Source organism: Massilia sp. ZL223, from assembly GCF_018119395.1.
In the GTDB taxonomy this organism is placed as follows: Bacteria; Pseudomonadota; Gammaproteobacteria; order Burkholderiales; family Burkholderiaceae_D; genus Telluria.
On record NZ_JAGPWD010000007.1, the window covers coordinates 1 to 56,064 of the forward strand.

At 66.0% G+C, this 56,064-nt stretch carries 51 protein-coding genes (1 of these 51 only partly in view); 16 read left to right on the plus strand and 35 right to left on the minus strand.

Annotated elements, in window-relative coordinates:
• Positions 1-115: 115 nt before the first annotated feature.
• From KBW95_RS06850 to KBW95_RS06915, 14 genes are all read right to left on the minus strand, one after another.
• Positions 116-580, minus strand: a complete 465-nt coding sequence (locus KBW95_RS06850) for a carboxymuconolactone decarboxylase family protein (RefSeq protein WP_211524502.1) — start codon at positions 578-580, stop codon at positions 116-118.
• A gap of 120 nt (positions 581-700) precedes the next feature.
• Positions 701-2,356, minus strand: coding sequence for a PAS domain S-box protein (locus tag KBW95_RS06855; protein WP_211524501.1), 1,656 nt, complete (start codon positions 2,354-2,356; stop codon positions 701-703).
• 132 nt (positions 2,357-2,488) lie between these two features.
• A complete protein-coding gene (locus KBW95_RS06860) occupies positions 2,489-3,238 on the minus strand; it encodes a flagellar brake protein (protein ID WP_211524500.1) in 750 nt (249 codons plus the stop codon).
• Positions 3,231-3,581: an EscU/YscU/HrcU family type III secretion system export apparatus switch protein gene (locus KBW95_RS06865; RefSeq protein ID WP_211524499.1), complete on the minus strand. Its 351-nt coding sequence runs from the start codon at positions 3,579-3,581 to the stop codon at positions 3,231-3,233. Before KBW95_RS06865 ends, KBW95_RS06860 begins: the two co-directional genes overlap by 8 nt.
• The gene (locus KBW95_RS06870; RefSeq protein ID WP_211524498.1) at positions 3,574-4,683 is read right to left on the minus strand and encodes a flagellar hook-length control protein FliK; all 1,110 of its coding nucleotides are present in this window, start codon (positions 4,681-4,683) and stop codon (positions 3,574-3,576) included. Before KBW95_RS06870 ends, KBW95_RS06865 begins: the two co-directional genes overlap by 8 nt.
• Positions 4,684-4,706: 23 nt before the next feature.
• Positions 4,707-5,036 carry a flagellar protein FliT gene (locus KBW95_RS06875; protein ID WP_229429593.1) on the minus strand — a complete coding sequence of 110 codons (330 nt, stop codon included), beginning with the start codon at positions 5,034-5,036 and terminating at the stop codon, positions 4,707-4,709.
• Between the two features lie 5 nt (positions 5,037-5,041).
• A complete protein-coding gene (fliS, locus tag KBW95_RS06880) occupies positions 5,042-5,506 on the minus strand; it encodes a flagellar export chaperone FliS (RefSeq protein ID WP_211527810.1) in 465 nt (154 codons plus the stop codon).
• A 25-nt stretch (positions 5,507-5,531) separates the two neighbouring features.
• Entirely contained in the window at positions 5,532-8,180 is a 2,649-nt protein-coding gene (fliD, locus tag KBW95_RS06885; RefSeq protein WP_211527811.1) for a flagellar filament capping protein FliD, read from the minus strand.
• A 189-nt stretch (positions 8,181-8,369) separates the two neighbouring features.
• A complete protein-coding gene (locus KBW95_RS06890; RefSeq protein ID WP_211524495.1) occupies positions 8,370-8,726 on the minus strand; it encodes a flagellar protein FlaG in 357 nt (118 codons plus the stop codon).
• An 86-nt stretch (positions 8,727-8,812) separates the two neighbouring features.
• Positions 8,813-10,276, minus strand: coding sequence for a flagellin (locus KBW95_RS06895; protein ID WP_211524494.1), 1,464 nt, complete (start codon positions 10,274-10,276; stop codon positions 8,813-8,815).
• A 360-nt stretch (positions 10,277-10,636) separates the two neighbouring features.
• On the minus strand, positions 10,637-12,217 hold the full coding sequence (locus tag KBW95_RS06900) for a GGDEF domain-containing protein (protein WP_211524493.1): 1,581 nt from the start codon (positions 12,215-12,217) through the stop codon (positions 10,637-10,639).
• Between the two features lie 88 nt (positions 12,218-12,305).
• Entirely contained in the window at positions 12,306-12,953 is a 648-nt protein-coding gene (locus KBW95_RS06905) for a response regulator transcription factor (RefSeq protein ID WP_211524492.1), read from the minus strand.
• Entirely contained in the window at positions 12,950-14,431 is a 1,482-nt protein-coding gene (locus tag KBW95_RS06910) for an ATP-binding protein (RefSeq protein ID WP_211527812.1), read from the minus strand. The genes KBW95_RS06905 and KBW95_RS06910 overlap by 4 nt, the downstream gene beginning before the upstream one ends.
• Positions 14,428-15,069, minus strand: coding sequence for a hypothetical protein (locus KBW95_RS06915; protein WP_229429594.1), 642 nt, complete (start codon positions 15,067-15,069; stop codon positions 14,428-14,430). The genes KBW95_RS06910 and KBW95_RS06915 overlap by 4 nt, the downstream gene beginning before the upstream one ends.
• 51 nt (positions 15,070-15,120) lie before the next feature.
• Between KBW95_RS06915 and greB the strand changes: the two genes are divergently transcribed.
• From greB to KBW95_RS06930, 3 genes are all read left to right on the plus strand, one after another.
• Entirely contained in the window at positions 15,121-15,687 is a 567-nt protein-coding gene (greB, locus tag KBW95_RS06920) for a transcription elongation factor GreB (protein ID WP_211524490.1), read from the plus strand.
• Between the two features lie 8 nt (positions 15,688-15,695).
• Positions 15,696-16,295, plus strand: a complete 600-nt coding sequence (locus tag KBW95_RS06925; RefSeq protein ID WP_211524489.1) for a biliverdin-producing heme oxygenase — start codon at positions 15,696-15,698, stop codon at positions 16,293-16,295.
• Between the two features lie 197 nt (positions 16,296-16,492).
• On the plus strand, positions 16,493-16,918 hold the full coding sequence (locus KBW95_RS06930; RefSeq protein WP_211524488.1) for a YciI family protein: 426 nt from the start codon (positions 16,493-16,495) through the stop codon (positions 16,916-16,918).
• Positions 16,919-16,934: 16 nt separating this feature from the next.
• On the opposite strand, the gene KBW95_RS06935 is transcribed toward KBW95_RS06930, so the two are convergent.
• The 5 genes from KBW95_RS06935 to KBW95_RS06955 form a co-directional block, all read right to left on the minus strand.
• Positions 16,935-19,151 (minus strand): tetratricopeptide repeat protein, encoded by a 2,217-nt coding sequence (locus KBW95_RS06935; RefSeq protein WP_211524487.1) that lies wholly within the window; start codon positions 19,149-19,151, stop codon positions 16,935-16,937.
• A 21-nt stretch (positions 19,152-19,172) separates the two neighbouring features.
• On the minus strand, positions 19,173-21,416 hold the full coding sequence (locus KBW95_RS06940; protein WP_229429595.1) for a bifunctional (p)ppGpp synthetase/guanosine-3',5'-bis(diphosphate) 3'-pyrophosphohydrolase: 2,244 nt from the start codon (positions 21,414-21,416) through the stop codon (positions 19,173-19,175).
• Between the two features lie 77 nt (positions 21,417-21,493).
• Entirely contained in the window at positions 21,494-21,697 is a 204-nt protein-coding gene (gene rpoZ / locus KBW95_RS06945) for a DNA-directed RNA polymerase subunit omega (RefSeq protein ID WP_005665923.1), read from the minus strand.
• Between the two features lie 49 nt (positions 21,698-21,746).
• Positions 21,747-22,394, minus strand: coding sequence for a guanylate kinase (gmk, locus tag KBW95_RS06950; protein ID WP_211524486.1), 648 nt, complete (start codon positions 22,392-22,394; stop codon positions 21,747-21,749).
• A gap of 131 nt (positions 22,395-22,525) precedes the next feature.
• Positions 22,526-23,413 (minus strand): YicC/YloC family endoribonuclease, encoded by an 888-nt coding sequence (locus KBW95_RS06955; RefSeq protein WP_211524485.1) that lies wholly within the window; start codon positions 23,411-23,413, stop codon positions 22,526-22,528.
• 200 nt (positions 23,414-23,613) lie between these two features.
• Between KBW95_RS06955 and KBW95_RS06960 the strand changes: the two genes are divergently transcribed.
• From KBW95_RS06960 to hemW, 5 genes are all read left to right on the plus strand, one after another.
• Entirely contained in the window at positions 23,614-24,597 is a 984-nt protein-coding gene (locus tag KBW95_RS06960; RefSeq protein WP_211524484.1) for a serine/threonine-protein kinase, read from the plus strand.
• Positions 24,598-24,606: 9 nt separating this feature from the next.
• A complete protein-coding gene (locus tag KBW95_RS06965) occupies positions 24,607-25,533 on the plus strand; it encodes a PP2C family serine/threonine-protein phosphatase (RefSeq protein ID WP_211524483.1) in 927 nt (308 codons plus the stop codon).
• Between the two features lie 22 nt (positions 25,534-25,555).
• A complete protein-coding gene (gene rph, locus KBW95_RS06970) occupies positions 25,556-26,290 on the plus strand; it encodes a ribonuclease PH (protein WP_211524482.1) in 735 nt (244 codons plus the stop codon).
• A gap of 198 nt (positions 26,291-26,488) precedes the next feature.
• Positions 26,489-27,073: an RdgB/HAM1 family non-canonical purine NTP pyrophosphatase gene (gene rdgB / locus KBW95_RS06975; RefSeq protein ID WP_211524481.1), complete on the plus strand. Its 585-nt coding sequence runs from the start codon at positions 26,489-26,491 to the stop codon at positions 27,071-27,073.
• Positions 27,070-28,305 carry a radical SAM family heme chaperone HemW gene (hemW, locus tag KBW95_RS06980; RefSeq protein WP_211527813.1) on the plus strand — a complete coding sequence of 412 codons (1,236 nt, stop codon included), beginning with the start codon at positions 27,070-27,072 and terminating at the stop codon, positions 28,303-28,305. The genes rdgB and hemW overlap by 4 nt, the downstream gene beginning before the upstream one ends.
• A 4-nt stretch (positions 28,306-28,309) precedes the next feature.
• Here the strand turns inward: hemW and KBW95_RS06985 are convergent, their stop codons facing one another.
• A complete protein-coding gene (locus KBW95_RS06985; protein ID WP_211527814.1) occupies positions 28,310-29,047 on the minus strand; it encodes a hypothetical protein in 738 nt (245 codons plus the stop codon).
• A gap of 119 nt (positions 29,048-29,166) precedes the next feature.
• Positions 29,167-29,607 (minus strand): thioesterase family protein, encoded by a 441-nt coding sequence (locus tag KBW95_RS06990; RefSeq protein WP_211524478.1) that lies wholly within the window; start codon positions 29,605-29,607, stop codon positions 29,167-29,169.
• 93 nt (positions 29,608-29,700) lie between these two features.
• On the opposite strand from KBW95_RS06990, the gene KBW95_RS06995 reads away from it, so the two are divergent.
• Positions 29,701-30,699: a GlxA family transcriptional regulator gene (locus KBW95_RS06995; protein ID WP_211527815.1), complete on the plus strand. Its 999-nt coding sequence runs from the start codon at positions 29,701-29,703 to the stop codon at positions 30,697-30,699.
• Between the two features lie 6 nt (positions 30,700-30,705).
• Here the strand turns inward: KBW95_RS06995 and KBW95_RS07000 are convergent, their stop codons facing one another.
• From KBW95_RS07000 to KBW95_RS07010, 3 genes are read right to left on the minus strand one after another with little or no spacing between them, the layout of a single operon-like run.
• Positions 30,706-32,139 (minus strand): efflux transporter outer membrane subunit, encoded by a 1,434-nt coding sequence (locus KBW95_RS07000; RefSeq protein WP_211524476.1) that lies wholly within the window; start codon positions 32,137-32,139, stop codon positions 30,706-30,708.
• Complete coding sequence (locus tag KBW95_RS07005) at positions 32,136-35,291, minus strand: efflux RND transporter permease subunit (protein ID WP_211524475.1); 3,156 nt, start codon at positions 35,289-35,291, stop codon at positions 32,136-32,138. Before KBW95_RS07005 ends, KBW95_RS07000 begins: the two co-directional genes overlap by 4 nt.
• Positions 35,292-35,309: 18 nt before the next feature.
• Complete coding sequence (locus tag KBW95_RS07010) at positions 35,310-36,524, minus strand: efflux RND transporter periplasmic adaptor subunit (protein ID WP_211524474.1); 1,215 nt, start codon at positions 36,522-36,524, stop codon at positions 35,310-35,312.
• A gap of 163 nt (positions 36,525-36,687) precedes the next feature.
• On the opposite strand from KBW95_RS07010, the gene KBW95_RS07015 reads away from it, so the two are divergent.
• On the plus strand, positions 36,688-37,305 hold the full coding sequence (locus KBW95_RS07015; RefSeq protein WP_211524473.1) for a TetR family transcriptional regulator: 618 nt from the start codon (positions 36,688-36,690) through the stop codon (positions 37,303-37,305).
• 65 nt (positions 37,306-37,370) lie between these two features.
• Here KBW95_RS07015 and tal read toward each other — a convergent pair whose 3' ends face one another.
• The 6 genes from tal to pgi all read right to left on the minus strand — a co-directional run bounded on the left by tal (position 37,371) and on the right by pgi (position 44,323).
• The gene (tal, locus tag KBW95_RS07020) at positions 37,371-38,300 is read right to left on the minus strand and encodes a transaldolase (RefSeq protein ID WP_211524472.1); all 930 of its coding nucleotides are present in this window, start codon (positions 38,298-38,300) and stop codon (positions 37,371-37,373) included.
• Between the two features lie 213 nt (positions 38,301-38,513).
• On the minus strand, positions 38,514-39,011 hold the full coding sequence (locus KBW95_RS07025) for a GAF domain-containing protein (protein ID WP_211524471.1): 498 nt from the start codon (positions 39,009-39,011) through the stop codon (positions 38,514-38,516).
• A gap of 69 nt (positions 39,012-39,080) precedes the next feature.
• Positions 39,081-39,935, minus strand: a complete 855-nt coding sequence (locus KBW95_RS07030; protein WP_211524470.1) for an SIS domain-containing protein — start codon at positions 39,933-39,935, stop codon at positions 39,081-39,083.
• A gap of 7 nt (positions 39,936-39,942) precedes the next feature.
• Positions 39,943-41,412: a glucose-6-phosphate dehydrogenase gene (gene zwf / locus KBW95_RS07035; protein WP_211527816.1), complete on the minus strand. Its 1,470-nt coding sequence runs from the start codon at positions 41,410-41,412 to the stop codon at positions 39,943-39,945.
• Positions 41,413-41,759: 347 nt separating this feature from the next.
• Positions 41,760-42,656, minus strand: a complete 897-nt coding sequence (locus KBW95_RS07040; RefSeq protein WP_229429597.1) for an SMP-30/gluconolactonase/LRE family protein — start codon at positions 42,654-42,656, stop codon at positions 41,760-41,762.
• Between the two features lie 23 nt (positions 42,657-42,679).
• Positions 42,680-44,323: a glucose-6-phosphate isomerase gene (gene pgi / locus KBW95_RS07045; protein WP_211527817.1), complete on the minus strand. Its 1,644-nt coding sequence runs from the start codon at positions 44,321-44,323 to the stop codon at positions 42,680-42,682.
• Positions 44,324-44,547: 224 nt separating this feature from the next.
• On the opposite strand from pgi, the gene edd reads away from it, so the two are divergent.
• Genes edd through KBW95_RS07060 form a run of 3 tightly spaced genes read left to right on the plus strand, consistent with a single transcriptional unit; the run spans position 44,548 to position 47,640 of the window.
• Positions 44,548-46,467: a phosphogluconate dehydratase gene (gene edd / locus KBW95_RS07050; protein ID WP_211527818.1), complete on the plus strand. Its 1,920-nt coding sequence runs from the start codon at positions 44,548-44,550 to the stop codon at positions 46,465-46,467.
• Entirely contained in the window at positions 46,464-47,087 is a 624-nt protein-coding gene (gene eda, locus KBW95_RS07055) for a bifunctional 4-hydroxy-2-oxoglutarate aldolase/2-dehydro-3-deoxy-phosphogluconate aldolase (protein ID WP_211527819.1), read from the plus strand. The genes edd and eda overlap by 4 nt, the downstream gene beginning before the upstream one ends.
• Before the next feature lie 10 nt (positions 47,088-47,097).
• The gene (locus KBW95_RS07060) at positions 47,098-47,640 is read left to right on the plus strand and encodes a Rhs element Vgr protein (protein ID WP_211524465.1); all 543 of its coding nucleotides are present in this window, start codon (positions 47,098-47,100) and stop codon (positions 47,638-47,640) included.
• A gap of 9 nt (positions 47,641-47,649) precedes the next feature.
• On the opposite strand, the gene KBW95_RS07065 is transcribed toward KBW95_RS07060, so the two are convergent.
• From KBW95_RS07065 to KBW95_RS07075, 3 genes are all read right to left on the minus strand, one after another.
• Positions 47,650-48,405, minus strand: a complete 756-nt coding sequence (locus KBW95_RS07065; protein WP_211524464.1) for a hypothetical protein — start codon at positions 48,403-48,405, stop codon at positions 47,650-47,652.
• Between the two features lie 12 nt (positions 48,406-48,417).
• Positions 48,418-48,795 carry a hypothetical protein gene (locus KBW95_RS07070; RefSeq protein WP_211524463.1) on the minus strand — a complete coding sequence of 126 codons (378 nt, stop codon included), beginning with the start codon at positions 48,793-48,795 and terminating at the stop codon, positions 48,418-48,420.
• Between the two features lie 76 nt (positions 48,796-48,871).
• Positions 48,872-49,255, minus strand: a complete 384-nt coding sequence (locus tag KBW95_RS07075; protein ID WP_211524462.1) for a VOC family protein — start codon at positions 49,253-49,255, stop codon at positions 48,872-48,874.
• Between the two features lie 136 nt (positions 49,256-49,391).
• Between KBW95_RS07075 and rpiA the strand changes: the two genes are divergently transcribed.
• The gene (gene rpiA / locus KBW95_RS07080; protein WP_211524461.1) at positions 49,392-50,069 is read left to right on the plus strand and encodes a ribose-5-phosphate isomerase RpiA; all 678 of its coding nucleotides are present in this window, start codon (positions 49,392-49,394) and stop codon (positions 50,067-50,069) included.
• Positions 50,070-50,087: 18 nt separating this feature from the next.
• Complete coding sequence (locus KBW95_RS07085) at positions 50,088-50,417, plus strand: hypothetical protein (protein WP_211527820.1); 330 nt, start codon at positions 50,088-50,090, stop codon at positions 50,415-50,417.
• A gap of 178 nt (positions 50,418-50,595) precedes the next feature.
• Here KBW95_RS07085 and KBW95_RS07090 read toward each other — a convergent pair whose 3' ends face one another.
• Positions 50,596-50,868, minus strand: a complete 273-nt coding sequence (locus tag KBW95_RS07090; RefSeq protein WP_211518579.1) for an oxidative damage protection protein — start codon at positions 50,866-50,868, stop codon at positions 50,596-50,598.
• A 38-nt stretch (positions 50,869-50,906) separates the two neighbouring features.
• The gene (gene argA, locus KBW95_RS07095; protein WP_211527821.1) at positions 50,907-52,220 is read right to left on the minus strand and encodes an amino-acid N-acetyltransferase; all 1,314 of its coding nucleotides are present in this window, start codon (positions 52,218-52,220) and stop codon (positions 50,907-50,909) included.
• 55 nt (positions 52,221-52,275) lie between these two features.
• Between argA and hrpA the strand changes: the two genes are divergently transcribed.
• Positions 52,276-56,064: the 5' portion of an ATP-dependent RNA helicase HrpA gene (gene hrpA / locus KBW95_RS07100; protein WP_211527822.1), read on the plus strand. Its footprint extends 240 nt past the window's final position; only the first 3,789 of its 4,029 coding nucleotides appear in the window; the start codon lies at positions 52,276-52,278; its stop codon lies beyond the right edge, outside the window.

The window sequence follows — 56,064 nt, forward strand, 5'->3', positions numbered from 1 at the left end:
GAGTGGCCGGGCGGCTGGCCCATGGCCAGGTCGCCGGCGCTTCCCAGGATCTGCAGGGCCTGGACCAGGGTGACGGTGTCGTGGCCGTGCAGGGGCATCCTCGGTAGGTGGTCGCTTACATGCCCGGCGCAGGCTGTTCGGGGATCTGGTTGCGCAGGCTCAGGTTGATCGAATTCCAGCCCCGGATGGCGGCGATAGTATAGCCAAGTTCGGCGATCTCGGCGTCCGTGAAATGCTCACGCAGGGCCGGCCAGGCGGCGTCGGTGTCGTCGCGCTGGGGCAGGGCGTTGACGGCGTCGGCCCAGGCCAGCGCGGCGCGTTCGCGTTCGCTGAACCAGGGCGCTTCGCGCCAGGCGCCGATGGCGTTCAGGTGGCGCGGATCGAGGCCCTGGCGGACCAGGTCGCGCCAGTGCATGTCGATGCACACGCCGCAGCCGTTGACCAGCGACACGCGCAGCTGCACCAGCTCGACCAGGCGCTCGCCGAGGGCGCCTTTCTTGTTGGTCATCGACAGGTTGATCATGGCCTTCAGGTTGGCGGGGGCCAGGGTGAAGAGGTTGATGCGGGCGACGTGCGACATGCTGGTGTCCTTTCAGGTGGGGTGGGCGCGGTGTGCGTCCCTCATGCCTGATAAGACGAGCCATCGGTCGGCGGTGTGACATGGGTGTTAAAAATTTTGGGGTGGATCCGCTGCGCAGTGTCAGCCCACCCGGCAGTACACCACCCGCCCATCCGCCATCAACACCGCCGCCCGATGCTTGCCCGCCTTCTTGGCCGCATACATGGCCGTATCCGCGCGCGACAGCAGCGCGTCGGCGCTGTCGCCGGGCACGTGGAAGGCCACGCCGATGCTGGCGCCGATGGGCTCGCACCCGGCGGCCGCATCATAGGGCAGGGCGGCGGCCACGAGGATCTTGCGCGCCACTTGTTCGATGTCGGCGCGCGCGTCGCCCGCCTGGTCGAGCATCACGACGAATTCGTCGCCCGCCAGGCGCGCCACCGTGTCGGTGCGGCGTACCGCCCCGGTGAGGCGGCGGCCGAAGTCGATCAGCACCGCGTCGCCCGCCTCGTGTCCGCACAGGTCGTTCACCGACTTGAACCCGTCCAGGTCGATGAACAGCAGCGCCAGCGAATGCGGCGTGCGCTGGGTGGTGTCGATGGCGTGCTGCAGGCGCTCCATGAAGGCGTAGCGGTTCGGCAGGCCGGTCAGGAAGTCGTGCGTGGCCTGGTAGTGCATCTGCTCGGCCAGGCGGCGCTGCTCCGAGACGTCGCGCAGGAAGGCGTAGAAGTAGCGCCGGCCGCGGTGGGGCAGCATGCCGACCGAGAATTCGACCAGGATCTCGGTGCCGTCGCGCCGCAGGGCGGGTACCTCGACCCGCTTGGTGTAGGTGCGGCCGTCGCTGGCGGAGAGGAAGGCCGCCATGCCGTCCAGGTGGCGCTGGCGCAGGCGCTCGGGGGCGATCAGCTCGACCATCGGGCGGCCGATGGCTTCCTCGGCCTTCCAGCCGAAGGTCAGCTCGGCCTGCTTGTTCCACTCGGTGATCACGCTGTGCTCGTCCATGCCGATGAAGGCGTCGTTGGCCTGGTCGAGCAGCAGGCGGATCTTTTCCTCCTGGGCGCGCAGCGCCTCGGCGTTCTCGACGAACTCGGTGACGTCGCGCACGGTGCAGTACAGCCGGCCGCTGCCCACCGAACGCGTGCTCCATTCGAGCCAGCGGTAGCCGCCCGCGGCGTGGCGATAGCGGTTGCAGAACCCGGTGGTCAGGCCGCCCGCGTAGATCGACTCGGCCTCGGCCAGGGTACGGTCGACATCGTCCGGATGCACGAAGTCGATGAAGGGGCGCGAGGTCAGGTCTTCCGAGGTCCACCCCAGGGCCTCGGTCCAGGCGGGATTCACCTGGCGCAGGCGCCCGTCGGTGCCGGCGATCGCCAGCAGGTCGGGCGAGAGCATGAAAAAGGCGTCGCGGTCCTCGAGCGCCGCCTTCTGGGCCGAGATGTCGATCACCTGGGCCACGAAGCATTCCGGCTGGCCGCCGGCGTCGCGGGTGACGGAGACGGTCAGCTGGGCCCAGACGATGCGCCCGTCGAGGTGGCGGTAGCGCTTTTCCAGCGTGTAGGTGTCGCGCTCGCCGCCCAGGACTTCGTGCATCAGGTTCAGGTCGTCATCCAGGTCTTCCGGATGGGTCAGCGCCTGGAAGGTCGTGGACAGCAGCTCGCCGCGCGAATAGCCGAGGATGCGGCATAGGGCGGGATTGACCTCCAGCCAATGGCCGTGCAGGCCCACCAGGGCCATGCCGACTTGCGAATGGGTGAACGCGGCGGAGAAGAGGCGTGTATCCGGAACAGGAGGCGTCATCGGGGAGGCATCGGCAGGTGCAGATACTCCTTAGTGTAGCCTAAGTATCACCAGGAAAGAGCGCCAGTTAGCAATAAAGTAACTAAAAAATAGTACGGATCACGCGGCACGGGACGGGCCGCCGGCCTGGCCTCAGGCAAGGCCGGCCAGGCGCGCGTTGCGCTCGCGTTCGAGCTTGGTGATGTAGCGCTGCACGCCGGCCAGGGCGCCGCGCGAGATATCGACGAACTGGCAGCCGAGGCGGCGGTTGGTTTTGTTGTTCAGCAAGGTCAGGTCCAGCGAATTGCGGATCTGGAGCGAGGTCGTGACCGGTCCGACGTCGGGCAGCTCGATGCGGCAGTTCTCGATCACCCGGCCGATCGTGTTGTCCAGCTGGAGCTTGTTGTCGAGGATGGCGATGCCGCCGACGCTGATGTCGTGCAGCGGGAAGACGCCGGCGCCGCCGCCCAGTTCCAGCGGCAGCGGGATCAGCGCGCGCACCGGGTTGCTCACCGGGGTGGGCATGCGGTAGAACTCGCGCCGCTGCAGGCGGATCAGGGTCGGGGGGATGTCGGCGCGCAGCGCCAGGCCGCCGCGGTGGCTGGTCTCGTCCAGGGCTTCGGCGGTGAACAGGATGCGGATCTTGTCGAGCGTGGTTTCGCAGCGCACGCTGCCGGCGGCCACGATGCGGTCGTTCTGCAGCGGGTCGATGGAGCGGTCCAGCACGATCGTGTCGGTGTCGTCGTCGACTTCCAGGATCGAGGTGACGGCCACGTCCGACTCGCCCTTGACCAGCATGCGGATCAGCTGGTTCTTCTCGCCGATCTGGCGCAGCAGGGACACGATCTCGCGGCGCGACCTGACTTCATAGTCGTGCCAGTTTTCCAGTTCTGCGTTATTCATTGCTGCCAGGTGTCCTTGCCACGGGGTCTAGGTGGGCGATCGGATCGGGTGCGGAAGGGAGAACATCTCCATTCCTTTGCGCCGACTCAATATGATATAACCAGGCCAACAGTTCCGCAATCGCCCGATACAGGCCAGGCGGGATCTCCCGGTCCAGGTCCACCTGCATCAGCAGGGACACCAGTTCCTTCGACTCGTGCACGAACACGCCGGCTTCGCGCGCGCGTTCCATGATCTTCTCCGCCACCAGCCCCTGGCCCTTGGCCACGACCTTGGGCGCCGGGTCGCCGGCGCCGTAGGCGAGGGCAACGGCGCTCTGGCGGCGCTTGCCTTCCTCACGCATCGGGCGCTCCTGGACGGGCGTCGAAGCCGCCCAGCGGCGTGCCCACCGCATCGAGCGCGGCGGCCAGTTCGGGCGCGTGGCGGCGCAGCAGGGCGGCGGTTTCTTCGCTGCCGGTGGCGAAACGCAGCTGCAGGACGCCGCCTGCCAGGGTCAGGCTGGCGTCGAGTTCGCCCAGTTCCGGGAACCGCAGGCGCAGGCGGCTGTGCCAGACGCCAGCTTCGGCCTCGGCGCCCTGGTGCTCGTCCTCGCGCCGCACGTCCCATTCCATCTCCTGGCCCGGCCACAACTGGCCTTGCCAATGGAGCCGGGCCTGTTCCTGGGTGGCCAGCTGCAGGTTGATGAACTGCGCGGTGGCGGGATCGCCCGCCTGCGGGCGGTTCCCTGCCTGGGCGGCCTGCTGCTGCGGCTCGCCCGCCAGTTCGGCCAGCGCGCGGGCGCCTTGCGCCCATTCGGCGACATGCGATTCGTAGAACAGCCCGCTCTTGCCGACCGCCTGCTGCAAACCCTGGGCGATCGCGCCGGGATCGGCAGACGGGCTGCCGACCACGGGGGGGCGCCCGACCAGGCCGCTCAATGGCGCCTCCGCCTTGCCGGCGGCGGCCAGCACCGTGGCGATGGCCTTGCCCGCCGGGCTCAGCGTGGTGTTGTTCGCTTCGGTCCCGGCAGGGAAGGCCAGGGTGGCGCCGGCGCCGGCCTGGGCCAGCAAGGCCGCCGCGCGCCCGACCGGCGCGCCTTCGCGGTAGGCCAGCGGGGCCTTGGACGGATCGGCGCCTTCCGGCAGGGGCGGGCCGGCCTCGGTGAAGGCGCTGGTGGCCTGGGCGCCGACCTGGAAGGTGGCGCGCGGCTGGAGGGAAACGAGGGTGAGGGGAACGTCGGCGCCGACCTGGGCGCCGGGCGGCAGCTGCATGCGGGCCGGGATGTCGGCCACCTTGACCACGAAGCTGCCGTCGGTCAGCCTGGCGAGCACTTCGCCGTGGATGGCCTTGCCCATCAAGGGCGCGACGGCGCGCTGGAAGGCTTGCTGGCGCGGGTCGAGGGCCTGCTCGGCCGGCCGGGACGGATCGACCCGGGGGACGGCGGAAACCAGCTCGCGCGGCAGCATCCCTCAGTCAGGCCGGGACGGCCTCAGACGCCGTAGGCGCGCGCGACGCGCCGTTCGGTCGTGGTGTTGCTGATCAGGGCCGACAGGCGCGCCATCCACGGGGTGGTGAGGTCGCGGATCTGGCGGTCGGCGTCGAGCATCTTGCGGATCGCGTTGACCTTGCGCACGCGCTCCTGGCCGGCCAGCGGCTGCGCGCCTTCGTGCTCGCGCAGGCGGCGCACGCAGGCGGCGCACTCCTGTTCCAGCTCGGTCAGCCGGTCCCAGTCGCTCGCGGTGGCGGCGTCCAGCATGCGGTCGGTGATGCCGACCATGGTCTCGTAGACGGAAACGACTTCTTGTCCGGTCATGATCATGATCCTTATACGCTCACCAGGGTGGTTTTTTGCATCGCCGGGACAGCAGGGGCGTCAGGCTGCTCGTTCTTCTCGCCGATCGCCACCCAGGCTTCGCGCAGGTCCGACATCAGGCCGTGGACTTCCTCGACCGCGGCGACGTCGTTCTTGATGTTGGCCTGCAGCAGGCGGCGGCTCATGTAGTCGTACAGCGCGTCCAGGTTCTGGGCGATCTCGCCGCCGGCCGCCTTGTCGAGCGAGGCGCGCAGGCCGTTGTCGATGATCGTGATCGCCTTCGAGATCGAGGCGCCCTTGGCCGCCACGTTGGCCGCGCCGTTGGTCCCCTTCATGTTGTTGATCGCGCTGAGCAGCGCCACCATGGCGCCGTCGTACAGCATGATGATCAGCTTGTGTGGGGAAGCTGCCGCCACGCCGGTCTCGAGACCGACTTTCGCATAGGCGCCGACGCCGCGTTGCATGGTTCCAAACATGGTGTTCTCCAGGTGTTGCGTAGTGTTAGCCTGCGTTCGCGTTGAGCGCCGCAAGCTGCTGGGTCAGGTAGGCCGAGGTCGACTGCATCGACACCAGCGCGGCGTCGAGCGCCGTGAACTGGGCCCGGTAACGTTTTTCGATGCCTTCCAGGCGCGAATTGAACTGGTCCTTCTGGGTATTGATCGCCTTGAGCGTGACGTTCAATCCGTCGGTCTTGCTGGTGAGCAGGCTGCCCTTGCCGGTAAAGCTGGCGGCCAGGTTGGTCAGCTCGAAGGCGAAGCCTTTCGAGAAGCTGACGGTGCCGCGCTCGCCGATGGCGCCGCCGGTGATCGAGATCTGGATGCCTTCGGCCGGCGAGCCCGCCGCGGCGGTCAGCGCCTGGCCGTTGCCGGTGGCGGCGACGCCGCCGATCGTGCCTTCGACGTCCTTGCCCACGACCGGTGCGGCGCCGCCGAACAGGATGGCCGGATCGGTGCCGCTTACCGTGGCGATGGCGATGTTCGAGGTCGAGCCGTACTTGCTCGACGAAACCGACAGCAGGCCGTTGCTGTCGACCTTGGTTTCGACCGTGTCGCCGGCGCCCGCGAAGACGCTGTTGCCGTTGACCGCCGCGCGCAGCATCGAGGCCAGCTGCTCGTTGGTATAGGTGCCGGCGGTCAGCGCGATATCCTGGGTCTTGCTGGCGGTGACGGGGTCGGTCTGGTTGAGCGTGATGCGCCAGGTGGTGCCGGCGGCGATCGTGGTCGAACCGGACAGGGCGCTCGCGCTGGTCAGGGTGCCCTGGCTCGCCAGGGTGGTGATGTTGACGCCATAGGTACCCGGCTTGGTGGCCGGCCCCGATTTGTCGAACTTGATCATGCCGTCGGTGGCCGCGCCCACGGCCGCGAACAGGCCGCCGATCTCGGCGAAGTTTTCGTTGACCGCCTTGTTCAGCTTGCTCGAATCCACGGCCAGGTTGCCGTCCTTCTGGAAGGTGATGCCGACCTGGCTGAGCGTGGTCAGCTTGCCGCCCAGGCCTTCCACGGCGGTGCCGAGCTGGCGCCGCAGCTGGCTCTGGATCGAGCGCACCGAGGCGTCGCCCTGCAGCACGCCGGCCGTCTTGGTCTCGGCGTTGTAGCCGGTCAGGCCCGTGATCGTCTTGTTGAGGTCGTTGTAGGCCTTGACGAAGTTGTTGACCGCGCTTGAGACCGAGGCGGTGTCGCGGCTGACGTTCAGGGTCGCGCTGCCGACCGCCGTGACGTCCAGGGACACGCCCTGCACGGCTTCGGTGACGGTGGTGCTGCTGCTGCGGATGTCGATCCCGTTCATGTTCAGCAGGGTGTCCCGGGCCGCGCTGGTCTGCTTGAGGCCCTGGACGCCCCCTGGATCGTGGCCGAGCAGGGCGGCGATGTCCGGGTTCGGCGGCTGGCCGCTGTCGCCGTCCACGCTGATCTTCATCGAGGACTTGGCGCCGGTCTTGTTCGAGGTCAGCACCAGGTGATAGGGGTTGTCGCCGCCGTCCGAGACGATGGTCGCGGTCACGCCGATGTTGGCCTTGTTGATGGCGTCGCGGATGCCTTGCAGCGACTGGTCGCCGGCGTCCAGGGTCACGGTGCCGCTGGCCTGGGCGCCGTCCTGCGTGAAGGCGGCGCCGCCCAGGTAGCTGCCGGCGCTGCCGGCGCTGAAGCCGGCAGCGGCCGGATTGGTTCCGCCGATCTGGATCTGGTCGCCGTCGGCCGAGCTCAGGGTGACGCCGGCGGTGGTGGTCACGCTCGAGCCCGTATTCGGGCCGGCGCCGGCGATGCCGCCGTCGACCGTGCCGGTCACGGCTTCGGTCACGGTCAGGTTGGAACCGTCCGCGGCGGTGAATTGCAAATCGCGCGTGGCGGCGCTGCCAGTGAAGGTGATGTTGGCGGCGGCCAGCGCCGAGCTGACACTGCCACTGGCCAGCGCCGCGTCGATATCGCCAGCACTCAGCGAAGCCAGGTCGTTGGTATGGGTGACGATCTGCACGCCGCCGACGGATAGACCGTAGCTCTCGCCGGCGTCGACGCTGACGCTGGCGAAGCCGCCGAACAGGTTGGCGGCGCTGGTCGCCGGATTGGCCTTGGCGGTGACGCCGGTGGTGTCGCTCTTGGCGTTGATCGCCTCGGCCAGCTGGGCCGCGCTGCGGGTGCTGGTGCTGGTGGTAATGGCGGTGCCGTTGATCGACAGCGAGCCGTTGCTGATGCCGCTGCTGGCGATGGACGGGCCCAGCGCGCTGCCGGCCACGCCGAAGCTGCCGCCGCCGATGCTGCCGAACTGGAAGGTCAGGGTGGTCTTGGCGCCGGAACCGATGGTCGCGCTCATGCTGGCGCGGCCGGCGGTGGTCAGGCTCTGGGCCGAGGCCAGCTGGGTCACGTTGATCTTGTACTTGCCCGCGACGGCGCCCGCGCCGGCGGTGCCGGACAGGATGTCCTTGTTGCTCGACGTGCTGCTCAGGGCGCTGAAGGTCGAGGGAGAATTGAGGGTGGTCAGGGCGCCCTGGAAAGCGCCCACGGCGGCGCTGACCCTGCCGAGCGCAGCCATGCGCGCCTGCAGGGTGGACGTCTTCTTGTCGAAGTTGGCGAGCGGCGCCGACTCGGCCTGCATCAGCTTCGCGATGATGCCGTCGACGTCGAGGCCGGAACCGATACCGGATGAACTGATGCCCACTTTGTTTCTCCCGTGAAAGCGATAATGTAAGTCATTATCGACAGAAGCAAACCGGACTTAAGAGCGGGAAATGTGTCCCTATTCAAATAGTTGAAGAGGGCGATGACAGGACGACAAGGAAGGATGACAGGCGTGCAACAGCGGTGCGCGCTCCCGGAGGGAGGCGCACGCTGAGGTCGTCAAAAACGATCAGGCCGTCTGGCTGATCAGGAGGCCGCGCATCTTGTCGATCGACTTGGCGATCTCGAGCGCTTCGACGGAGGGGATCTGGCGCACCACTTCGCGGGTGTGCTGGTCGATGATCTTGACCACGATTTCCTTGCTCTCGTCGTCGATGGCGAACTCCAGGCTCTGCGCCGAGGATTTCATGCCCTCGTTGATCTTGCGCACCGCGTCGGTGAGCTCTTCGCGCGAAGGCTGGGCGGCCTCTGGCGCGCCGGCGGACTGGGCGGCCTTGGCAGGCTGCGCGGTGTGCTGCTCGAGCGCCGGAAGCGAGCGCTCTTCCAGCCGCGACGCCACGGGTGAACCTAGCGATTGGATGTTCATGTGACTTCCCTAGCGAAAAATCCTCGGCTGAATTTCTTCAGCCGAGGATCCGTTTTACATCACGGGCGGACTAGCTGGTCCGGGGATTAACCACGCAGGAGCGACAGGACGCCGTTCGGCAGCGAGTTCGCCTGGGCCAGCATCGAGGTACCAGCTTGCTGCAGGATCTGGCCGCGGGTCATTTTCGCGGTTTCAGCAGCGAAGTCGGTGTCGACGATGCGGCTGCGCGATGCCGACAGGTTCTCGGTCGACGACTGCAGGTTCGAGATCGCCGATTCGAAGCGCGACTGCAGTGCGCCGTACTGTGCGCGCTGGCTGTTCACCAGGCCCAGGGCCGCGTCGGCAGTCTTCAGGGCCGCCTGGGCGCCTTCGAAGGTGCTGATGTCGATCTTGGCGACCGATTCCAGGCTCGATGCGCCGGCGTCCTTGGTGTCCAGGGCGAAGTCGGAATCGTCGACCACCGAGAAGCTCTGCTCCGAGTCCATGGTGATGCGGCCGGCGACAGTCACTTCGCTGGCGCCGCTTGCAGCGACACTCTGCGAGGCGCTGACGGTCTTGCCGTCGGCGTTGTAGGCCGCCGCGGTCAGGCCGGTGCCAGCCGAGGTGTTCTTCAGGTTGATGTTTTCGCCGCTGGCATTGGTCAGCTTCAGGCCGCCGCGTTCTGCGTCGTAGGATGCGGTCACGCCGGTTTTGGCGGACTGGGCATTGAACGCGCTGACGGCAGATGCCCAGCCGTTGGCGTCGTCGGTCTCGACCTTGAACGACACGGTCACGGCGTCGGCATTGTCCGACTTCACTTCCAGTGCGTACGATTGGCCGGCAGCAGCCACGTCCAGGAAGGACTCGGTCTTGGCTTCGGCGGTCACGCCGGTTTCACCGCTCTTGCCGTTGATCTGCGCTGCAACGACCTTGGCCGAGGCGTTGGAGGCGATATCGATGTCTTCCGAACCGGTCGAGCCGTTGATGGTCAGGGTGCCGGCGGCGATGCCGTTGGTCGAACCCGATGCAGCGGCGACGGCGTCGTTGGCCAGGCGGTTGTTGCCGTAGGTCGAGGTGGTGAAGTTCGAACCGGTCATCGAGATCAGCTGGCCTGCATTGGCGCCGACCTGGAAGTTCGCGGTGCCCATCGTGCCGTCCAGCAGCTTCTGGCCGTTGAACTCGGTGGTGCCGGCGATACGGTTCAGTTCCGAGGTCAGTTGGGTGACTTCAGTTTGCAGGGCCTTGCGGTCGCCAGCCGAGTTCGACGAGTTCGACGACTGCACTGCCAGTTCGCGGATACGCTGCAGGATGTCGCCCGAGCTCGACAGGGCGCCTTCAGCGGTTTGGGCCATCGACACACCGTCGTTCGCATTGCGGGTGGCCTGGGTCATGCCGCGGATCTGCGAGTTCATGCGGTCCGAGATGGCGAGGCCGGCAGCGTCGTCCTTGGCGCTGTTGATGCGCAGGCCCGACGACAGGCGCTGGATCGAGGTGTTCAGGGAAGCCTGCGAGGTCGACAGGTTACGCTGCGAGTTCAGGGATGCGACGTTGGTGTTGATTACGGATGCCATGGTATTTCTCCAGACTAATGTCTTTCAGGGTGGGCCACTGTGCCCTGTTCACTTTGGTCCGCCACGCTGTTCTTGTGACGATCAAACCGCTGTTGATGCAGGTAACGTTATTCTGGGGAAAAACTTGAGGGGCAAAAATGCAGTTTTTTTCGGAATTCGCTGCTGACGCTCTATGAGGGCGCCTCTTGTCGGCGGCAAAAATCGAGACTTTAGGGCAAAAAAAATTATTTTTTTCTGGAAATTTTTTTGGGGCTAGGGGAGAGCGGGATGACGTTCACGCAATTTTTGCTATCGAAAGAACAACGCCGCTGAGCGCTTGCGCGGCAGCGGCGTAGCAGGATGACAAGCGCTGGCGCCGGTTCAGGGATTGTCCGCCACCACCACGCGGTTCTTGCCGCTGTTCTTGGCCTGGTACATGGCCTTGTCGGCGCGCGCCATGACCGACAGCTGGTCCTCGTTCGGCAGGCGCAGCGCCACGCCGCAGGAGAAAGTGATCAGCATCTTCTCGTTCTCGTGCAGGAAGAAATGCCGGGTCAGCTCGCGCTGCACCCTGACCATGGCCGCCGCGGCCGCCTCGACGCTGGTCTCGGGCAGCAGGATCAGGAACTCTTCGCCGCCGAAGCGGGCGATCACGTCCATCGAGCGCAGGGTGTCGCGTACCACTTTGACAAGGTGCTTCAAGGCGGCGTCGCCGGCCAGGTGGCCATAGGTGTCGTTCAGGCGCTTGAAGTTGTCCAGGTCGAGCAGGGCCACGCACAAGGGCATGTTGCGGCGGTCGGCGCGCGCGCTCTCGCGCTCGAACACGTCGTCCAGGCCACGGCGGTTGAGGCTGCCGGTCAGCTGGTCTTCGCGCACCAGTTCGCTCATGTGCTGGAGTTCCGCTTCCAGCTCGCGGATGCGCTGCTCGGCATCCTGCACCTCGCGGTGGGCGGCCAGCATGCGGTCGCGCGCGGCCAGGGCCTCATCCTGGGCCTGGCGCGTCTCGCGAAGGACTTCTTCCAGCACGGCGTTGAGTTCCGTGATGTCGGCGGCGCGCCCGATGCGTTCCGAGAAGCCGCCCAGCTTGGCATGATAGTCGCCGCTCGCCGCCGCCGCCGTGCCGAGGCGGTCGATGAAGGTCATCATCATGTTCTTCATGGTCGACTTGACGTCGGCGATGCTGTGCTTCAGGTGGCCCTGGCGGATGATCACGTCCTTCAGGCTGCGGGTGGCGTCCTCCAGCGCACGCGCGTCCAGCGGGCCGGCGATCAGGTCCTGGACAGCGGCGATCTGGCCGCGCATCCAGTTGTCGTCGTCCAGCAGCTCGCTGACATTGTCGAGCAGCAGTTTAAACAGGCGGAGCAGCAGTTCCTGCTCTTCGGCCTTATCGCCGCCGCGCAGTTCGATCTGGAAGCACAGCTGCTTCAGGCGCGAGGCGATGTCCTGCAGCTCGGTTTCGCCGGTCGCGGTCTTGACCGCGCTGCCCAGGCTTTCGGCTTCCTTCACCAGGTCCGGGCTGCCGCTCAGCAGCGAGGCGACCGCGAAGGACAGGGTGCGCGCCAGCATCTCGCGCAGCAGGCGGGTGTCGGGCTCCTCGGCGCCGATGGAGGTGATCGGCGTGTTGCGGCGCAGATGGCGCTCGGAGACCTGGCCCAGCGCCTGCGTGGTGGCGATCCAGTCGCCGGCCTTGACCGCGCGCAGCATGCGGCGGCCGTATTCGGAGACCTCGCCCGGGGTTTCCGCCAGGCGCCGGGCGAAGCCGGCCAGCACCTCGACCGCGCCGCTGTCCGGCGCCGGCGCGGGCGGGGCCGGCGGAATCCCGGCGATCTCGTCATAGATTGCGCGGTAGGCGTCGGGGGTCGGCGCGATGCGGCGCGTGGCCAGGCGCCGGAAGGCTTCGCGGGCAATCTCGGCGGGGTTCAGGGCGGCGGGTGCGGCAGGAGGGGACGGCAGGTTCGACATGATGTAAAGACGACGGCACTAATCCCGACATGATAAGCATCTTTTTTGCTTACCATCAATGAGTAAACGGTAACAAAGTCCCGTATTTCTAATCTACCAAGCCGTTGCGAATTGCATAAGTGGTCAGTTCGGCACTGGTCTTGAGCTTCATCTTCACCAGGAGGCGCGCGCGGTATTCGCTGATCGTCTTGACCGACAGCGACAATTCCTTGGCGATTTCGCTGACCGTCATGCCGGAAGCGATCATGGTCAGGGTCTGGTATTCGCGGTCGGACAGGGTTTCGTGCACCGCCGCCTCGTGGTCCTCGCCGATCTGGCTGGCCAGGGTCTGGGCCAGGGCGGCGCTGACGTATTTCTGGCCGGAGGCCACCTGGCGGATCGCCGTCACCAGTTCCTTCGGCGCGCTCTGCTTGGTCAGGTAGCCGGACGCGCCTGCCTTGAGCGCGCGGATCGCGTACTGGTCTTCGCGGTGCATGGACAGCATCAGCACCGCCAGCTCGGGACGGTCTTTCTTGACCTGCTTGAGGACGTCGATGCCGTTGCGGTCGGGCAGGGAAATGTCGAGGAGCATCACATGGCAGCGCGCTTTGCCGATCAGCTTGGTGGCGTCGAGGCCATTCTCGGCTTCGCCGGCGACAATGATGTCGCGCTGCTCGGCCAGGATCTGCTTGAGTCCTTCGCGGACAATGGCATGGTCATCGGCAATGAAAACTCGGATAGTTGCTTTGTCAGTCATTCTTCTAGTGCTGCCTTGCTGGTCTTGGCGGTCCCGGTGGCGGGAGCCGGGGCCAGCCTGATCTTGATGGTCACCATCGTGCCACCTCCGGGCGCCGCCGACAAGGCCAGCGTGCCGCCGAGCGCCCTGGCGCGTTCGCTCATGCCGCGCAGACCGAAGGACTGGGGCTTGAGGCGGTCGGCCGGCTGGATGCCGCGGCCGTTGTCGCAGATGCTCAGGCTCAAGTGATGGCGCTGGCGGCGCAGCGACACCGTCACCCGGGTGGCGCCCGCGTGCTTGGCGATATTCGTGAGCGCTTCCTGGAAGATGCGGAACAGGGCGGCGGCGTGGTCGGGGTCGAGCTCGATGTCCTTGTCGGGGCAGCGCATGACGACGGCGATGCCCATCTGCTTCTCGAATTCGCGCGCCTGCCATTCCAGGGCCGCGACCAGGCCCAGGTCGAGGGTGGTGGGACGCAGGTCGAGCGAGATGCGGTGCACGGCCTCGATCGTGCGGTCGACCAGGTCGTCGACATAGGCGGCCTTGGCGCCCAGGGCCGGCTGGTCGACGGGCAGGCGCGCCGAGAGCATCGCCAGCGCCATCTTGATGGCGGTCAGGTTGCCGCCCAGGTCGTCGTGGATCTCGCGCGCGATGCGGGTGCGTTCCTGTTCCTTCACCTGTTCGATGTGGGCGGTCAGCTCGGCCAGGCGGGCGCGCGAGCGGCGCACCTCTTCCTGCTCCTCGCGGCTGGCGGTGATGTTGGTCATGATGCCGTCCCACTGCAGCGCGCCGTCCGGCAGCGCGTGCGGCGTGGCGCGCAGGTTGATCCACTTGACGTCCTTCCAGGCGTCGATCCAGATCCGGCCTTCCCAGTTCCAGGCCGACAGCGCCGTGCGCGAGGCCTGCATGGCTTCCTGGTAGCCCTTGCGGTCTTCAGGCAGGATCAGGCGCTCGAACAGGCTCGCGTCGTGCTGCAGTTCCAGCACGGTCAGGCCGAGCAGCGCCTGGCAGCCGTCGCTCAGGTAGGGGAAGTCGGTGCGCCCGTCCGGGTGCAGCATGAACTGGTAGACCAGGCCCGGGGTGTGGTTGACGATGGCGTTGAAGCGCGCCTGGTACTGTTCCAGGGCCAGGGTCGCGGCCTGTTCCAGGGACAAGTCTTCGCCGATCGCCAGCAGCAGGCGCTGGCCGTCGCGCACGATGCGCAGGAAGCACAGCTTGACCGGATAGCTGCTGCCGTCCGCGCGCCGCAGCCGCGTGCGCAGCCCCACCTGGGCGCCGACGTCCTCGCTCAGGTCCTGCAACAGCTCGGTCACGGCGCCGCAGTCGAGCGAGGGCGCGAGCTGGAAGGCGGTCATCTTGCACAAGGTGGCGTTGTCGTAGCCCAGGTGCAGGCGGGCGGCCTGGTTGGCGTCGACCACTTCCAGGGTGGCGGCGTCGAACAGGTAGATCTCGGACGTGGCCGACTGCATCTCGGCGGCGAGGGAGGGATTGGGACTCATGGCGATCCGGTTTCGGGTTTCTTTTCGCGCCGGCTGCGCGACTGGCTGCGGTAGCGGGCGCTGAAGCGGCGCAGCACGCGCACCAGGTGGCTGGCATTGCTAGGGATCGCGCGCCCTTTGCGGCGCAGGCGGCGCAGCAGGCGGCGGGCGCCGTAGCGCCAGGCGTTCATCAGGCGGCGCAAGTGCCGGTAAACATGGCTCGCGCGCAGGGCGGCCAGCAGGCGGTCCTTGAGGCGCAGGAAGCCGCCGTGGCAGCGCGCGAACCAGCCCACCGTGAGCAAGGTGGGCAGGGTCAGGATGTAGATCCGGGCGACGATGGCCGCGCCGCCCAGCTTGGCGACGATAAAGCCGGTCACGCCGGCGATGGCGTGACCGTGGGCAATGGCGAGCAGGGCCAGCAGCTTGACCGGCAGCAGCAGCAGGCCGGGCAGCACGAAGGCGGTGAGCGCGGCCCAGGGCGGGAGGGTGCGGATGCGCGCTTCCAGCCAGCGCAGCGGCGGCCAGGTGGCGAGGGCGGCGGCGAGGCGGCCGCCGACCTGCCAGGTCCAGGCTTCGGCGAGCAGGATCAGCGCCGCCAGCTGGACCAGGGGCGCGAGCAAGCGGCTGCGGGTGGGGGGCGCTCGTCTCATGAGTCGCATGATACGTCATCCGGAGGGCGTTCCGCGGCCGGTCCCGCTACAATAGGGCCCATGAACAAGGCATTTGTGAAAGAGTCCGACAACGAGGACGACGATGAGGCGTTGGCCCTGGCGCAGGCGATCCCTGCCGGCGCCAAGAATTACATCACGCCCGCCGGCTACCAGCGCATCAAGGACGAGCTGCTGCAGCTGATCGATGTCGACCGTCCCGAGGTGGTCAGGATCGTGCACTGGGCAGCCTCGAACGGCGACCGTTCGGAGAACGGCGACTATATCTACGGCAAGCGCCGCCTGCGCGAGATCGACCGCCGCATCCGCTTCCTCACCAAGCGCATGGACTCGGCCTTCCCGGTCGATCCGAGCGTTCATTACGGCAACGACCAGGTCTTCTTCGGGGCCACGGTTACCTATCTCAACAAGGCGGGCGAAGAACATACCGTCACCATCGTCGGCATCGACGAGCTCGATCCGCTGAAGGGCAAGATCAGCTGGGTGTCGCCGGTGGCGCGCGCCCTGACCAAGGCCCGGGAGGGCGACGTGGTGCAGCTGCACACGCCGCAGGGCGTGGACGAGCTCGAGATCCTGTCGGTCGAGTATCCCGAACCCCACGCGGACTGAAAGGCTGCATGAATCAATTTACGAAGAGCGCCAGCGCGCCGGACGTTCTGGCCGCGCTGCGCTCCGCCACGGCCTCGCGCCACGAGCGCCTGGACAGCGGCTTGCCCCTGTCCGGCGCGCAGGCGGGCCTGGAAGAGTATGCGCTGCACCTGAGCATGGTGCGCGACTGGCTGCGGCCGCTGGAGGGCTGGTTCGCTGGCTTCGCGGACGGGCCGCAGGCGGCGCTGGCGCGGGTGGAGCGCCTGGCCCTGATCGAGCGCGACCTGGCCGAGCCGGGCATGCCGGCGATGGCTTCGCCTGCCGCGGATCGGGCCTGGCCGCAAGAGGCGAGCGCGGCCTACCGCTGGGGCGTGTGCTATGTCATCGAAGGTTCGCAGCTGGGCGGAACGGTGCTGTACGGCCGCCTGGCCGAACGGCTGGCGCCGCACCCGCTGCGCTACCTGCGCGGCGCGGCGGAAGGGCCGGGGGCGAGGTGGCGGGAATTCATGCTGGCGCTCAGGACGGGAGTGAGGACGCAGGAGGAGATTGCCGAGGCGTGTGCGGGGGCGTGTGAGGCGTTTGACCGGATTATCGAACTGGGGCTGAAGCCCGAGCAGACCGGCTGCTGACCCCTCCCGCCAACCTCAAGACCGTCATTCCCGCCACTGGCGCAAATGACTCCCGGCGAAGGCCGGGATGTCGGGTTTTTAGGCGAGGTGGACAAAAAATTTTTCGCGGCCACGTCGATTCCCCTGTCCTCCATTCGTCGTACGATACACGGCAGCAAACAGCCGCCCTTATCGACCACAACACATCGGAGGACACCATGCGTTTCATGATTCTGCTGAAAGCCGACCAGCACAGCGAAGCCGGCCACATGCCCAGCGAGCAGCTGCTGGCCGAGATGGGCCGGTTCAATGACGAACTGATCAAGGCAGGGGTGATGGTCTCCGGCGAAGGCCTGCACCCGTCCTCGCGCGGCGCCCGGGTGCGCTTCTCGAAAGACGGCGGCGTGCAGGTGGAGAACGGTCCTTTCCCGGAAACGAAACAGCTGGTCGCCGGCTTCTGGATCTGGCGCGTGGCCTCGCGCGAGGAAGCCATCGAGTGGGTCAAGAAAGTCCCGATGCCGATGGAAGGCGGCGAGGCCGAGATCGAGATTCGCCAGCTCTTCGAGATGGAGGATTTCGGCGACAACATGACGCCGGAACTGCGCGAGCAGGAAGAACGCCAGCGCGCCGCCCTGGCGCAATGAAGACCCGCCGCCGGTCCTAGCCCTGGTCCGGCCGGCCTCGGCCGTTCCGTGCCGCGAGCTCCAGCGGCACCTCGAAGGCCGCGGCCGGCAGTCCTGCGCACCAGCGCTTCCACATCGTCCGCAGCGCATACTCCACGCAGTCGGCGATCCGATCCACGGCGCCCGGAGACCATTGCGGGGACGTGCCGCGCAGCCTGGCGCGCAATGTCGCGAGCGAGGCCGGATCCCGGCATGCCGCGACGCCTTTGCCGACGAAATCCTCGGCGTCGTGGGCGATGAATTGCGAGGCTCCGTTCGCCGCCAGGTGGGATGCCGTCTGGCGGCCGGGCATGGTCGCGCCGGCCAGGGTCAGGGTCGGCACGCCCATGTACAGGCCGTAGGCGGTGGTGGTGCCGCCGGAATAAGGGAAGGTGTCGAGGCAGATGTCGATCTGGCTGTACATCTCCAGGTAAGTGCGCATGCCGACGAGCGGATGGAAGCTGACCCGTTCCAGGTCGATGCCTTCCTCCCGCAGCCAGGCCTCCAGGTGTTCATGGCCGCCGCCCCGGGGCATGCCGCCCATCAGCATTCGCGCATCCGGTACCGCGCGCAATACCCTGGCCCACAAGCCAATCACTTCGCGCGTGATCTTGCTGACCCGGTTGAAGCTGGCGAAGGTCGGGTAGCCTTTCTCCAGCATCGGCAGCGGCGTGATGTCCGGGGCTTCCGTAGTGGGGGAAAACGCCATTTTCATGGGAAGCAGGGCCAGCTTCTCGGTGAACTGGGCGTCGAGCTCGCCGGGCGGCAGCAGGTAGCGGTCGCTGATGTAATAGTCCATCGCGGCCAGGCCGGTGCTGCCCGGGTAGCCGACCCAGCTCGCCTGCACGGGCGCCGGCTTGCGCGCGAACATGGGCAGGCGGTTGTGGGAAGTGTGGCCGGACAGGTCGATCAGGATGTCGATGCCATCGGCGCGGACCAGCGCGTCCAGTGCGTCATCGTCGAGTGCGGCCACGTCGCGCCATTGCGCCATGTAGCCGCGCAGGCGGGCGGTCGTGTCGTCGTGGACGGGGAAGTTGTAGTACGCATGCAGCGCCAGGCCAGGCCGCCCGGCAAGGCGGGCAAACAGCGGCTCGACGAAACTGGCCACCGCGTGGCGGCGGAAGTCGCCCGACACGATGCCGATGCGCAGGCGCCGTTCCGGCTCGGGTGCATTATCCCAGCCGCGCGCAGGCCGCACGCGTGCTTCGAGCCGCTGTCCGTAGCGGCGGTGTTCCTCGAACAGCTCGGCGGGCGTCACGCTCTCCATATGGCTCATGCAGAACAGCATGTTGGTGTTCACATCGGCATTGCCCGGATCGCGTTCCAGCAAGCGGCGGTAGGCCGCCAGTGCTTCGTCCGAGCGGCCGCGGCGGTCGAGGACCAGCGCCAGCGAGTGCCAGGCGTCCAGATAGTCCGGGGCCAGGCGCACGGCGGCTTCCGCATTCGTCTGCGCGTCGGCCAGGCGGCCCAGTTCCATCACCACGCCCGACAGGTGGTTGTAGGCGGGGGCGCTGTCCGGCCGCAGCGCGATCGCGCGCCGGAGCACGCTTTCGGCTTCGCCCAGCAGGCTGAGGCGCTTGAGCACGATGCCCAGGTTGGTGAGCGATTCCGCATCCTCAGGGCCGTAAGCCACGGCCTTGCGCATCGCCTCCAGCGCGGGCACGGCGGCACGGTTCTTGTAGAGGACGGCGCCCAGCAGCTTCCAGCCGAAAGGATGCTGGGGGAAGCGTTCGGCGAGGTCGCGCGCGGCATGGGCGGCGTCGTCGAAACGCCCGCACGCATACAGCTCGGCGGCGGCGTCGATCTCCTGCTGCTGCGGCTTGCTGGAGCTGGCCAGCTGCTGTTCGAAGGCGTCGAGCGCCGCGTCCTGCAGGCCGTGGCGCCGGCCCAGGTCGATCAGTTCGCGCGCGGTGGCGAACTGGCGCGCTTCCATCAGCACGTCGATGTAGCCGATCCAGTAGCGCTCTTCATCGGGGGCGTGCTGCACCGCATTGGCGAAGTGCGGGATCGCATCGTGCAGCCGTCCCTCCTGCAGTTCCAGCCATCCGAGTCCGAAGTGCGCGCCCGCGTGGGAGGGCTGGAGTTCGAGGACGGCGCGGTACAGCGCGCCTGCCTGTTCCAGCTGCCCCGCTTCCGATTCGCGCAGCGCGGCCTGCAGCGCTTCTTCCGTCAATGCCTGGATGGCCTCGCTGGGCGGTGGGGGCGGTTGATTCATCAAGCGAAGGACGGGAAGGGGTCAGGAGCGCTCGCGTTCGACGCGGTTCACGCCGGCCACCCTGCGCAGGTTGCGGATCAGCTGCGCCAGGTGGACCCGGTCCTTGACCTGGATCGTGAAGCGCAGCTGGGTCATGCTGTGTTCGTCATCCTCGTCCATGCCCACATAGGTGATGTTGGCGTCGGATTCGCCGATCTCGGCGGCCACGCGGGCCAGGATGCCTTTTTCGTTGTTGATCAGGAGGCGGATGCGGCAGTCGAAGCGGCGGTTCAGCTCCTCGCCCCACTGCACGGCGATCCAGCGGTCCGGCTCCTTGGCGCGCACCCGCTTGGCCGGCAGGCATTCGCAGGTGTGCACGATCAGGCCCTGGTCGCGGCGCAGCTGGCCGATGATCTGGTCGCCCGGGATCGGCAGGCAGCACGGCGCCAGCTGCACCGCCACGCCTTCGCTGCCATAGATCGTGACCGGGTCGATGTCGCTGGCCGGCGCCGGCTGGCTGGTCGGCATCAGGTCCGGATCGCCTTCCATCAGGCCGAAGATATGGCGCGCCACCAGCGCCGCCATGCGCTTGCCGATGCCGATGTCGGCGTACAGCTCGTCCATCGACTTGGCCGAGGATTCGGCCAGCAGTTTTTCCACGGTGGCCGGGGCCAGCTCGGGGCGGATGTTGCGCAGCGCCAGGGCGCCGGCCAGCAATTCCTGGCCCAGCTCCACCGATTCGTTGACGTTGACCGTGCGCAGGTAATGGCGGATCGCCGAACGCGCCTTGCCGGTGCGGACGAAACTGAGCCAGGTAGGGCTCGGGCGCGATTCCGGATCGGTGACGATCTCGACGATGTCGCCGTTGTGCAGCTCGGTGCGCAGGTGCTGTTCTTCGTTGTTGATCTTGACCGAGACGGTGTGGTCGCCGATGCCGGTATGGATCGAGTAGGCGAAGTCGAGCGCCGTGGCGCCGCGCGGCAGGGCGATGATCTTCGACTTGGGCGTGAACACGTAGACCGAATCGGGGAACAGGTCGACCTTGACGTGTTCCAGGAACTCGGCCGAGTCGCCGGTCTGCTGCTGGATGTCGAGCAGCGACTGCAGCCACGCATGGGTACGCTGCTGCAGGTCGGACATGTTCGAGTCGCCGGTCTTGTACAGCCAGTGCGCCGCCACGCCGCTTTCCGCGGTGCGGTGCATTTCCTGGGTGCGGATCTGGAATTCGACCGGGGTGCCGTAGGGGCCGATCAGGGTGGTATGAAGTGACTGATACCCGTTGATCTTGCGGATCGCGATGTAGTCCTTGAACTTGCCCGGCATCGGCTTGTACAGCGCGTGCAGGGTGCCGAGGGCCACGTAACAGTTGGGCACGGTGTCGACCACCACGCGGAAGCCGTACACGTCCAGCACCTGCGAGAAGGACAGGTGCTTGTTGCGCATCTTTTTATAGATGCCGTACAGGGTCTTTTCGCGGCCGTAGACTTCGGCCTGGATGCCGGCCGTGGCCAGCTGGTTCTTGACCGCCTCGAGGATCTTCTTGACCACTTCGCGGCGGTTGCCGCGCGCGGCCTTGATCGCCTTCGACAGGGTCTGGTAGCGCAGCGGGTACAGGTGCGAGAAGGACAGGTCCTGCAGCTCGCGGTAGATGTTGTTCAGGCCGAGGCGGTGCGCGATCGGCACGTAGACTTCCATGGTCTCGCTGGCGATGCGGCGCTTCTTGGCCGGGATCATCACGCCGAGGGTGCGCATATTGTGCAGGCGGTCGGCGAGCTTGATCAGGATCACGCGCACGTCGGAAGCCATGGCCAGCAGCATCTTGCGGAAGTTTTCCGCCTGCGCCTCGACCTGGCTCTGGAACTCGATCTTTTCCAGTTTCGACAGGCCGTCGACGAGGTTCGCGACCTGGGCGCCGAAGCGCTCCACGAGGTCGTCCTTCTTGACGTCCTGGTCTTCGATCACGTCGTGGAGGAGGGCGGCCATGATGGCCTGGGCGTCGAGCTTCCACTCGGCGCAGATCTCGGCGACGGCGATCGGATGGGAAATATAGGGCTCGCCCGACTTGCGCACCTGCCCGAGATGCATCTCGTCCGAGAAGCGGTAGGCTTCCTTGACCTTCTTGAGTTCAGCGGGGGTGAGGTAGTCGGACAGCTTGTTGATCAGCTGCGTGACGGAGGCCACGCCGGGAGCGGGGGCCTCGATCGGGTCCTGCGGGCGGCTATCCTGGCGCTTGGCCCGGCCGCCGGTGTTGCCTGGATGAGTCGAATCCGGATAAGGCAAATTCATACGCTATGTCGTCAAACCGCAGTTGAAATTACAGAATAACAGATTAACGGGATGACGCATCCAGGCAATGCCTGCTCTTACATCGGCACCTTTTTCAGCATTTCCAGGCCGACTTTGCCTGCAGCGATTTCACGCAGAGCAACGACGGTCGGCTTGTCCTTGGCTTCGACCTTCGGGGTGTGGCCCTGCAGCAACTGACGAGCGCGGTAGGTAGCAGCCAGGGTCAGCTGGAAGCGGTTCGGGACGTTCTTGAGGCAGTCTTCGATGGTGATACGGGCCATGTTGTGCTCCTAATAGCAATCTAAATAGCAAACCGCGCGGGCGGGCCGCTTACGGTTGTGGTTGTTGCGCGTGGATTCCCAGCTGGGCAAACAGCGTAGCGTTGCGGGCCGCCTGCTGGGCGAAACGGCAACGTGTCGCTTTGACAATCGCCTGCAGTTCTGCGAGGGCGACGTTGAACTCTTCGTTGATGATAGCATATTCGAACTCCGGAGCGTGAGCCATCTCACCCCCGGCAGCCAGCAGGCGGCGGGTGATGATGTGGGGCTCGTCGGTCCCGCGCTTGTGCAGGCGCTCCTCCAGGGCTTCGATCGACGGCGGCAGGATGAAGATGCCGGCCGCGGCCGGGAACTGCTTCTTGACCTGGCGGGCGCCCTGCCAGTCGATTTCCAGCAGGATGTCGGTGCCGGTCTTCATTTCCTGTTCCACGGTCAGGCGGCTGGTGCCGTAGTAATTGCCGTGCACTTCGGCCCATTCCAGGAATTCGCCGCGCTCGGCGCGGTTGACGAAGTCGTCGGCGGTGGTGAAGTAGTATTCGCGGCCGTCCTGCTCGCCCGGGCGGGGCGGGCGGGTGGTGGTCGAGATCGACAGCTTGATGCCCGGTTCCTGCGCCAGCAGCGCATTGACCAGGGTCGACTTGCCGGCGCCCGACGGGGCCGCGACGATGAACAGGCTGCCGGAGAAGGCGGTTGGGATCATGGTTGTTTCCTTCTGTTTTTTGCGATTACTGATGTTAACGTTGAACGCGTGGACGGGAAACCCGTCCACCCTACGTGATCGTACCCGTAGGGTGGACGGGTCCCCCGTCCACGCGTCCAGCGAAGCGTTGATTACTCGAGGTTCTGCACCTGCTCGCGCATCTGCTCGATCAGCAGCTTGAGCTCCATCGAGGCATCGGCCAGTTCCTTGACCGAGGCCTTGGCGCCGAGCGTGTTCGCTTCGCGGTTCAGTTCCTGCATCATGAAGTCGAGGCGCTTGCCGACCTGGCCGCCTTTCTTCAGGATGTGACGGGTTTCGTTCAGGTGGGCCGACAGGCGCGACAGCTCTTCCGACACGTCGATGCGGATGCCGTACAGGGTCACTTCCTGGCGGATGCGCTCCAGCACTTCCTGGCGCGTCAGGGTCGTCCCGTTGCCATGGCCGGCCAGGCCCAGCGCGTCCTGCATGCGCTCGATGGCCTTTTGCTGGAATTGCGCAATCACCTGGGGGATGAGCGGGGTGATGCGCTTGACGATGGCTTCCATCGAATCGATGCGCGACTGCAGCATGGCTTCCAGCGCCGCGCCTTCGCGCTTGCGGCTTTCCACGAAAGCTTCGATGGTGGTCTTGGTGAGGGCCGCGACGTCGGCCTGGAGCGATTCCTGGCCGATGGTCGATTCCTCGATCACGCCCGGCCAGCGCAGCAGTTCCGCGACGCTCATCTGGGACGCGGACGCGAAGTGGCGCGTGACTTCGGCCTGCAGGCGGGCGAGGTCGTTCAGCAGCTCCTGGTTGAGGGCTTGCGAACCGCCGCTGGCCTTGCGGCCGAAGGAGAGGCGCACTTCCACCTTGCCGCGGGTGATGGCGGCCATGATGGCCGAACGCAGGTCGGGTTCCAGCGCGCGCAGCTCGTCGTTGATGCGGAACTGAAGATCGAGGAAGCGCGAGTTGACGCTCTTGATCTCGATCGTGAGGGTGCCGGCAGCGCCTTCGCTGGTGGCGACCGCATAGCCAGTCATGCTTGAAATGCTCAAAGGGATCCCCGGTTTTTATAGAGCGCCCGATAAAACCCTCATGGCGGCGTTGCATCGTCTCGCCGTACTGATGTACTGTCTTCGACGATGCGCCTTGCCCTGAGGGCTTTCTCGGACGCTCTTATTCTTTACAAAGCCGATATTTATCCACACAATCGTCCTGTTTAGCAAGGAAACCCACTTGGATGGCCACTCAGAATAACGCACCCCTGCCCGATGGCCTGGAAATTGCCGGATACCGCATTGTAAAGAAAATTGCGTCCGGTGGGTTCAGTATTGTTTATCTGGCATATGACGCCGAGGGCAACGCGGTCGCCATCAAGGAATACCTCCCCAGCGCGCTGGCTTTGCGCCAACCGGGCGAGCTCATACCGGTGGTTTCAAAGCCGAATTTACCGATCTTCCGCATCGGCCTGAAATGCTTCTTCGAAGAAGGCAGGGCGCTGGCCAAGATCGTCCACCCCAACGTGGTGCGGGTAGTGAATTTCTTCCGCGCGAACGAAACGGTCTACATGGTGATGGCCTACGAATCCGGCCACACCCTGCAAGACCATATCGCGCGCGCGGCCCAGCGCGGAAGCCGCCTGGGAGAGCAGTTCGTGCGCCAGGTATTCAACGGCGTCTGCGGCGGCCTGCGCGAAGTCCACGCCAACAAGCTGCTGCACCTGGACCTCAAGCCGGCCAACATCTACCTGCGCACCGACGGTTCGCCCCTGCTGCTGGACTTCGGCGCCGCGCGCCAGACCATCAACATCGACGCGCCCATGCTGGCGCCGATGTACACGCCGGGCTTCGCCGCGCCGGAGCTGAGCGCCAAGGGCACGGCCCTGGGCCCGTGGACCGACATCTACAGCATCGGCGCGGCCATGTTCGCGTGCATGGCCTGCACCACGCCGCAGGCGGTGGACGCGCGCAGGCTGGAGGACAAGCTGCCGGGACAACTGGATGCATTGGAATTGCGCTATTCGCGCGAGCTGGTGGCCATGGTGCGGTCCTGCCTGGCGCTCGATCCGCTGGCGCGCCCGCAAAGCGTGTTCGCGATCCAGAAGATGCTGCAGGCCGCGCCTGCGGTGCCGGTTCCCGAGCCGGAATCCGCCGAAGAAGAGCGCCCATCCGGCTGGCGCGGGCTGGCCGGCCGGCTCGGTTTCGGCCGCAAAGCAGGGAGCTAAGGAGCCGTCATGCAGTTTTCCGTCTACCAGCAAAGCCACATCGGCGGGCGCAAGGTCAACCAGGACCGCATGGGCTACAGCTTCACGCGCGACGCGCTGCTGCTGGTGCTGGCCGACGGCATGGGCGGCCACCTGCGCGGGGAGATCGCCGCCACCATCGCCTTGCAGACCATCTCGATGATGTTCCGCATGCAGGCCAAGCCGTATGTGAAGAAGCCCGAGCGCTTCCTGGAAGAGGCCTTGCAGCAGGCGCACCGCGACATCCTCGATTACGCGGCCAGGCACCAGCTGCCCGACACCCCGCGCACCACGGTGGTCGCTTGCCTGGTGCAGCACAATTGCGCGATGTGGGCGCACTGCGGCGATTCGCGTCTGTACTGGCTGCGCCGCAACCAGATCCTGGCGCGCACGCGCGACCACTCGCACCTGGAATACCTGATCGAGAAGGGCAAGGCCCTGGAATCGGAACGCAACACGCACCCGGACCGCAACAAGCTGTACAACTGCCTGGGCGCGTCCGGCACGCCCAAGGTGGAACTGTCGCGCCAGGCCAGCCTGGAACCGGGCGACGTGCTGCTGCTGTGTTCCGACGGCCTGTGGGGCATGCTGCCCGACAGCGAGATCCTGCACCGGCTCTCGACCTCCACCATCGTCCAGGCGATTCCGGACATGGTGTCGATGGCGACCGCGATCGGCGGCGCGCGCGCCGACAACACCACGGCGCTCGGTATCATGTGGCAAGGGGCTGATGTGCCGGGCGCCGACATGAAGAACATCATCTCTACCCAGATGCTGCCCGAGGACGAAGTCAGCTCGACGATCACCGCCGGCCAGCCGGCGCCTTCCGAGACCGACGCGTTCGACGAGGACGAGATCGAAAAGGCGATCGCCGAGATTCGCGAGGCGATCGAGAAGTCTTCCCAGTTACTCAAATAAGAAATAAATAGGAAACCAAGACATGACATTTGAACACCGCCCGAGCGGGCGCGCGGTCGACCAGCTGCGTCCGATCCGCATCACGCGCCAGTACACCAAGCATGCCGAGGGTTCGGTCCTGATCGAATGCGGCGACACCAAGGTGATCTGCACCGCCAGCATCGAAGATAAGGTGCCGCCTTTCCTGAAAGGGAAGGGGCAGGGCTGGCTGACGGCCGAATACGGCATGCTGCCGCGCTCGACCCACACCCGCATGGACCGCGAGGCCGCGCGCGGCAAGCAGACCGGCCGCACGCAGGAGATCCAGCGTTTGATCGGGCGTTCGCTGCGGGCGGCGTTCGACCTGGAAGCGTTTGGCGAACGCACCCTGCACCTGGACTGCGACGTGATCCAGGCGGATGGCGGCACGCGCACGGCGTCGATTACCGGCGCGATGGTGGCGGCGTATGACGCCTTCAACGCGCTGGTGGGCCGGGGCGTCGTGGCCGCGGTGCCGGTGCGGCACTTCGTGGCGGCGATCTCGGTGGGCGTGTATCGCGGCACGCCGGTGCTGGACCTGGATTATGTCGAGGATTCGGATTGCGATACCGATATGAATGTGGTGATGACCGAGGCGGGGCACTTTATCGAGGTGCAGGGCACGGCTGAAGGGGCGGCGTTTGATCGGGCCGGGATGAATCGCTTGCTGGACCTGGCGCAGCTGGGGATTACGGATCTCGTGAAGCTGCAGCGGCAGGCGCTGGGGTTGGCGATTTAGCAAGCAAACTTAGGTTCCGGCCTTCGCCGGAACGACGTGCTGGTCGAAGTGGCAAGCTCTAAGACCGTCGTCCCGGCGAAGGCCGGAACAATGCCACTGGCATTGTTCCGCCCAAGTTCGCAGCGCAGCCACCAGAGCAAGCACTAGCTCAAAGCAGTAAAATATCCCCCCTCCGCAGAACCCACTCCCACACACACCATGACCCAACGCCTGATCCTCGCCTCCAACAACGCCGGCAAGCTGAAGGAATTCGCCCAGCTCCTCGAACCCATCGGTTTCGAACTGCACCCGCAAGGCGAATTCAATGTCCCGGAAGCGGAAGAGCCGTTCGGCACCTTCGTCGAAAACGCGCTGGCCAAAGCCCGTCACGCCGCGCGCCTGACCGGCCTGCCGGCGCTGGCCGACGATTCGGGCGTGTGCGTGAACGCCCTGGGCGGCGCACCGGGCGTCTATTCGGCGCGCTATGCGGGCGAACCGAAATCCGACGCCCGCAACAATGAGAAGCTGGTGGCCGACCTGGCCCTTCAGGCCGACAAGTCGGCCTATTACTACTGCGTGCTGGTCTACGTGCGCCACGCGGACGACCCGCAGCCGGTGATCGCCGACGGCCGCTGGAACGGGGAAATCATCGACCAGCCGCGCGGCGCCAACGGCTTCGGCTACGATCCGCACTTCCTGATCCCGTCGCTTGGACAAACCACCGCCGAACTGGACCCGGCCCGGAAAAACGCCATGTCGCACCGCGGCCAGGCCCTGCGTGCGCTCGTCGAGAAACTGAAATGATCCCCATTAAAGTCGCTGGCCCAGCGCCGAGCGAGCCCCGTAATCCCGCCACCGCCGCGCTGCAATACCTGCAGCCGGGCGCGCTGAACATGACCGCGCTGCCGCCGCTGTCGCTCTACATCCACTGGCCCTGGTGCGTGCGCAAGTGCCCCTACTGCGATTTCAATTCGCACGAGGCCAAGGGCGAGGTGCCCGAGCAGGAATACCTGGACGCCGTGCGCCTGGACCTGGAGCAGTCGCTGCCCCTGATCTGGGGCCGCAAGATCCACACGGTGTTCATCGGCGGCGGTACGCCCAGCCTGATGTCGGCGCAAGCCCTGGACCAGCTGCTGGCCATGGTGCGCACCCTGCTGCCGCTGGAGCTCGACGCCGAGATCACGATGGAAGCCAATCCCGGCACCTTCGAATCCGAGCGCTTCAAGGCCTATCGCAGCAGCGGCGTCAACCGCCTGTCGATCGGCATCCAGAGCTTCAACCCGGCCCACCTCAAGGCACTGGGCCGCATCCACGACGGCGACGAGGCTCTCCGCGCGGTCGAGATCGCGAAATCCACCTTCGACAATTTCAACCTCGACCTGATGTACGCGCTGCCCTCGCAGTCGCTGGACGAAGCCCGCCACGACCTGGAGACCGCGCTGTCCTTCGAGCCGCCGCACCTGTCGCTGTACCACCTGACGATGGAACCGAACACCGTGTTCGCCAAGTATCCGCCGCAGCTGCCGGACGACGACACCAGCGCCGACATGCAGGACATGATCGCGGAGGTGACCGCCGCAGCGGGTTACGAACACTACGAAGTATCGGCCTACGCACAGAAGGGCCGCCGCGCGCGCCACAACCTGAACTATTGGCAGTTCGGCGACTACCTCGGCATCGGCGCCGGTGCGCATTCGAAGATCTCCTTCCCGCACCGCATCCTGCGCCAGGCGCGCTTCAAGCAGCCGGCCTCCTTCATCGAGGCGGCCAGGCGCGGCAACCCGGTGCAGGAAGAGCGCGAGATCGGCCGCGCCGACATGGGTTTCGAATTCATGCTCAACGCGCTGCGCCTGGTCGACGGCTTCGATCCGAACCTGTTCGGCGAGCGCACCGGCATGAGCATCAGCACCATCGGCAAAGCCCTGAACGAGGCCGAGGCCAAGGGCCTGCTCTACCGCGACCACAAGCTGATCCGCCCGACCGAACTGGGCCAGCGCTTCCTGAACGACCTGCAGGAGATGTTCCTGGCCGAGTGAGCTGCTAGGTGCGTACCGCGCCGGCGAGCGCGGTGATGGTGCGCGCCAGGCCGCTGACCACGCGCGCCATGCCGTCCACGTCCACTTTCTCCGAAGTGCGATGGTAGGGGTAGTCCAGGAAGCCGGTCTCGGTGATCAACAGGGCAGGGGAGCCGGGACGCTCGCGGCTGCGATGGTCCGACAGGGTCACGCCCATCACATGGGCCGGCGCCGCCAGGCCGTGATCCAGCGTTTCCGTCTGTTCCCTGAAGGCGTCCAGCGCCTGGCGCACCCGCGCCGACGCCTCCATGGTGCCGGCGAAGGCGATGAAGCTGCCTGCCTCCGGCAGCCCATCCGCACTCTCCACGGGCGCCTGATCGGCGAAGAATACGAAGCGGATCTCGGTGCCGCGGCTGGGCTGCATGGTCTTCAGGATGCGCGCCAGCTCCAGCACTGCCGCCGTGCCGCCGCCGCGGTCGCCGACGATGAAGACGCGTTCGGGCCGTGCGCCCGGCGCCAGGTTCGCAATCGACACTTCGATATCGCGCGCCTGGCGTACGCGCACAGGCGCGTAGCCGAAGCGCTTGAGCGTGGTCTCGATATAGCGTCCGGAAGCATCAGGCGCCGTGGTGGACGTCGCTTCCACGTGGGCGCGCAGGCGCGCCGTCAGCGGCGGCGCGGCGGGGGCGGAATCGATTTCCGCCGTGATCAGCGCCAGCACGATGGCAAGCAGGATCGCAATCAGCTTCCAGTGTGTGTGCAAGAATTGTCGCATGGCCGGCAAGCGCCCAAGGCGCATCAAGCGGTCGATGCGTCCAGTGTAGCCAAATCGTTCCCGGCCCGCGTCCGCGCGCAATCAATTCCGCGCTTCAACACGCCGGATCAGCGCGCGCTCCCCGGCAGGCCGGCGAAATCCTCGGTGCGCGCCAGGCTGCGCAGCAGGTCGGCAAGCTCGGGGGGCGGGACGGTCAGCTTGCGCTGGCGCAGGTCGAACCAGCCGCCCAGCGAGGTCACGCGCGCGCGCAGCACGCCCTCGCGGTAAAAGGTGTTCCGCAGGTTCATGCGGCTGGCGTCCTCCGACAGCCCCGCCATCTCGAAGGTGACCGTGATCTCGTCGAGCAGGCGGCATTCGCGAAAGTACTCGATCTGGTCGCGCATCACCACCGGCCCCAGCTGCAGGCGCATGAACTCGCTCATCGGAAAGCCGTGCTCGGCGAAATACATCATGCGCACGTCGGCCGACTTGTCGAGGTAGGCGGTATTGCGCATGTGGGCATTGAAGTCCATGTCGCCCCATCCGGCGACCAGGGTTTTCTGGAACATGGTGTTTCTCCTTATTCGAAGCAAGCGTCACTGTACAGCGGCGGGTGGCAATGAGAAACTGGCAGAATTGACTATATCGATACCGAATTTGCCATGCGCATCGTCGTCCTCGCCCTGAATGCCGTATTTGACACCGGATTGGCCACGGTGCTCGATGCATTCCGCACTGCCGGCGAACTGGCCGGGCCGCACGCGCCCTTCGAACTCACGCTGGCCGGTGTGCGCGCCGAGGTGCGCAGCGCGCAGGGGCTGGGCGTGCCGGTGGTGCCGGTGGAGAGCTGCGGCGTGCCGGACCTGGTGATCGTACCGGCGATCGGGTACAAGATGCCGGAGCCTTTGGCGCAAGCGCTGGCGAGCGAGGAAGTCCGCGACGCGGGCCTGGCGCTGCGGCGCTGGGCGGAGCAGGGCGTGCGCATCGCGGCGCCCTGCATCGGCGCCTTCGTGCTGGCGGAGACGGGGCTGCTGGACGGGCATGAGGCGACCTGCACCTGGTGGCTGACGCCGATGTTCCGCGAACGCCATCCGCATGTGGGTTTGGACGCGCGGCGCATGGTGGTGCAGTCGGGGCAGTTCGTCACCGCGGGCGCGGCGCTGGGGCACCTGGACCTGGCGCTGTGGTTGATCCGGCAGTCCAGTCCCGAGCTGGCGGCATTGGTAGCGCGCTACCTGATCGTCGATGCGCGGCCGAGCCAGAGTGCGTATGTGATCTCGGATCATCTGCTGCACCACGATCCGCTCGTTGCCGGCTTCGACCGGTGGGCACGGGAGCATCTGGCGAAGCGTTTCAGCCTGGAGGCGGCGGCGGGGGCGCTGGCGACCAGCAAGCGTACCCTAGCGCGAAGGATGGCGGATACCTTGGGGAAGACGCCTGTCGAGCATGTGCAGGATCTGCGGATCGAGCGGGCGGTGCATTTGCTCAGAACGAGCGATTCTTCGGTGGAGCGGATTGCGGAGCAGGTCGGGTATAAGGATGGGGTGACGCTGCGGTCCTTGTTGCGCAAGCGGCTGGGCAAGGGCGTACGCGAGTTGCGGAACCCAAGCTTCGCGCACACCACTGCAATAAAAAACGGGCCCGAAGGCCCGTTCCGATAAAGTCGCTCAGCGCGCCGCGACCGGCGCCGCAGGCTCCGTCCATCCCCCGCCCAGCACGCGGTACAGGGTGACCTGATTCTGCAAACGCTGCAGGTTCGCCTGAATCGCCAGCTGCTGCGCCTGGAACAGCGAACGCTGCGCATCCAGCAGATCCAGGTAGCTCGCCGCCCCATTCCGGTAACGCAGGTCCGACAGGTTGAAGCGCTCGCTTTCCGCCTCGGCCACGGCACGCTGGGCGCGCAGCTGCTCGCTGAAGGTCGCCTGTCCCGCCAGCGCATCCGCCACTTCGCGGAAGGCCGTCTGGATCGAGCGCTCGTACTGGGCCACCGCGACATCGCGCTGCGCACGGGCAGAACCCAGCACCGCGGTGTTGCGGCCGTAGTCGAAGATCGGCAGGACCGCTTGCGGCGCAAAGGTCCAGCCATACGATCCGCTCTTGAACAGCCCCGACAGCTCGGTGCTGGCGCTGCCCACGCTGCCCGTCAGCGAAATGCGCGGGAAGAAGTTGGCGCGCGCCGCGCCGATGTTGGCATTGGCGGCGATCAGCTGCTGCTCGGCCGCGCGGATGTCCGGGCGGCTGGCCAGCAGGTCGGACGGCAGCCCGGCCGGCAGGTCCGGCAGCTCGGTCGCCGCGAGGGTGACCGCGCCCGGCTGCAGCTCAGGCAGCGGCTGGCCGACCAGCAGGGTCAGCAGGTTGATGTCCTGCGCGCGCTGGCGCTGGGCTTGCGCCAAGGTGGTGCGCGCGGTCTCGACCAGCGAGCGCGATTGCTGCAGCTCGAGGCGCGACACGACGCCGTTCTCGAAGCGCAGCTGGGTCAGCTTGTCCGACTCCTCGCGGGTCTGCACGGTGCGCTGGGCGAGGGACAGCAATTCCTCGTCCGCCAGCAGCTGCAGGTAGGCGTTGGCGACCGAAGCGACCAGGCTGATCTGCGTGGTCTTGCGCGCTTCCTCGGTGGCGAGGTACTGCGCCAGCGCCGCATCCGACAGGTTGCGCACGCGGCCGAACAGGTCGAGCTCGAAGCTGGAGACCGTGAAGCCGGCCTGGTAGACGCTGTTGATCGGTTCGTCTTCGCCGGTGGTCTGGCGCTGGCCTGTGATGGCGGCGCCCACCGTCGGCAGACGGTCCGCACGCTGGATGCGGTACTGCGAGCGCGCCTGCTCGATGTTGGCGATGGCGATGCGCAGGTCGCGGTTGTTGGCCAGCGACAGCTCGATCAGCTGGCGCAGGCGCGCGTCGGCGAAGAAGCGCTGCCATTCCATGTTGGCTGCCGCTTCCGTGGCGGCCGCGTTGGCCGGTGCGGTGGCCGCACGCGGCACGCCAGGGAAGCTGCCCGCCACCGGCGCCGCCGGACGCTCGTACTTGGGCGCCAGCGACATGCAGCCTGCCAGCGCCATAGCCAGCGCCAGCGGAGTCACGATGAGTTTGATGTGTTTGATCATATTTTCTTGTCCACGACGACGGTTTCTTCTTCATGCGCGTACTTCTTGCGCTGGCGCTCGCTGCCCTTGAAGAACTTGCGGATCACGACGAAGAATACAGGAACGAAGAGCACGCCCAGGGTCGTCGCGGTGATCATGCCGCCCATGACGCCGGTACCGATCGCACGCTGCGATGCCGAACCCGCGCCACCGGCGATCACCAGCGGCAGCACGCCCAGGATGAAAGCCAGCGAGGTCATGATGATCGGACGGAAGCGCAGGTGCGCCGCCTGGATCGCCGCTTCCATCGGCGACTTGCCCTGCGCCTGCAGGTCCTTCGCGAATTCGATGATCAGGACCGCGTTCTTCGCCGCCAGGCCGATGATGGTCACCAGGCCGATCTTGAAGTACACGTCGTTCGGATAACCGCGCAGCATCGCCGCCAGGATCGCGCCGAGCACGCCCAGCGGCACCACCAGCAGCACCGAGACCGGAATCGACCAGCTCTCGTACAGCGCCGCCAGCGCCAGGAAGATCGCCAGCATCGAGAAGGCCATCAGGATGCCCATGGTCGAACCGGACAGCTTCTCTTCACGCGACTGGCCAGTCCATTCGAAGGCGAAGCCGGACGGCAGCTGGCCCGCGAGGCGTTCCATCTCGGCCATCGCGTCGCCGGTCGAATAGCCCGGCTTGGCGTCGCCCGCGATGCTCATCGCCGGATAGCCGTTGTAGCGGATGGTCTGCATCGGACCGGTGATCCAGCGCGTGGTGGCGAAGGACGACAGCGGCACCGGCTGGCCCTGCACGTTCATCGCGTTCAGGCGCAGCAGGTCGTCCGGCTGCATGCGGGCGCTGGCCTCGGCCTGCACCACGACACGCTGCAGGCGGCCGGCGTTCGGGAAGTCGTTCACGTAGGCCGAGCCGAGCGAGGTCGAGATCGCGGTATTGATCGCATCGAAGGTCACGCCCAGGGCCTGCGCCTTGTCGCGGTCGATGTCGAGCATCACCTGCGGCGCGTCTTCCAGGCCTTCCGGACGCACGCCGGCCAGGATCTTGCTCTGCGCCGCCATGCCCAGCAGCTGGTTACGCGCCGCCAGCAGGGCGTTGTGGCCGTTGCCGCCGCGGTCCTGCAGGCGGAAGGTGAAGCCGGTGCCGCGGCCCAGTTCCGGGATCGGCGGCGGCGACAGCGCGAAGATGAAGGCGTCGCGCACGCCCGACAGCCCGCCCATGATGCGGCCGGCCAGCGCCTGCGCGCTCGAACCGTCGCCTTTGCGCTCGCTCCAGTCCTTGAGCGGAATGAAGGCCAGCGCCATGTTCTGGCCGGAGCCCGAGAACGAGAAGCCCAGCACGCTGACCATGTTCGCGACTTCCGGCTGCTTCATGATGAAGGCTTCGGCCTGGCGCATCACCTCGCTGGTGCGCTCCTGGGTCGCGCCCGGCGGCAGCTGGATGTTGGCGATCACGTAGCCCTGGTCTTCGTTCGGCAGGAAGGAATTCGGCATGCGCGTGAACAGCAGGGCGACCACGCCGGTCACGACCACGAACACCAGCATCGCGCGGCCGGTGCCGCGCAGCAGGCGCGCGACCCAGCTCTCGTAGTTCTTGGCGGTGGCCGTGAACTTGCGGTTGAACCAGCCGAAGAAGCCTTTCTTCTCGTGGTGGTGGCCTGCTTCCACCGGCTTGAGCAGGTGGGCGCACAGCGCCGGGGTCAGGGTCAGCGCCAGGAAGGCCGAGAAGGCGATCGAGGACACCATGACGGCCGCGAACTGGCGGTAGATGTTGCCGACCGCGCCGCCGAAGAAGGCCAGCGGCACGAACACCGACATCAGCACCACGGTCACGCCGATGATCGCGCCGGAGATCTGGCCCATCGCCTTGCGGGTGGCCTGCAGCGGCGGCAAGCCTTCCTCGCTCATGATGCGCTCGACGTTCTCGACCACCACGATGGCGTCGTCGACCACGATACCGATCACCAGCACCATGCCGAACATGGTCAGCACGTTGATCGAGAAGCCCAGCGCCAGCAGGGTAGCCAGGGAGCCGAGCAGGGCGACCGGCACCACGATGGTCGGGATCAGGGTGTAGCGGATGTTCTGCAGGAACAGGTACATCACCAGGAACACCAGCACGATCGCTTCGATCAGGGTATGCACCACCTGCTCGATCGAGATGTCGATGAACTTGGAGCTGTCGAACGGGATCGCGTACTTCATCCCGGCCGGGAAGAACTTCGACAGTTCTTCCATGCGCGCCTTGATCAGCTTCGCGGTTTCGAGCGCGTTGCCGGACGGCGCCAGCTGGATACCGATACCGGTCGACGGCTTGCCGTTCAGGCGCGCCGAGGTGGCGTAGCCCTGGCCGCCGATCTCGATGCGCGCCACGTCCTTCAGGCGCACGGTGGAACCGTCCGGATTCGCGCGCAGCACGATGTTGCCGAACTGTTCGACGGTCGAGAGCTGGCCGGTCACGACCACGGTCGCGTTGATTTCCTGGCCGGCGGCCAGCGGCAGTTCGCCGATGGTGCCCGAGGCCACCTGGGCGTTCTGGCTGCGGATCGCGTTGTTGACGTCGGCCGGGGACAGGCGGAAGCCCACCAGCTTGGCCGGGTCGATCCAGACGCGCATCGCGCGCTCGGTGCCGAACAGCTGGGCGGTACCGACGCCCTTGATGCGCTGCAGTTCAGGCAGCACGGTGCGCGAGGCGTAGTCGCCCAGCGCGATCGGGTCCCACTTCGGATCGTCCGACGACAGGATCGTGAACAGCAGGAAGTTCGCGCGCACCTTGTCGACGCGCACGCCCTGCTGGTTCACCGCCTGCGGCAGGCGCGGAGCCGCGCGCGACAGGCGGTTCTGCACGTCCACCTGGGCCAGGTCCGGGTTGGTGCCGGTTTCGAAGGTCAGGGTGATCGAGCCGCTGCCGTTGGCGGAGCTGCTCGATTCCATGTAGATCAGGCCCGGCGAGCCGTTCATCTCGCGTTCGATGACGGAGATGACCGAGTCTTCCAGGGTCTGTGCGGAGGCGCCCGGGTAGGCGGCGTTGATCACGATCGATGGCGGAGCCACGTTCGGATACTGCGCGATCGGCAGCTGGGTGATCGAGACGCCGCCGATCACCATGATGAACAGCGCGATCACCCAGGCGAAAATAGGGCGGTCAATGAAAAAGCGTGCCATTGGAGTTCCTGTTCTTGCTTACTTCGCGGCTGCCGGGGCCGGCGCGGCGGCCGTCTGGGCCTTCGGCGTCCACGGCACGGTCTTGACCGGGGTGCCCGGCGGCAGCATCTGGAGCTTCTGGAAGCCGTCGACCATCACGCGCTCGCCTTCCTTCAGGCCTTCGGTGACGACCCAGTTCTGGCCGTTCTGCGAGGCGATCTTGACGGTGCGCGGGACCGGCTTGTTGTCGGCGCCGATCACAGTCAGGGTGTCGCCCTGAGCGCCGCCGCGGGTGACGGCCTGCTGGGGCACCAGGATGCCGTTCGGCAGTTCGGCCTGGGCCAGGCGCACGCGCACGTACTGGCCCGGCAGCAGGGCGTTGTCGGCGTTCGGCACGGTGGCGCGCAGGGTCACCTGGCCGGTGCTCGGATCCACGGTCACGTCCGAGAACAGCAGCTTGCCGCGCACCGGCATTTCGGTGCCGTCGTCCAGCATCACGGTGACCGGCAGGCTTGATGCAAGCTTCGAGGCGCCGGCCTGCTTGCGCAGGCGCTGCAGCTCGCTGGCCGACTGGGTGATGTTCAGGTACATCGGGTTGGTCTGCTGGATCAGCGCCATTTCGGTGGCTTCGGCGGCGGACACCAGCGCGCCTTCGGTCACCAGGGCGCGGCCGATGCGGCCGGAGATCGGGGCGTAGACGTTGGAATAGCCGAGGTTGATCTGCGAGACGCGCAGCTGGGCCCGGGCGGCCGCCACTTCGGCCTCGGCCGTCTTCTGGGCGGCGACGGCGTTGGTGTATTCCTGTTCGCTGATCGCCTTGGCTTCGGCCAGCGGCGCGTAGCGCTTGGCCTGGGCGCTGGCCTGGTTCAGGGTGGCCTGGGCGCGCGCCAGCGCCGCCTGGCTGCTGTTAAGCTGGGCCTGGTAAGGCGCCGGATCGATCTGGAACAGCGACTGGCCTTGCTTGACTTCGCTTCCCTCGGTGAACAGGCGCTTCAGGACGACGCCGTTGACGCGAGCGCGCACCTGGGCGGTGCGGACCGGCTCGGCGCGCGCCGGCAATTCGGTCTGCAGGGCGACCGGTTCGAATTTGGTGGTGATGACGCCGACTTCCGGGGCCGGCATCTGGCCGCCGGGGCCCCCGGCGCCAGGGGCGGCTGCGTCTTTCTTGCCGCAGGCGGACAGCAGCACCAGGGCCGCCAGGGTAGCGGCGGCAACCCGGGTCATGGACAGGGAAGAGGAGTTGGCAGAGCGCATTACATGCTTCCTTCTAGTTAATGAAACAGGATGACGCACTCTCACAACAACAACTTCTCCCGTGAGAGCGATATCATCGCTGGATTTTGCAGTCAGTTTTATATACTATCACGATTGTATGTAAATTGTTTTGTCATCCGATTTTTGGAATAGGCGTTCAAAGATGGCCCGTCGTACCAAGGAAGAAGCGGCCGCGACCCGCGACAGTATTCTAGACGCAGCGGAAATATTGTTCGCGAAACAAGGCGTTTCAAGGACAACGTTGCAGCATATAGCAAGCGCGGCGGGCGTGACGCGCGGTGCGATCTATTGGCATTTCCTGGACAAGGGCGCCTTGTTCAACGCGATGATGGACCGCGGCAAGTTCCCGATCGAAGAAGCGATGCAGGTGCTGGAGCAGCGCGAAGTCACCGACCCGCTGCAATGCCTGCGCGACGAGATGATGACGGTGCTGCGCATCGTGGCCGAGGACGAAAAGGCGCGCCGCGTGTTCGAGATCGCCACCCTCAAGACCGAGTTCGTGGACGAAGTCGACTCGGTACGCGCGCGCCGGCGCGAATCGATCGGCCTGTGGCAGGACAAGATGGAAGGCCATTTGAAGCAGGCGAAGGAGAAGGGCATGCTGCGGCCCGAGCTCGGCACCCGCGAGTCGGCGATGGGCTGCTGGATCATGATCGATGGCCTGATCCGCAACTGGATCTTCGAACCCACCAGCTTCGAGCTGCTTGCGGTGGGCGGGCATGTGGTCGACACCTACCTGGCGGGCCTGCGGGCTTGCTGAAGCGGGCGCACCAATGAAAAACGCCGCCTCGAGGGCGGCGTTCTTGTATGCGGGTCGCCGGGGGCTTAGCGCATTTGGGCGATCATCTTCTTCAGCTTGATCGAGTCGGCGACGAAGGCGCGGATGCCTTCGGCCAGCTTCTCGGTGCCCATCGCGTCTTCGTTCAGCATGAAGCGGAAGGTCTTCTCGTCGATGTCGATCTTGGCGATGTCGGCGTTCGCATCCGTGGTCAGCTTGCGCTCGACCGGCGCATCGGTGTCGGCCAGCTTCTGCAGCAGGTCCGGCGAGATGGTCAGCAGGTCGCAGCCGCTAAGCTCCAGGATTTGAGAGGTGTTGCGGAAGCTCGCGCCCATGACTTCGGTCTTGTAGCCGAACTTGCGGTAGTACTGGTAAATGCGCTTGACCGACTGCACGCCCGGATCGTCGGCGCCGGTGTATTCAATGCCGGTCGACTTCTTGTACCAGTCGTAGATGCGGCCCACGAACGGGGAGATCAGCTGGACGCCGGCTTCGGCACAGGCCACGGCCTGGCACAGCGAGAACAGCAGGGTCAGGTTGCAGTGGATGCCTTCCTTTTCCAGGATCTCGGCGGCGCGGATGCCTTCCCAGGTCGAGGCGATCTTGATCAGCACGCGCTCGCGCGACACGCCGGCCTTTTCGTACAGGGCGATCAGTTCGCGGCCTTTCGCCACGGTCGCTTCGGTGTCGAAGGACAGGGCGGCATCGATCTCGGTCGAGACGCGGCCCGGGACATACTTCAGGATCTCGACGCCGAAGCCGATCAGGAGGTTGTCGACGATTTCATCGATTTCCGCGTGCGGCGCGTCGGCGATGGCCTTTTCCAGCAGCGGGCGGTATTCCGGCTTTTGCACGGCCTTCAGGATCAGCGACGGGTTGGTGGTCGCGTCTTGCGGGGCGTAGGCCTTGATCGACTGGAAGTCGCCGGTGTCGGCGACCACGGTGGTGTATTGCTTGAGCTGTTCGAGTTGGTTCATGGTGTGGGTCTCGGTGTTTGGGAGTGTAACTTGTATTCTAGTGGCGGGGGCTGGGGTTTGGAAACTTGGATCCCGGCCTGCGCCGGGATGACGTGCTAAGTGTGCGGGTGTTCGTCACGCTAACTCGAGCCACTTACCCCGTCGTCCCGGCGAAGGCCGGGACAATGCCACTGGCATTGTCCCGCCCAAGTTTGCTTGCAAACCAACAACGTATTAGCAGTCGGTACCCTCAAGGAACGCAGCAATCATGCGCTCCAGCCCAACGCGATCTTCTTCAGAAAAGCGATCCGCCTTCGGGCTATCGATATCGAACACGCCGATCAGCTTGTCGTCCTTGATCAGCGGAATCACGATTTCCGACGCCGAGGCCGAATCGCAGGCGATGTGGCCCGGGAAGGCATGCACGTCCGGCACCACGATGGTCTTGCGCTCGACGGCGGTCGTGCCGCAGACGCCGCGGCCGAAAGGAATGCGGGCGCAGGCCGGCTTGCCCTGGAAGGGACCGACCAGCAGGTCCTGGCCTTCGCCTTTTTTCGAGGGAACGGTGAGGTAGAAGCCAGCCCAGTTCAGGTCGGCGATGGTGTCGTAGACGAGGGCGGAGAACTGGGAGGCGTTCGCGGTCAGGTCGCGTTCGCCTTCGAGGATGCTGGTGACCTGGCGGACCAGGAGGTCGTAGTCGGGGCGGGTGCTGCGTTCGGGGTTGATGTGCATGGCGGGGAGCGATGGACGGTCGAAACCCGGTATTTTACACCTGTGGGGTAATGGCTGCGGCCCGCAGTGTTAGCCAATAAACGAATCAAACTGCATATCAAACTCTTGAAGCGCCTTCTGCGCATTCTGCATCTTCTTGCGGAACTCCGGCCCGCGGCGCAAGGCCAGCCCCACCGCCAGCACGTCGATGACCACGAGGTAAGCCAGCCGCGCCGAAATCGGCGTGTACGGGTCGATCGCAAACACCAGATCAATCGGAATGAACAAGGTCGCCATCTCCGCCAGCGGCGTCCCCGACGGCGCCAGCACGATCACCTCGGCCCCGCCGGCCCTTGCCAGCTTGGCCGAGCGCGTCAGCGCCGGGTTGTTCCCGCGCTGCGAAATCGCCACCACCGCATCCCCTTCGCGCAGCAGCGCCGCGGCGATGGAGTGAATCGCCGGATCGGTATAAGCCACCGTCGGCACGCCCGAACGGAAGAACTTGTGCTGCGCATCCGCCGCCACGAAGCCCGAGGTCCCCTGGCCATAGAACTCGATCTTGTTCGCCCGCGACAGGATATCGAGCGCCTTCTGGATCAGTTCCGGCTTGAGGTTGTTGCGCAGGTCGAGCAGGGTATTGATCGAGCGGCTGCAGATCTTGTTGATCAGGTCCGAGGCCAGGTCGTCCTGGGCCGGCTGCTCGTTGGCGCCGGGCAGGGCCAGCGCCAGGCCCTGGGCCAGCTTGAGCTTGAACTCGTGCCAGCCTTCATAGCCGAGCGTGCGGCAGAAGCGCACCACGGTCGGTTCGGACACTTGCGCGCTCTTGGCCAGCGCCGTGATGTTCTGGCTGACCGTCGCGGACGGGGCGGCAAGCACCGCGAGCGCGACCTTGCGCTCCGACTTGGAGAGCGAATCGAGCTGGGTGCGGATCGAGTCGAGCAGCATGGCGGCCTCAGTCTTCCGGCAGGACTTCTTCGCGCCACTGCAGGCCGTCGCGGCCGATCAGCGCGCTCGATGCGGCAGGGCCCCAGGTGCCGGAGGTGTAGGGCGCCGGTGCGCTGTCGTCTTCTTCCCAGTGGTCCAGGATCGGCTCGACCCATTCCCAGGCCGCCTCCAGTTCGTCGCCACGCATGAACAGGGTCAGCTGGCCGCGCAGCACGTCGAGCAGCAAGCGCTCGTAGGCTTCCATGCGCGGGCTGGTGAACTGCTCGCGGAAGTCCAGTTCGAGTTCGGCCTGCTTGAGGCGCATCGAGTCGCCCGGGGTCTTGGCCATCAGGTTCATCGACAGGCCTTCGTCCGGCTGCAGGCGGATCACCAGGCTGTTCGGCTGGAAGCTGGAGGTCGGCTGGTTGAAGATCGAATGCGGGATCTGCTTGAAGCGCACCACGATCTCGGCCAGGCGGTCGGCCATGCGCTTGCCGGTGCGCAGGTAGAAGGGCACGCCGGCCCAGCGCCAGGTGTCGATCTCGGCCTTCATCGCCACGAAGGTCTCGGTGCGCGACTGCTTGGGCGCTTCCGGCTCGTCGCGGTAGCCCGGCACGGCCTTGCCGTCGATGTGGCCGGCGCGGTACTGGCCGCGCACGATGTTCTGGGCCAGGGTGGTCGGGGTGAAGCGCTTCAGCGAGCGCAGCACCTGCAGCTTGGCGTCGCGCACGGCGTCCGGCGCGATCGAGGCCGGCGGTTCCATGGCGACGATGCACAGCAGTTGCAGCAGGTGGTTCTGCAGCATGTCGCGCAGCGCGCCCGAGGTGTCGTAGTAGCCCAGGCGGTTGCCCACGCCGATCTTCTCGGCGATGGTGATCTGCACGTCCGAGATCCATTCGCGGCGCCACAGCGGCTCGAACAGGATGTTACCGAAGCGCAGGGCCAGCAGGTTCTGCACGGTTTCCTTGCCCAGGTAGTGGTCGATCCGGTAGATCTGCGATTCGGCGAACACCTTGCCCACGTCCGCGTTGATCTGCTTGGCCGAAGCCAGGTCGCGGCCGAGCGGCTTTTCCAGCACCACGCGCGAGTTCGGCGTGGCCAGGCCGGTCTCGGCCAGGTTGTCGCAGATGGTCGCGAACAGGTGGGGCGGGGTGGCCAGGTAGTAGACGCGGGTGAGGGACTCGTCCTTGCGCAGGGCCTCGACCAGCGGGTCGTAGGTGCCGACGTCGGTGGCGTTCAGGGCCACGTAGGTGATGCGCTTGAGGAAGCGGACCCAGTGTTCGTCGACCGGGGTTTCCTTGATGTGCGGTTTCGAGTTGCTTTCGACGAATTGCAGGAAGGCTTCCTGGGTCATGTCGTCGCGGCCGACGCAGATGATGCGGGCGCTGGCGGGGAGGTCATTGCAGACGTCGCGCGCGTACATCGCGGGGAGCAGCTTGCGCATCGCAAGGTCGCCGCTGCCGCCAAAGAAAACGAGATCGAAATCGGAAAGGGCCATGGTCGTCGGAATCAGTGCAAGGGATGAGGGAGAGCTTAATGTAAATTTACTACACAAATATTCGATTTGCAAGAAAATTTACTACGAAAGCGATCTGGAGGGGATGGCGTTTGATGGTGCCATAAGCGGAGGGGGAGAGGCGCGTCGGAAAGCGCGCAGTAGTCCGCGTGTTGTTAGCGGCAACGGTGTCGTTAGCTCTTAAGCGTCGTCCCCGCGAAGGCGGGGATCCAAGTTTTCGTGCGTCGCCACTTACTGCAACCGAAGTGGCCCTCGAACAAACTTGGGCCCCGCCTTCGCGGGGGTGACGGTGTTGAGGGTGGTAGTGCAAGGAGGGGCGTGCGGACTGCTCAGCCGCGATACTCCGGCTCCTCCCGCCCCGCCACATCCACCCGCGTGCACAGCACCTTCCCGCTCAGCGGATACTCCGCCAGCTCCGCCGCCGAGCGCCCATGGCTCGCCGTGGTGATATACAAGGTCCGCAGATCCGTCCCGCCAAACGCCAGCGAAGTCGGGCAGCGCGCCGGCACCAGGATCTCGCGCAGGATCTCGCCCTGCGGCGAAATGCGCAGCACGCGCCCACCCTCGAACATCGCCACCCAGTAGGCGCCTTCGCTGTCGATGGTCGCCCCGTCCGGACGCCCGCCATATCCCGGCGCCGACTTGTCGGTCGGGAAGCTCAGGAGAGTGCGCTGGTTACTATGCGCCCCGGTCGCCGGATCGTAGTCATAGCAATCGATCCTGTGCGTCGTCGTGTCCGCATGGAACATCGTGCGCCCGTCCAGGCTCCATGCCAGTCCATTCGAATTGGTCATCCCACCCGCCCACGCACGGCGCAACTGGCCCTGGTCGAGCACGTACATCTCTGCCGCCGGCTGGTCGCGCGGCTCGTACATCGTGCCGATCCAGAAGCGGCCCGCCGGGTCCACGCGGCCGTCGTTGAAGCGCACCTTGGTGATGTCGTAGGGCGCGTCCGCGATCGGCGTCTCTTCACCGGTGGTGGTGTTCAGGTGCAGCAGGCCGCGGCGCGTGGCCACGACCAGGTTGTTGTCGCCATCCACTGCCAGCGCCGACGGCTCCGAGGCCATCTTCCACGACGAATACTTGCCGCTCGCCGGATGCACGCGGTTGACCGTCAGGCCGTTGATGTCGACCCAGTACAAGGCCGACTCGACCTCGTGCCAGATCGCCGACTCACCCACGAGCATGGGCGCGTCGTGAACCACTTCGAATTTTTCGGTTGCCATGTTCTCTGCTTGTCCTGGATTGCTCAGATCGCGGCCTTGGCGCGTGCGATCAGTCCGTTGGTCGAGCTGTCGTGTTTGTCCGGCTGCGGTTCGCCCGCCAGTTCGGCTTCGATTTTCTTGGCGAGCACCTTACCCAGTTCAACGCCCCACTGGTCGAAACTGTTGACATCCCAGATCACACCCTGCACGAAAGTCTTGTGCTCGTAGAGCGCGATCAGCGCGCCCAGGGTCGACGGAGTCAGGCGTTCCATCAGGATGGTATTGCTCGGGCGGTTGCCCGGGAAGGTCTTGTGCGGCACCAGGCGCTCGACTTCCTCGGCAGGCAGGCCCTGCTGCTGCAGGTCGGCGCGCACCTCGTCCGCGGTCTTGCCCTTCATGAAGGCTTCCGACTGGGCGAAGCAGTTCGCCAGCAGGGCGGTGTGGTGGTGCTCCATCTCGTGCGCCGGGCGCAGGGCGGCGATGAAGTCGATCGGGGTCAGGTCGGTGCCCTGGTGCAGCAGCTGGAAGTAGGCGTGCTGGCCGTTGGTGCCGCATTCGCCCCAGATCGCCGGGCAGGTCGCGGTGTCGACCGGCTCGCCGTCGCGGGTGACGCGCTTGCCGTTGCTTTCCATGTCGAGCTGCTGCAGGTAGGCCGGGAAGCGGTTCAGGTCCTGGTGGTAGGGCGCGATGGTGACCGACGGGCAGCCCAGGAACTGGCGGTTCCAGAAGCCCACCAGGGCCAGGATCGCCGGCATGTTCTGCTCCAGCGGCGCGGTGCGGAAGTGCTGGTCCATGGCGTGGGCGCCGGCCAGGAAGTCGCTGAAGTAGCCGAAGCCGACCGCCAGCGCCACCGACAGGCCGATCGCCGACCAGACCGAATAACGGCCGCCCACCCAGTCCCAGAACGGGAACATGTTGGCCGGATCGATGCCGAAGGCCTTGATCGCCTCGGTATTGGTCGACACCGCCACGAAGTGCCTGGCCAGCGCCTCTTCCTTGGCATGCGTGAGGAACCAGCTGCGCGCGGTCTGCGCGTTCATCATGGTTTCGGCGGTAGTAAAGGTCTTCGAGGCAACAATGAAGAGGGTGGTTTCCGGATCGACCTGGCCGAGCGCCGCGTCCATGTCGTGGCCGTCGACGTTCGACACGAAGTGCATGCGCAGGCGCGGATGGGCGTAGTGGCGCAGGGCCAGCACGACCATCTTGGGGCCCAGGTCCGAGCCGCCGATGCCGATGTTGACGATGTCGGTGATGGGCTTGCCGGTGTGGCCTTTCCATTCGCCGCTGCGCACGGCATCGGTAAAGGTCTTGATGCGGTCGAGCACGGCGTGCACGTCGGCCGGGATATCCTGGCCGTCGACCGTCAGCCTGGCGTCGCGCGGGGCGCGCAGGGCGGTATGCAGGACGGCGCGGTTCTCGGTGTTGTTGATGCGTTCGCCCGCGAACATGGCGTCGCGGCGCTGCTCGACGCCGCGCTCTTTTGCCAGCTGGACCAGCAGTTCAAGCGTGCGCCCGTCGAGGCGATTTTTTGAATAGTCTAGGAACAGGTCCGCGGCCTCGACCGACAGGCGCTCGAAGCGCTGCGGGTCGGCGGCGAACAGCTCGCGCATCTGCCACAGTTCGGCGTCTTCTGCATGTTGGTCGAGGGCTTGGAAGCTGGCGGTGCTGGTCAGGGAAGGCAGGCGCATGGGATGAAGGTGCGTGGCACAATTAACATGATAGATAGGCGAATAATACAGGGAAGCGCTCGTAAATTCACTACATAAAAGTTTGTGCGCGCTTTCTCATCCATTTCCCAGTCCGCCGGCTGGGCTGATCACTCCTCCCTGCCAAAAGAAGGAAAGGCGGGCGACAAGCGCATTGAGCGATTCTGTAGTAAAATTTCAGATACAAAATTTTGGAAGGAACGAACATGGCGCTCCACCCTGTAGTTGAACAGGTCACCAATCGCATCATCCAGCGCAGCAAGCCGTCCCGCGCGGCCTACCTGGCGCATCTCGAAGCCGCCCGCGTGCAGGGCGTCCAGCGCAGCACGCTGGCCTGCACCAACCTGGCGCACGGCTTTGCCGCTTTCCCCGCCAACGACAAGCTCAAGCTGCGCGAATACAAGCAGCCGTCGGTGGCGATCGTCTCTTCCTACAACGACATGCTGTCGGCGCACCAGCCCTTCGAGACCTATCCGCAAGTGATCAAGGACGCCGTGCGCCAAGTCGGCGCCGTGGCCCAGTTCGCCAGCGGCGTGCCGGCCATGTGCGACGGCGTGACCCAGGGCCAGCCGGGCATGGAGCTGTCGCTGTTCTCGCGCGACGCCATCGCCATGGCCACCGCCGTCGGCATGTCGCACAACATGTTCGACGCCGCGCTCTACCTGGGCATCTGCGACAAGATCGTGCCGGGCCTGCTCATCGGCGCGCTGCACTTCGGCCACATCCCGGGCATCTTCGTGCCGGGCGGCCCGATGACCACGGGCATCTCGAACAAGGAAAAAGCCTCGATCCGCCAGCGCTACGCCAAAGGCGAGGCCACCCGGGAGGAACTGCTCGAGGGCGAATCGCGCTCCTACCACAGCTCCGGCACCTGTACCTTCTACGGCACGGCCAACAGCAACCAGATGCTGATGGAAATGATGGGCCTGCACATGCCGGGCGCTGCCTTCGTCACCCCGGGCACCCCGCTGCGCGAGGCGCTGACCCGCGCCGCGGCCCAGCACGCGGTGTCGATCTCCCAGCAGGGCGGCAACTACATGCCGATCGGCCGCATCGTGGACGAGAAAGCCATCGTCAACGCCATCGTCGCGCTGCACGCGACCGGCGGCTCGACCAACCACACCCTGCACATCATCGCGATGGCGCGCGCCGCCGGCATCGTGGTCGACTGGAACGATTTCGACGAACTGTCGAAAGTCGTGCCTTCGCTGACCCGCGTGTATCCGAACGGCGAAGCCGACGTGAACCACTTCCAGGCCGCCGGCGGCCCCGGCTTCGTGATCCGCGAACTGCTGGACGCCGGCCTGGCGCACGATGACGTCAACACCATCCTGGGCCACGGCCTGCGCGCCCACTGCAAGGAGCCATTCCTGGGCGAAGACGGCAAGGTGGTCTGGCGCGACCTGCCGGAGCAGAGCGGCGACGAAGCCGTGCTGCGCAAGGCCTCGAACCCGTTCAGCAACAACGGCGGCATGGTGCTGGTGCAGGGCAACCTGGGCCGCGCCGTGATGAAGATCTCGGCGGTCAAGGCCGAGCACCACGTGGTCGAGGCCCCGGCCCTGACCTTCGATTCGCAGGACGATTTCATGCACGCCTACAAGGCGGGCAAGTTGAACCGCGACTTCGTGGCCGTGATCCGCTTCCAGGGCCCGCGCGCCAATGGCATGCCGGAACTGCACGCGCTGACCCCGGCGCTGGCGAACCTGCAGGACGCCGGCTACCACGTGGCGATGGTGACGGACGGCCGCATGTCGGGCGCTTCCGGCAAGGTGCCGGCGGCGATCCACGTCTCGCCCGAGATCCTGGCCGGCGGCCCGCTGGGCCTGGTGCGCGACGGCGACATGATCCGCGTCGACGCCACCGCCGGCACCCTTGATGCGCTGGTGCCGGCCGACGTCTGGGCGGGGCGCAAGATGGCCACCGCCGACCTGTCGAAGAGCCACATCGGCATGGGCCGCGAACTGTTCGCGGTGTTCCGCAGCGCCATCAGCGCGGCGGAAGAGGGCGCTGCCACCTTCCCGCTGCCGTCGCCGATTCCGACCACCGTACCGCTGCACGAAGGCGTGGACGCCGGCGAAATCATGCCGGGTTCCGATGAAGACTTTCTTTTTAGGACGCAGAAATGACCTTACTTGACATCATGCGCTCGGCGAGCGTCATCCCGGTTATCGCCATCGACGATCCCGACCAGGCCGTGCCGCTGGCGAAGGCCCTGGTAGCGGGCGGCATCCGCGTGCTCGAAGTCACGCTGCGCACCCAGCACGGCCTCGGCGCGATCCGCGCCATGAGCCAGGTCGAAGGCGCCATCGTCGGCGTCGGCACCCTGACCCAGCCGGAAGAATTCGCCGCCGCGCGCGATGCGGGCGCCGTGTTCGGCGTGTCGCCGGGCCTGACCCCGACCCTGATCGAAGCGGCCAGGACCAGCGGCCTGCCGCTGCTGCCGGGCGTGATGACCCCGTCCGAAGTGATGGCGGCGCGCGAAGCGGGCTTCCGGCAGCTCAAGCTGTTCCCGGCCGTGCCGGCGGGCGGCGTGGGCATGCTGAACGCGATCGGCGGCCCGCTGCCGGACGTGACCTTCTGCCCGACCGGCGGGATCTCGATCGAGACCGCGCCCAAGTTCCTGGCCTGTAAGAACGTGGCCTGCGTGGGCGGCTCCTGGCTGACGCCGAAGGACCTGATGAACGCCGGCCAGTGGGACCAGATCACCGAGCTGGCCAAGGCGGCCGCGGCACTCCGCCCGCAGTAAAAGCTTGCGCATGCGGACGCTCGCGCGCCCGCTCAGCGCGGGTGAGATCCAGATGGCGTCGCTGCTGTTCCGCGACGCCATCGACTACCGCCGGGTACGCGTGTACAACCGGCGGTACATGCCGTTCCAGCCCAGGAACTGCTGCATGACGCCAAACGGCAGCCTGTATTTCCACCATTCCTGTTTCCTTCCCGATTACACGCGCGGCGATCCCGGCGCGATCCACTGGTTCATGCACGAGATGGTGCATGTGTGGCAGCACCAGCTGGGCTATCCGGTGCGGCTGCGTGGGGCCTTGCGCATTGGGTTGTCCTATGACTACACGCTGCGCGAAGGAGCCAGCCTGGCCGACTACAACATGGAGGCGCAGGGCGACCTGCTGGCCGACTACTTCGTGCTCAAGCATCTGCGCAAGCCGGATGCGATGCGCCAGCAGCGCTATCGCGGCAGCCTGGCAATGTACGAAGAGGTGTTGGGGCTGTTCCTGGCCGAGCCTGTGAACTGGAGCAACCTGCCGCTCGGCCCTGCGCGCTGGCTGGCGCGCCGGAGCTGAAGGGCTGCTTCACCTGGCGGCGTCGTGGAGCGTGACCGTATCGAGCTGGCCGATGAACGCGATGTCGTTCCGGTCCACGCCGGCCAGGGCCGGATCGAAGCGGATCACCTGGCACATGCCCTCGGTGCGCGCCGCCGCCGGCTGGCCGCCGATCTCGATGCGGCCCTCGCCAGTGAAGAAGCACGCCTTCAAGCCGTCGAAGCGCGCAACCCGTTCGTCGTACATGCTGATCCGGTACCAGGGGATCTGCTGCTGCACGCGCTTGACCTCGTCGAAGGCTTTCGCGAAGTCCGCATAGGGAAGCATTTGACCTTCCCTGAGTCGGAGCTTCCAGGCCACATTGACGTAGCCTTTGCGGGTCTGGGTGTTGAACATGAGAGTGGCCTGTTCCCTGGCCGCCTGCTCGTTGTTGGGCAGCAGGAAATAACCTCCCCGGTCGACGGGGATGGTCTGGTCCTGCGTCTCGCCGACGATGGCGACCGCCCAGCTGTCCGGGAGATAGGTGTCGCGTGCCGGGCCAGTGATGCCGGTGAAGGACAGGCGAAGCCGCAGGTCGATGACACGCGGTTCCGGAGGCAGCAGGGATTGCAGGAAGGCCTGGTGCTTGAGGAAGGTAGCATAAGGCACGTTGCCCGGGTTCTTCTTCGAGTTGATCTCGACCGGGGAGAGTTCCCTGACCTGTTCATTGTCTGCCTGGTGCGCATTTGCGGTTGTTGTCAGGAAGACGGCCAATGCGGCGAAAGCGGGTAGTCTTGAATAAGCCATACGCCTGCCGGGTTACTGTGCGCGCCCGGTTTTTTTCAGCACTACCGAAGAGCTCGGCACGGTGCAGGCACGGGTGCACTGGCGGAACTTGCTCTCGCAAGCGTTGAACCGTGCCTGCTTTCTTTTCTCGAAATCCGACCTTTCGGCGGTGCGCGTCATGTCCGAAACAGGCTGGCCCTGCGCGGCGGCGCGCGCGTGAGGATTCTTCTCACGCATTTCAAAGAAATTCGACGTATCGTTTTCGGTCGCCTCCAGGGCGTTTGCCTTGCACTCCTGCTTCTGCGTGGAGCACAGCGAGGTGCACAAGCCCGGTTCGTCGGCGTGGGCGGCGCAGCCGAGGCCAAGCGCAAGACATAACAGGGCAAGGCGATGCATGCTGGGCTTTTTCATCGATATCGACATCCTGATCGGAAAAGGCCGAGTTTGATGTGTTAGTGCAATTTTGGCAATGCGCCAGGCATGATCTTCATTGATCGCAAAACTGCAGCGCGTTGCCGTCAGGATCGCGAAGGTGAAACTCCCTGGTGCCCCACGGGGTGTTCGCGGGTTCCCGGTAGGGACTGGTACTGAGGGCCGGAAGCGCGCCGGCAGCCAGGAACTCCGCGTAGAGCGCGTCGACATCGTCGACGACAAAGCGGTACGCGGGGCGGTCGAGCGCATTGTTCCAGTGCGAGGCGTCTTGCCACTGCAGGTGCACATGCAGGCCGTCGCGCGCCACGCCGGCATAGCGCGGCTGTTCGGTGTCGTCCGCGAAGACGAGGGCGTAGCCCAGCCTGGCGTAAAAATCGAGCGCGGTCCGCACGTCGCGCGCCATCAGCACCGGCACCTGCGCCAGGATCTTTGTATTCATCTGTGCTCCTCAGACATCAGTCTATCACTGGTGTTGACAAGATATTCACGTACGCCGTGTGCTGATGCGATTTCGGCGGCGCAGGGCGGGAATCCTTTAAAATGTCGCATTCTTTTTCTTCTACCAACAGCGCATCATGACTCAAGACGAACTCAAACAGGCAGTGGCACGCTCCGCCATCGATTACGTGGTCGACGGCGAAATCATCGGCGTCGGCACTGGCTCGACCGCCAACTTCTTCATCGACGAACTGGCCAAGATCAAGGACCGCATCAAGGGTACCGTGGCTTCGTCGGAAGGTACGGCGGCGCGCCTGCGCGGCCACGGCATTCCGGTGTTCGACATGAACGAGGTGGAATCGATCGCCGTCTACATCGACGGCGCGGACGAGATCAACGCGGCCGGCGCGATGATCAAGGGCGGCGGCGCGGCCCTGACCCGCGAGAAGATCGTGGCGTCGATCTCGCAGAAGTTCGTCTGCATCGCGGACGGCTCGAAGCTGGTGGAGACCATGGGCAAGTTCCCGCTGCCGGTGGAAGTCATCCCGATGGCGCGTGCGGCCGTGATGCGCAAGCTGGCAGCCCTGGGCGGCCAGCCGCGCCTGCGCACCAAGGCGGGCAGCGACGAAGCCTTCATCACCGACAACGGCGGCGAGATCATCGACGTGGCCGGCCTGGCTATCACCGACCCGGTGGCGCTGGAAAACCAGATCAACCAGATCGTCGGCGTGATCGCCGTCGGCCTGTTCGCGCAGCGCGGCGCCGACGTCTGCCTGCTGGGCACGGCGGAAGGCGTCAAGACCCTGTCGTTCTAAGCTTTACGAGGCCTTTCCATGAAACGCGCGCTGGTGCTGGTGGCTGTCCTGCTGGGTGGTTGTTCCATGTTCAAGAGCAAGATGGAGCCGGCGCCACGGACGCTTGCGGCCGCCCCGGCGGCGCCGCAGCTGCTTGATGCGAATGGCGCGCCGATCCAGCGGGTGCCGTTCCAGACCGGCGTGTCCTCGGCGACGGTCGAGAAGCTGGCGCGGGCGCAGGGCTGCACGGGCGGCCAGGGCGCGGGGCTGGTCACGGAGCCGGGGCCGATCGAGGTCTACCGGATGCAGTGCGAGGGTGGGAAGGTGTTCATGGCGCGGTGTGAGTTGCGCCAGTGCAGGAAGATGTGACTTGCCTGTTTGCGACAGCGGTAGCGTTGCTGGTTCGCTAAAAACTTGGGTCCCCGCCTTCGCGGGGATGACGTGCATAAGATACGGATTGTTGACGTGTAACGTCAGCACCTGCCCTTAAAACGTCATCCCCGCGAAGGCGGGGACCCAAGTTTCTTTACCTACTGTTAGCGCCGGCTTATGCAGTCGGCGGCACGTACCCCACCGCCTGATCCGCACCTTCACCAAAGAAATGCCGCTCCATCTGCGTCGCCAGGTACTTGCGCGCGCGGTCATCCGCCAGGTTCAGGCGGTTCTCGTTGATCAGCATGGTCTGGTGCTTCAGCCAGGCCTGCCAGGCTTCCTTCGAAACGGACTGATAAATCTTCTTGCCCATTTCGCCAGGAACCGGCGGGAAATCCAGCCCTTCGGCTTCCTTGTTCAGTTTGATGCAGTGGACGGTGCGGGCCATCGTGTACTCCTGTTATGCGGGACGGTGTAAAACCACCATTATAAAGACTTGATCAAAACCTGTGACCGGCGCTGCCAGTTATACATATGCTGGCGGTCCTTCGGCAGGTCGTCCACCGTGGCCGGCACGAAGCCGCGCTTCTTGAACCAGTGCGAGGTACGCGTGGTCAGCACGAACAGCTTGTTCAGGCCCGCCGCGCGAGCGCGGTTTTCCATGTGCTTGAGGATGCGTTCGCCGTCGCCCTGGGTCTGGGCCTCCTGGCTCACCGTCAGGCAGGCCATCTCGGCCATCTTCGATTCCGGGAACGGGTACAGCGCGGCGCAGCCGAAGATCACGCCGTCGTGCTCGATGACGGAGAACTGGTCGATCTCGCGCTCGATCAGCTCGCGGCCGCGGTAGACCAGGGTGCCGTCGGCTTCCAGCGGCTCGATCAGCTTGATAATTCCGCCGACGTCCTCAATTGTGGCCTGGCGCAGGCTTTCCAGGTTCTCGTGGCTGACCATGGTGCCCACGCCATCGTGGGTGAACACCTCGAGCAGCACCGAGCCGTCGGTCGAGAAGGGCACGATATGGGCGCGGTCCACGCCGCTGTTGCAGGCCTTGATGGCGTGCTGCAGGTAGAAGGCGGCGTCCGGCGGCAGGAAACCGGCCTGCAGCACGGCCTCGGCCTGGTGCGAGGACAGTTCGCGCAGCTCGGCGTCGCCGGCATCCTTCATCATCGGGGTTTCGGTGATGTAGATCAGCTTGTCGGCGTGCAGGGCGATCGCGGCCGAGGCGGCAACGTCCTCCATCGTCAGGTTGAAGATCTCGCCGGTCGGCGAGAAACCCAGCGGCGACAGCAGCACCAGGCTGTCCTCGGTCTGCAGGATCGGGTGGATCTTCTCGGCGTGGATCTTGCGGGTCACGCCGGTCAGCTCGAAGTCGGTGCCGTCGATCACGCCGAGCGGGCGGGCGACCACGAAGTTGCCCGAGACGATACTGATCTGGGCATGCGACATCGGCGTGTTCGGCAAGCCCTGGCTGAAGGCGGCTTCGATATCGAGACGCAATTCGCCGGCGGCTTCCTTCGCGCATTCGAGCGCCGCGGTGTCGGTGATGCGGATACCGTTGTGGAAGCGGCCCTCGACATTGCGCAGCGCGAGTTGTTCGGCCACCTGCGGACGCGAGCCGTGCACCAGCACGATGCGGATGCCGAGGCCGACCAGCAGCGACAGATCCTGCGCCAGCACCGGCAGGGCGCCGGAGGCGACCAGTTCACCGGGGAAGGCGACGACGAAGGTCTTGCCGCCAAAGGCATGAATATACGGCGCGACAGAGCGCAGCCACTGGACGAATTGGGTAGGGTTTTCCATTTGCCGCATTATAATTCGCTGCGCGATGTGCGCACCAAATACCTTGTAAAAATCAATGTCTGAACAGAGTAACAAGCCTTCGCCGCAGCCGGCGCGCGCCGCTTCCCCCAAACACGCATCCGCACAGCCGCCCAAGCGCCGCCCGGAGGGAGAGCCGCGTGCTGCGCGTCCTCCGCGCGAAGAAGCGCCGGTGCGCGTGCGTAATCCGCTGCCGCCGATCGTCTTCCCCGAAGACCTGCCGGTATCCGGCCGCCGCGCGGAAATCGCGAAGGCGGTGAGCGAGAACCAGGTGGTGATCGTATCGGGCGAAACCGGCTCCGGTAAAACCACGCAGTTGCCGAAGATCTGCCTGGAGCTGGGCCGCGGCGAAAAGGGCGTCATCGGACACACCCAGCCGCGCCGGATCGCCGCGTCGTCGACCGCCAAGCGCATCGCGCAGGAACTCGGTACCCCGCTGGGCGAGCACGTGGGCTACAAGGTCCGCTTCAACGACACGCTGCAGAAGGGCGCCTCGGTCAAGCTGATGACCGACGGTATCCTGCTGGCCGAAACCCAGACCGATCCGCTGCTCAAGGCCTACGACACGATCATCATCGACGAGGCGCACGAGCGCAGCCTGAACATCGACTTCCTGCTCGGCTACCTGAAGCAGCTGCTGCCGCGCCGGCCCGACCTGAAGATCATCATCACCTCGGCCACCATCGACGCCGACCGCTTCGCGCGCCACTTCGGCACGCCGGAGAAGCCCGCGCCGGTGATCGAGGTCTCCGGCCGCCTGTACAAGGTGGAAGTGCGCTACCGCCCCGTAGACCGCGATCCGGTCGGCGTCACGGCGAAACCGGGCGAACCGCCGCCGAAGGCGCAAGCCGCCCGCGACAAGCGCGACCTGATGGACGCGGTGGTCGACGCGGTCGATGAGCTGTGCCGCATCGGCTCGGGCGACGTGCTGGTCTTCCTGCCGGGCGAACGCGAGATCCGCGATTGCGCGGAGGCGCTGCGCAAGCACCATCCGCCGCATGTCGAGATCCTGCCGCTGTTCGCGCGCCTGTCGGTCGAAGAACAGGACCGCGTGTTCCGCACCACGAACGCGCGCCGCATCGTGCTGGCCACCAACGTGGCCGAGACCTCGCTGACCGTGCCGGGCATCCGCTACGTGGTCGACACCGGCCTGGCGCGCGTGAAGCGCTACAGCTTCCGCAACAAGGTCGAGCAGCTGCAGATCGAACCGGTGGCGCAGTCCGCCGCCAACCAGCGCGCCGGCCGTTGCGGCCGCGTGGCAGACGGCGTCTGCATCCGCCTGTACGAGGAAGACGATTACAACAAGCGTCCCAAGTTCAGCGACCCGGAGATCCTGCGCTCCTCGCTGGCCTCGGTCATCCTGCGCATGAAGTCCCTGCGCCTGACCGACGTCGAGACCTTCCCCTTCATCGAGGCGCCGCAAGGCCGCGCGATTGCCGACGGCTACCAGCTGCTGCAGGAGATCGGCGCGGTCGACGATACCAACGAGCTGACCCCGCTGGGCCGCAAGCTGGCCAAGCTGCCGCTCGATCCGCGCGTGGGCCGCATGATCCTGGCCGCGCTGGACAACCACTGCCTGACCGAGATGCTGATCGTGGCTTCGGCGCTGTCGACGCAAGACCCGCGCGACCGTCCCATCGAATACCAGCAGCAGGCCGACGAGAAGCACAAGAAGTTCGCCGACGAGAAGTCCGAGTTCCTCAGCTACCTCAAGATCTGGAAGTGGTTCGAGGAAGCGATCGAGCACAAGAAGTCGAACCGCCAGCTGCAGGACAACTGCCGCGCCAACTTCCTGTCGCAGCTGCGCCTGCGCGAGTGGCGCGACGTGCACTCGCAGCTGCTCACCATCGTGCGCGAGCAGGGCTGGCGCCTGAACGAAGCGCCGGCCACCTACGAGCAGCTGCACCTGGCGCTGCTCACCGGCCTGCTGGGCAACATCGGCTTCAAGGCCGAGGACGAGCAGGGTGGCGTGTATCTGGGCGCGCGCGGCATCAAGTTCCACATCTGGCCGGGTTCGACCCTGGGCAAGAAGGCGGGCCGCTGGATCATGGCGGCGGAACTGGTCGAAACCACGCGCCTGTACGCGCGCACCATCGCCCAGATCCAGCCGGAGTGGATCGAGAAGATCGGCGGGCACCTGCTCAAGAAATCCTGGGGCGAGCCGCGCTGGGAAAAGCGCCAGGCGCAGGTGACGGCGCTGGAGCGCGCGACCCTGTACGGCATCGTCGTCTACAGCAACCGCCGCATCAACTACAGCCAGCACAACCCTTTGGCGTCGCGCGAGATCTTCATCCGCGACGCGCTGGTGGCGGGCGACTACGAGACGCGCCTGGCGTTCTACGCCCACAACCACAAGCTGGTGAAGGAGATCGAGAACCTCGAGCACAAGTCGCGCCGCCAGGACGTGCTGGTGGACGACCAGCTGATCCACGCCTTCTACGACAAGGAGATCCCGCTTGACATCGTCAACGGCGCGGGCTTCGAGAAGTGGTACAAGGACGCGTCGCGCGACAACCCCAAGCTCTTGTTCCTGAACCGCGAAGAACTGATGCGCCACGAGGCGGCGGGCGTGACCACCGAGCTGTTCCCGAAGACGATGAACGTCACCGGGATCGAGATGGGACTGTCCTACCACTTCGAACCGGGCAGCGTGCGCGACGGCGTGACCCTGGCGGTGCCGCTGTTCGCGCTGAACCAGATCCCGCAGGAGCGCGCGGCCTGGCTGGTGCCGGGCATGCTGAAGGAGAAGGTGCACCTGCTGCTGAAATCCCTGCCGCAGAAGCTGCGCCGCCATTGCGTGCCGCTGCCTGACTACGCGGCGCGTTTTGTCGAGCGCATCGATGCGGCGGGCAGCTTCGGCCGGGGCGACCTGATCGACGTGCTGATCGCGGACATCCACGCCCAGCTAGGGGTGCGGGTGCTGACCACGGACTTCAAGCTGGAGACCCTGCCGGCGCACCTGTTCATGAATTTCAAGGTGATCGACGAGCATGGCCGCCAGCTGGACATGGGCCGCAACCTCGCGACCCTGCAGGCCGAGCTGGGCGGGCAGGCGCGCCAGAGCTTCCAGAAGCTGGCCGAGGCCAAGCCTGCCGCGCCGGCGGCGCCCGCGCGTGCGCAGCAGCAGCCGGCATCCGCGCCGCCTGCGGGCAAGGGGAGGGGCGTGCAGCCCGCCGCTGCGCCCGCTCACGCACCGGCCGCCTCGCCGGCCGCGCGCCAGCATACCGGCATCACCAGCTGGACCTTCGGCGAGCTGCCGGAGCTGCTGGAGATCAACCAGGGCAAGCTGACCCTGATCGGCTTCCCGGCGCTGGTGGACAAGGGCACGCACTGCGACCTGGAAGTGTTCGACGACCCGAACGTGGCGGCGCGCACTCACCGCGTGGGCCTGCGCCGCCTGTTCGCGCTGCAGTTCAAGGAGCAGCTCAAGTTCGCGGAGAAGAACATCCCGGGCCTGCAGCAGATGGGCATGCAGTTCATGAGCGTGGGTACGCAGGAGGATCTGCGCGACCAGATCGTGGCCAAGGCCATCGACATCGCCTGCCTGCAGGACCCGCTGCCGACGGATGCGGCGTCGTTCAACAAGCGCAAGGACGAGGGCAAGGGGCGGATCGGCCTCCTGATCAACGAGATCGCGCGCCTGGCGGGGCAGGTGCTGGCCGAATTCCACGGCCTGCCCAAGCGCCTGCAAAGCCTGCCGCAGCCGGTGGCAGCGGATATCCAGTCGCAGTTGCAGGGGCTGGTGCACAAGCGTTTCATCGCCGACAACGAGTACTCGCAGCTGGCGCATTTCCCGCGCTACCTGAAGGCGATCAATGTGCGGATG

Bases quoted from the DNA above. Each gene is read 5' to 3' on its own strand.
- KBW95_RS06850 (WP_211524502.1), bottom strand. From the start codon at position 580: ATGTCGCACGTCGCCCGCATCAACCTCTTCACCCTGGCCCCCGCCAAC.
- KBW95_RS06855 (WP_211524501.1), bottom strand. From the start codon at position 2,356: ATGACGCCTCCTGTTCCGGATACACGCCTCTTCTCCGCCGCGTTCACC.
- KBW95_RS06860 (WP_211524500.1), bottom strand. From the start codon at position 3,238: ATGAATAACGCAGAACTGGAAAACTGGCACGACTATGAAGTCAGGTCG.
- KBW95_RS06865 (WP_211524499.1), bottom strand. From the start codon at position 3,581: ATGCGTGAGGAAGGCAAGCGCCGCCAGAGCGCCGTTGCCCTCGCCTAC.
- KBW95_RS06870 (WP_211524498.1), bottom strand. From the start codon at position 4,683: ATGCTGCCGCGCGAGCTGGTTTCCGCCGTCCCCCGGGTCGATCCGTCC.
- KBW95_RS06875 (WP_229429593.1), bottom strand. From the start codon at position 5,036: ATGATCATGACCGGACAAGAAGTCGTTTCCGTCTACGAGACCATGGTC.
- fliS (WP_211527810.1), bottom strand. From the start codon at position 5,506: ATGTTTGGAACCATGCAACGCGGCGTCGGCGCCTATGCGAAAGTCGGT.
- KBW95_RS06890 (WP_211524495.1), bottom strand. From the start codon at position 8,726: ATGAACATCCAATCGCTAGGTTCACCCGTGGCGTCGCGGCTGGAAGAG.
- KBW95_RS06895 (WP_211524494.1), bottom strand. From the start codon at position 10,276: ATGGCATCCGTAATCAACACCAACGTCGCATCCCTGAACTCGCAGCGT.
- KBW95_RS06900 (WP_211524493.1), bottom strand. From the start codon at position 12,217: ATGTCGAACCTGCCGTCCCCTCCTGCCGCACCCGCCGCCCTGAACCCC.
- KBW95_RS06905 (WP_211524492.1), bottom strand. From the start codon at position 12,953: ATGACTGACAAAGCAACTATCCGAGTTTTCATTGCCGATGACCATGCC.
- KBW95_RS06910 (WP_211527812.1), bottom strand. From the start codon at position 14,431: ATGAGTCCCAATCCCTCCCTCGCCGCCGAGATGCAGTCGGCCACGTCC.
- KBW95_RS06915 (WP_229429594.1), bottom strand. From the start codon at position 15,069: ATGCGACTCATGAGACGAGCGCCCCCCACCCGCAGCCGCTTGCTCGCG.
- greB (WP_211524490.1), top strand. From the start codon at position 15,121: ATGAACAAGGCATTTGTGAAAGAGTCCGACAACGAGGACGACGATGAG.
- KBW95_RS06925 (WP_211524489.1), top strand. From the start codon at position 15,696: ATGAATCAATTTACGAAGAGCGCCAGCGCGCCGGACGTTCTGGCCGCG.
- KBW95_RS06930 (WP_211524488.1), top strand. From the start codon at position 16,493: ATGCGTTTCATGATTCTGCTGAAAGCCGACCAGCACAGCGAAGCCGGC.
- KBW95_RS06935 (WP_211524487.1), bottom strand. From the start codon at position 19,151: ATGAATCAACCGCCCCCACCGCCCAGCGAGGCCATCCAGGCATTGACG.
- KBW95_RS06940 (WP_229429595.1), bottom strand. From the start codon at position 21,416: ATGAATTTGCCTTATCCGGATTCGACTCATCCAGGCAACACCGGCGGC.
- rpoZ (WP_005665923.1), bottom strand. From the start codon at position 21,697: ATGGCCCGTATCACCATCGAAGACTGCCTCAAGAACGTCCCGAACCGC.
- gmk (WP_211524486.1), bottom strand. From the start codon at position 22,394: ATGATCCCAACCGCCTTCTCCGGCAGCCTGTTCATCGTCGCGGCCCCG.
- KBW95_RS06955 (WP_211524485.1), bottom strand. From the start codon at position 23,413: ATGACTGGCTATGCGGTCGCCACCAGCGAAGGCGCTGCCGGCACCCTC.
- KBW95_RS06960 (WP_211524484.1), top strand. From the start codon at position 23,614: ATGGCCACTCAGAATAACGCACCCCTGCCCGATGGCCTGGAAATTGCC.
- KBW95_RS06965 (WP_211524483.1), top strand. From the start codon at position 24,607: ATGCAGTTTTCCGTCTACCAGCAAAGCCACATCGGCGGGCGCAAGGTC.
- rph (WP_211524482.1), top strand. From the start codon at position 25,556: ATGACATTTGAACACCGCCCGAGCGGGCGCGCGGTCGACCAGCTGCGT.
- rdgB (WP_211524481.1), top strand. From the start codon at position 26,489: ATGACCCAACGCCTGATCCTCGCCTCCAACAACGCCGGCAAGCTGAAG.
- hemW (WP_211527813.1), top strand. From the start codon at position 27,070: ATGATCCCCATTAAAGTCGCTGGCCCAGCGCCGAGCGAGCCCCGTAAT.
- KBW95_RS06990 (WP_211524478.1), bottom strand. From the start codon at position 29,607: ATGTTCCAGAAAACCCTGGTCGCCGGATGGGGCGACATGGACTTCAAT.
- KBW95_RS06995 (WP_211527815.1), top strand. From the start codon at position 29,701: ATGCGCATCGTCGTCCTCGCCCTGAATGCCGTATTTGACACCGGATTG.
- KBW95_RS07000 (WP_211524476.1), bottom strand. From the start codon at position 32,139: ATGATCAAACACATCAAACTCATCGTGACTCCGCTGGCGCTGGCTATG.
- KBW95_RS07005 (WP_211524475.1), bottom strand. From the start codon at position 35,291: ATGGCACGCTTTTTCATTGACCGCCCTATTTTCGCCTGGGTGATCGCG.
- KBW95_RS07010 (WP_211524474.1), bottom strand. From the start codon at position 36,524: ATGCGCTCTGCCAACTCCTCTTCCCTGTCCATGACCCGGGTTGCCGCC.
- KBW95_RS07015 (WP_211524473.1), top strand. From the start codon at position 36,688: ATGGCCCGTCGTACCAAGGAAGAAGCGGCCGCGACCCGCGACAGTATT.
- tal (WP_211524472.1), bottom strand. From the start codon at position 38,300: ATGAACCAACTCGAACAGCTCAAGCAATACACCACCGTGGTCGCCGAC.
- KBW95_RS07025 (WP_211524471.1), bottom strand. From the start codon at position 39,011: ATGCACATCAACCCCGAACGCAGCACCCGCCCCGACTACGACCTCCTG.
- KBW95_RS07030 (WP_211524470.1), bottom strand. From the start codon at position 39,935: ATGCTGCTCGACTCGATCCGCACCCAGCTCGATTCGCTCTCCAAGTCG.
- zwf (WP_211527816.1), bottom strand. From the start codon at position 41,412: ATGGCCCTTTCCGATTTCGATCTCGTTTTCTTTGGCGGCAGCGGCGAC.
- KBW95_RS07040 (WP_229429597.1), bottom strand. From the start codon at position 42,656: ATGGCAACCGAAAAATTCGAAGTGGTTCACGACGCGCCCATGCTCGTG.
- pgi (WP_211527817.1), bottom strand. From the start codon at position 44,323: ATGCGCCTGCCTTCCCTGACCAGCACCGCCAGCTTCCAAGCCCTCGAC.
- edd (WP_211527818.1), top strand. From the start codon at position 44,548: ATGGCGCTCCACCCTGTAGTTGAACAGGTCACCAATCGCATCATCCAG.
- eda (WP_211527819.1), top strand. From the start codon at position 46,464: ATGACCTTACTTGACATCATGCGCTCGGCGAGCGTCATCCCGGTTATC.
- KBW95_RS07060 (WP_211524465.1), top strand. From the start codon at position 47,098: ATGCGGACGCTCGCGCGCCCGCTCAGCGCGGGTGAGATCCAGATGGCG.
- KBW95_RS07065 (WP_211524464.1), bottom strand. From the start codon at position 48,405: ATGGCTTATTCAAGACTACCCGCTTTCGCCGCATTGGCCGTCTTCCTG.
- KBW95_RS07070 (WP_211524463.1), bottom strand. From the start codon at position 48,795: ATGAAAAAGCCCAGCATGCATCGCCTTGCCCTGTTATGTCTTGCGCTT.
- KBW95_RS07075 (WP_211524462.1), bottom strand. From the start codon at position 49,255: ATGAATACAAAGATCCTGGCGCAGGTGCCGGTGCTGATGGCGCGCGAC.
- rpiA (WP_211524461.1), top strand. From the start codon at position 49,392: ATGACTCAAGACGAACTCAAACAGGCAGTGGCACGCTCCGCCATCGAT.
- KBW95_RS07085 (WP_211527820.1), top strand. From the start codon at position 50,088: ATGAAACGCGCGCTGGTGCTGGTGGCTGTCCTGCTGGGTGGTTGTTCC.
- KBW95_RS07090 (WP_211518579.1), bottom strand. From the start codon at position 50,868: ATGGCCCGCACCGTCCACTGCATCAAACTGAACAAGGAAGCCGAAGGG.
- argA (WP_211527821.1), bottom strand. From the start codon at position 52,220: ATGGAAAACCCTACCCAATTCGTCCAGTGGCTGCGCTCTGTCGCGCCG.